This window comes from Gilliamella sp. Pra-s52, assembly GCF_009795805.1.
Taxonomy (GTDB): Bacteria; Pseudomonadota; Gammaproteobacteria; order Enterobacterales; family Orbaceae; genus Gilliamella.
This window is the reverse complement of record NZ_WTEY01000007.1, coordinates 1-57,671: the sequence shown is the minus strand read 5'-3', so window position 1 is coordinate 57,671 and position 57,671 is coordinate 1. Positions and strand designations below refer to the sequence as shown.

The window sequence follows — 57,671 nt, the reverse complement described above, 5'->3', positions numbered from 1 at the left end:
CAACGTTAGAAACAATTGATGCGATTGAAATCAATAAAGGCTATTTGGATATTATCAAGCAATACCCTGTTGTTTCACCTATATTGAATGATCCTCGAATCAATATTCATATTGATGATGGTCGACGTTGGCTTAAACGAAATAGTGACAAAAAATATGATTTAATTATCATGAACACGACTTACCATTGGCGTTCTGGTATAACTAATTTACTCTCACAAGAGATGATGGGAATATTGCATCATTCATTAAATCCTAATGGTATTTTGGCATTTAATAGTACTCGTTCACTCGATACCTTGAAAACAGCACAATCGGTATTTAAATATGCTTATTGGGGTACATTGGGCTTTATTTATGCCTCGGATTCAGAAATTAAAATTGATGAAAATATTGTTAAAAATCGTCTTAATAAGTTGAGTTTAGATGGCGTACCTCTGTTTAATGAAGAAGCGAAACAACTTGAAAAGGGCGCTTATCAAAAAACACTAGCAACAAAATTATTAAGCCTAGAAGAGGTTGAGAAGCTTTCTCATTTAGGTCGAGAGACAGAAATAATTACTGATAATAATATGATAACAGAATATAAATATGGTCTTTTTACACAGATAGGAAATAAATAAGGGGTCTTTTATGTTAAACAAAAAACAGTTACTGCTATTAAGTACTCTATTTTTTATTTCGGGAATGAGTGGATTAACTTATCAAGTAGCTTGGCAGAGGGTACTTTATGCGGCGTTTGGTTCTGATGTTGACTCTGTTGCAATTATTGTATCAGCATTTATGTTAGGATTAGGCTTGGGTGCCCTTGGTGGTGGAAAAATTGTCGATAAATATCCAAATAAAGCACTGCAACTTTTTTGTTTTAGTGAATTTGGAATAGGTTTATTTGGACTAATTAGTTATCAATTGATTCTATTTGTTGGCGATATTTTTATTGTTTACAATTTAATTGTTGTTGCAATTATTAATTTTTTATTAGTACTTATTCCTGCGCTTTTAATGGGGGCCACACTTCCTATATTAATTACCTATATTGCACAGTTTTGGAAGAATATAGGGCAAACAACAGGGCATCTTTATGCTATTAATACTTTAGGTGCAACTCTCGGTGCAGGCTTAACAGGGTTTATTTTATTTAATCATTTTGGGCTGCACGGTGTAACGATACTTGCTGCATTGGGAAACTTTATTGTTGCTACTTTTGCTTTTCTATTTTTTAATAAAACAAAAGTAAAAAATGGTATTGAGGAAGCTGAATAAAGAAGTGATAAAAGCACTAAAAATGATAAATCAGTAACAAAGGTTGCTGATTTATCAATAAATTAATTCAATTTATTAACCGACATAGTGTTCATACTCAATTTACAAATACACTATCTTCACTTTTAAAATATAGATTATGCTATCTAAAATCACAATTATAGGCGCTGGCGCCGCTGGGCTTTTTTGTGCTGGTTTACTGGGGCAAAAGGGGTATGATGTTACCGTGATTGATAATGGTAAAAAGTTAGGCCGTAAAATTTTAATGTCTGGCGGGGGAAAATGTAATTTTACTAATTTGAATGTTGAGCCTAAGCATTATTTGTCACAAAATCCGCATTTTTGTAAATCGGCATTAAAGCGTTATACACAGTGGGATTTTATTCATTTGGTGAATCAATATCATATTGCTTATCATGAAAAAGAACACGGGCAGCTTTTTTGTGATGATTCAGCCCAGCAGATTGTCGATATGTTAGTTAATGAGTGTCAAAAAGGGAGCGTCAATTTTATAATGCAAACGCAACTTAATGACATGGAATGGGATGCAGGAAAATTTAAATTACACACTTCAAAAGGTGTGATTGAGTGCGATAAAGTGATTATTGCAACCGGTGGGCAATCTATGCCTGCGTTGGGGATGACGTCAGTGGGGTATAAAATTGCCGAGAAATTTAATTTGCCCGTTGTTCCTGTAAAAGCAGGGTTAGTGCCATTCACTCTGCATAAACCTTTGTTAGATGTGCTTTCAACATTGTCTGGTATTGCTGTGCGAGTTGAGGTATCAATACCTAAAATCAGTTTTAAAGATAATCTGTTATTTACTCATCGGGGATTATCTGGTCCTGCTATTTTACAAATTTCAAGCTATTGGCAAGCGGGGGATATAATTAAGGTTAATTTGTTGCCGAATATGCATTTTGAAACAGAATTTAAACCATTATTAGAGCAAAATCGTAATCAAAATATAAAAAATTGTTTAGCTCAGGTTTTACCTAAAAGGCTTGTTGAAGCATTAATGCAATTAAATTTAGTGGCCGATTTGACAGTGAAGCAACTTAATCCTAAGCAGCAACAAAATCTTTATGATTCTTTAACCCAATGGGCGATTATTCCCAATGGTACTGAAGGATACCGTACCGCCGAGGTGACATTAGGCGGTGTGAGTACCGATGGGTTATCATCAAAAACCATGGAGGCGAAAACCCAGCCCAATCTCTATTTTATTGGTGAAGTTGTTGATGTGTCAGGCTGGTTAGGGGGGTATAACTTTCAATGGGCTTGGAGTAGTGCATTCGCTTGTGCGCAAGCATTTGGTTGATCGTTTTTGGGTGATTAAATTAATCATCAATCACTCCCATTTGGATGTGGTATTTTTTGACTTTATATTGTAGCGTTGTGCGTGAAATGTTTAATATTTTTGCCGCTGCAATAATTTTGCCATTAGCTTGATTTAAGGCATCAATAATAAGCTGTCGTTCGTAGTTTTCTACTTGTTCGGTTAAATTTTTCCCGTTTGGTGATGTGATTTGTGTTGTTTTGTTTGGCTTACTGCTTTCATCGCCTTGATAAAATGAACTATTGAGATCAAATAGTTCTTCATCAAGTGTGATATGTTGTAATTCACCGGGAGTGCTTTGTAATACCATACTTCTGACTATGGCATTTTCAAGCATTCGTACATTGCCAGGCCAAGGGGCTGATATTAATTGTTGTAGTGCATGTTCACTAATACCGCTGATGACGATATTTATATCGTGTTTATGTTTATCAATAAAATAGCGGGCTAAAACGGGAATGTCTTCTGTTCTGTCGCGTAATGCTGGGAGTTTTATTAAACCTACGTTTAATCGATAAAACAGGTCGCTTCTCATTTTACCTGTTTTTAGTAATTCTGCTGGTGATTCGTTCATCGCTGCAACAATACGAACATCAGAATACATTTCTTTATTACCACCCAGTGGCCAGTAGGTTTTTTCTTGTAGGAATCGTAATAATTTGCTTTGCATATCTAAAGGCATGGCATTTAATTCATCAAGAAACAATGTGCCACCATTTGCAAGCTCTAAATAACCTTGTCGAGTTTCTGCGCCCGTAAATGCGCCTTTTACTGTGCCAAATAATGTGCTTTCAATTAGTGTTGTTGGTAACGCACTACAATTTAGGGATATGAAAGGTTTGTGTCGGCGTTGGCTTGTTTGGTGTATTAAGCGGGCAAATAGCTCTTTACCTGTGCCTGTTTCGCCAACAATTAATACAGGAACATCATTTGCTCCTAACATATTGGTTTGATCAATAACTTGTTGCATTTTTTGGGAAACAAAAACGATTTCAGGTAATGGCTGTTCTTTGTTTTGGTATAACTTGCTATTTAGGGTAAATACTTGATCTTGTAGTTGTCTAACAGTTGATAAATTTCGCCCTATTTCTATTGCGCCGATAATTTCTTTATTATTGTTATAAAGTGGTACTGTTGTGTGCATGTAATCAACAAGTTTACCAACATGATTGTAATAGCTTTGGTAATTATCTTGATATTCTTTACCCTGTTGTAGTGCTTGCAGCATGGTGCTGTCTTCTTTTCTCATCTTTGGATAAACCTTAAGTATGGGTTCACCAATAGCTTGCTCCATAGGGTAACCATCTAGTTCTGCACTTTCTTGATTGTAATAAATATATTTGCCTTCTTTATTGATAATAGCTATTGGCTGATGGATTAGATCAAAAAAATGTTTAAATATATCTAGCGATTGTAATAATTCAGGATCGATTGTCATGATATGAGTGCCTTTTAATTTTGAATTATTTTTAAGTTTTGCTTAGGTTAATTTAAATCCTTTTCAACTCTTTCTAAAATGACGAATTTTTGTCATAAAGATATATTTTACACTATATGACTAATTTTATTTTGTGATAATTATTATTAATGGTTTGATTATTATTGTTTTTTAAGTTGGCATACTGATTGCATTACAGGTGAGAAGCCATTTTTCTTATTCATTATGTACTTTTTTATGTACTAATTAACTGGAGGTCATATGTCTGACACAATTATGTCAAATTATAACAAAATACGCACAGATCTTGTAACTAAAGATCGTCGTTTTAGTGCTGAAAGTGGCAAACTATGTTTTGATGGTATTAATTTAGAAAAGTTAGCCAAAAAATATCCAACACCTTTTTATGTGTTTTCTGAAAAGGAAATTGATCGTAATGTGCAAGAAATCAAAGATGCATTTAAAGCGCATCCAAACACAAAAATTTTCTATGCATCAAAAACCTGTTCTGTAATGGGTGTGCTTAAAGCAATTAAAGATGCGGGTATTTACGCAGAAGCCAACTCAATGTTTGAAGTGCGTAAATGTTTAGATATTGGTTTTCCTGGTAGCCAAATTGTTTTCAATGGTGTGGTTAAAAAACCTGTGGATTTAGAGTTTGCTATTCAAAATGATCTTTATATTATCAATGTGGATAGTTTGTATGAACTTGATATTATTGATGAAATTTCAAGACGTTTGAAAAAAGTAGCGAATGTTTGTGTTCGTGTTGAGCCAAATGTTCCATCAGCAACTCACGCGGAATTAGTCACTGCTTATCATGCTAAATCAGGTATTGATTTAGAACAAGCAGAAGAAACCTGTCGTCGTATTTTAGAAATGCCATATGTCCATTTACGTGGTTTACATATGCATGTTGGTGATCAGGTACCTGAAGCAGAGCCTTTTGCTAAAGCAACAAAAGTTTTAGTTGATGAATCACGTCGCTTAGAAGAAGTGCTTGGTATTAAATTTGATTTAATCAACGTTGGTGGGGGGATTCCTGTTCCATATAAATATGATGAAGAAAATGGTAATCCATTAGAAGACAATATGTATGCTGGTATTACTGCACAAGATTTTGCTGATGCGGTTATTAGTGAAGTCCACAAATGGCGTACTGATGTTGAAATCTGTATTGAGCCAGGTCGTAAAGTAACAGGCTCAGCAGGCGTGCTTGTAACTGAAGTTGCCTGTGAAAAACGTAAAACCAATTATGATTTAGACGGTAACATTGAAGAACACGTTGAGTGGAAATTTGTTGATGCGGGTTATAGTGTGTTATCTGATAGTCAACATTTTGATTGGTTTTTCTATGTTTATAATGCTTCAAAAATCAATGAAACACATGATGAATACATCAAATTAGCAGGTCCTTTATGTGATGGTGGTGATTATTTCCATGTCGGTGTTAAAGGTGAAGAATTCTTGATGCCAAAGGACACTCAAATCGGTGATATTGTGGCTTTCCTTGATGCTGGTGCTTATACCATCGAAAGCCAAACTGTTTATAACAATCGTCCTCGTACTTCTGTTGTTATGATAGATAAAGAAGGTAAAGATCGATTGATTCGCCGTGAGGATACTTACGAAGATATGGTTGGGTACGACATATATTAATCATTAATATCTGGGGCATTTTATGCTCCAGATATTATAAAGTGAGGTTATTATGAGTGATTCTAAAGATTCAAGCCTACTTGGTATTAAAGACATTGTGTTTATGAATGTCATTGCAATACTCAGTTTGCGTCAAATTCCGAATGTTGCTCCTTATGGGGCGTCAGCAATGGTACTTTGGTTACTTGCTGCATTTTGTCTTTTCTTTCCGTTAGCAATGGTTTGCGGTGAGCTTTCAACCGGTTGGCCAAAAGATGGCGGTATTTTTGTATGGGTAAAAGAAGCGTTTGGTAAACGTATTGGTTGGATTGTTGTTGTTTGCTTTTTGTTTTCTTGTGTTCTTTTCTTTCCGTTAATGTTGCAATTTGGTTTTACTGCAATTGGGTATATGTTTAGTGCTGAGTTAGCTCAAAATCAAGTTTTTATTGGCGTTGGTTCCATGGTTGTGTTTTGGATTTTAACGTTGATGAATATTCGAGGCATGCAATGGACTAAAATTATCAATAGTGTAAGTGCGTGGCTTGGTGTATTTATTCCTGCTGCCATTATTATTGTTTTAGCCGTGGTATGGTTGTTTACTGGACACCCAATGGCAACGAGTTATAGTCATGTTAGTGATTGGATCCCTGATTTAAGTAGCTGGGATACTATCGTATTTTTGTCTAGTATGATGTTTGCATTTGCTGGCCTTGAGGTTGCACCAATGATTGCAGGACGTACGCGCGATCCTCAACGTGATTTTCCAAAAGCAATGTTAGTTTCAGCAATTGTAATTGTTGGTATTTATATGGTGGGTTCATGGGCAATTAATACATTGTTACCTGCTGCAGATACCGATATTGTTGCTGGTGTTATGCAAGCGATGGAAGCTGCGGCCAATGAATTACATATGCCTTGGTTATTACCTGTTATGGCAATTTGTTTATTCTTTGGTGCATTAGGACAAATTAACTCATGGTTAGTAGGCCCTATTTATATGTTACAAGAAGCATCAAAAGAAGATAATTTGCTTGGTGAACGTATTGGTCGTTTACACCCTGTGTATAAAACACCTGCTTTTGCTTTAATTATTCAAGCAATTATTGTCACTGTACTTTGTTTTTCAACATTTGTGTCTCCAAGTATTGCGGCGGCATATTGGATGTTAACAGCACTTACAACAATTTGTTATTTTATTCCGTATTTAGTGATGTTTATTGCGTATTATCGTTTACGCTTTACTCAACCTGATGTACCGCGTAGCTTTAAGATTCCAGGTAAGATTATGCCGATTGTTTTACCTGCATTAGGATTTTTATCAACGCTATTTGCTGTAATTTTGGTTTTTATTCCACCGGCTCAAATTGATATGGGGGGATATGTTGAGTATATCGCAAAAATAGTAGGGGGTGCTGTGCTTGCTATTGGTTTAGCTGAATGGATCTACTATCGAGCACAAAAGCGTAACCGTTTGCAATAGTAATAATATATAGAGGAGTAATTGTATGTACAAACCTATATTAGAAGTTGATTTGCGCAAATTAAGAAATAATGCTCGTGTTGAAAAAGAGTTGTTAGCTAAGCACGGCATTGAAGTAATGGCTGTCAATAAAGTTTTTGATGGCTGCGTAGAAACCGCCAAAGCTGTGCTTGACGGCGGTATCGATGTGATTGCTGAGTCAAGAACCTACAATTTAAAAAAATTGAAAGAAGCTTTAAATTGTAAAACATGTTTATTACGTAGCCCTTGTTTAAGTGAAATTAGTGATGTGGTTAAATACGCTGATATTAGCCTAAATAGCGAGAAGCAAGTTATTCAAGCTCTTTCTGATGAAGCAGTTAAGCAACAAAAAGTTCATCAAGTTTTGTTGATGGTAGATATGGGTGATTTACGAGAAGGTATTTGGTTTGAACATATTGATGAAATTATTGATACGGTTAAATTAATTCTTTCTTTACCATGTGTTGAGCTATATGGGCTTGGTACCAATTTTAACTGTTATGGTACTGTTTTACCAACAGTAAAAAATGGAGTGGACTTTTTACATATTGCGCGTAAAGTAGAAGAGTCTTGTAATATTAAAATTAAATATTTATCGGCTGGTAATTGTACAAGCTATCATCTATTAGATAAAGGTATTTGGCCGGAAGGGTTGAATCACTTAAGAATAGGAGGATTGCATGAATTTGGTATTGAGTATGTGGATATGAAATACCTGGATGAGTTTCATCATTCAAGCAAACCTGTTGATAAAGCGTGTAGTAATTTGTATAAATTATATGCACAAGTTATTGAGCTCAATAGCAAGCCAACGGTTCCTGTTGGTGAGTTAGGTGTGGATGCTTTTTTAAACAGTAAGACGTTTGTTGATAACGGTACACGCAAACGAGCACTTCTTGCCTTTGGAAGACAAGATGTACCCGCAGAAAGCTGTGTGCCTGTCAATGATAAAATTACTGTTTTAGGGCAAACAAGTGATCATACTATTGTTGATATTGAAGATGTTTCTGAAACATTACATGTCGGTGATATGATCGGTTTTGAACTTGATTACACTGCCTTACTGATGGCTTGCCAAACAAATGGTGTAGAAAAACGGTTTATTTATTAATTGTGTTAGCTGCTGGGAAACCAGCAGTTTTTATTGATTATTAGGCGGTTTACATGACAACATCAGAATCACAAGAAAGTCCTTATCCCAGTAGTTTGAAGAAAAATCTAAAAAATCGTCATCTTTTGATGATTTCTTTAGGTGGTTCTATTGGCACTGGGTTATTTATCGGTATCGCATCTCCACTTAGTACGGTTGGTCCATTAGGAACCATTATTGCCTATTTAATGGCAGGAAGCATTATGCTTTCAACTATGTTATGTTTAGGTGAGCTTTCTTGTGCATTCCCTCATGCTGGCTCTTTTCAACATTATGCATTAATGTTTATACCTAACCCAATTTGGAGTTATACCATAGGTTGGTTATATTGGTTAAGTTGGGTGCTATCTATGGCGGCCGATTTAACTGCCGCATCAATGATTGCTCACCAAACTTTCCCGTCGATTCCTATTTATCTTTTTAGTTTGTTAATTTTAATTGTTCTTACTTCAGTGCATTTAACTTCTGTTCGTGCATTTGGAGAAAGTGAGTATTGGTTTTCAACGATTAAAGTTCTTGCGATTATTGCATTTATTGGTGTGGGGATTTATTTACTTAATCACCAATATGCTGAAACGCATATTTTACCAACATTTAAAACCGAAAAAGGCTGGTTTCCTAATGGCTTTTTAGCAATATTTGTTTGTATGACTATTGTTACTTATTCATTTCAAGGTGTCGAATTAATTGGAAATGCAGCAGGTGAAGCTGAGTCTCCTCAATCTGTTTTACCTAAAATTATTACTGGTGTTGCTTTTCGTATTATTTTATTTTATGTTTTGGCCATTGCTGTTTTGGCGCTTGTGTATCCATATGGAACAGAACATACTGAAATCAGTCCATTTGTGTGGGTATTTAATCAAGCTGGAATTACATTTGCTTCGTATATAATGCTTTTTGTGATTTTTTGTGCGGCTATATCTGCTGCTAATTCAGCTATTTATGCAAGCTCAAGAATGTTATGGTCTATGGCTCAAGATAACTTGGCTCCAAAATATTTTTCAAAAGTGAATCGACGAGGTGTTCCAACAAAGGGCATATTATTTATAGCCATTATTGCATTAGTTTCTTTGTTTTCTAAATATATTGCGGCTGAAAAGCTTTATATTTATTTAGTAGCAGGTACAGGGCAAGTAGGGTGCTTTGCGTGGATTATTATTGCTTGGTGTCAATATCGTTTTCGTAAAGGTGTAAATAGCGGTAAATACTCTAAAGAGATGATAAAGTTTAAATCACCACTTTTCCCTTGGCTTGCTGTTATTTCCATTATTATAAATAGTGTTATTATTGTTGGTGTTTGGTTTGGTGATTCTGGGCAATTTATTTTATTGTCGGAAGTTATATTAATTATTGTTATTCTTATTTCTTATTTGTTTTATAAAAAACATAATATAATCAAAAATGATTAATGTAATTTGTATGTGTATGTAATCATCTAATAATATTATTTTAGTATGATTACATACAATCGCTTTTTATTTTGGTGTCTTATTTTAAAAAAGCTGATATACCTGTAAATACAACCTGTGCAGCAATTGCTGATATCAATAGCCCCGTTAACTTTGATAAAATTGCAATTCCTGTGTTTTTTAATACTTTAGCAATTCTTTTTGCGCATAAAAGCATTGCATAAATTCCAGATGAAGCAATAAATAAAGAGATAGCACCAGTCATATTGGCAGCAAATCCTAGTGAGCTTGTTCCCATCACAATAATAGTACCAATGGATGCAGGCCCCATACATAGTGGGATTGCAAGGGGAACTACACTGATATCTTCATCGCTATTAATTTTGTTTTTTTCAGGCGAGTCGTTCATGAGTGAAACTGCAGTAATAAATAGTAATACCCCTGAACCAATTCGGAATGCGTCAAGCGTAAAGCCAAAAACACTAAACATAGTATTGCCAAAAAAGAAGAGTACGATACCAATGATGAAAACAGCGCAAGATGTTTTGAGTGCAGTTTTACGTTTAAGCTCTTCATTATATTGTTTTGTGCCACTTAAAAATGCGCTTAAGACAGCAGGTGGTGTCATTAATGCAAATAATTTTACCGTTGTTGATAAAATTGCAAAAATATAGTCAATCATAGTCCACCTTTTATATTAATTCTTTTAAAAACTACGTTAATTTACCAACAATAATTGTTGGGTTGAATTTTTTTTATTATATATAAAAACGGTCACCACGAAGGTGACCATCTTAATCTGATATTTTTATTGATAAACAATAAAAAATTAGTTAAGGCGCTCTTTAATACGAGCAGCTTTACCACGAAGTTCGCGTAAGTAGTATAGTTTAGCTTGACGTACTTGACCACGACGTTTCACAGTAATTGAATCAACAATTGGTGAGTGAGTTTGGAATACTCGTTCAACACCTTCGCCATTCGAGATTTTACGTACTGTAAATGCTGAATGTAAACCACGATTACGAATCGCAATGACGACACCTTCATAAGCTTGAAGACGTTTTTTGTTACCTTCAACAACCCATACTTTTACTTCAACCGTGTCACCAGGGCGAAAAGACGGGATGTCTTTTTTCATTTGTTCTTGTTCTAATTGCTGAATAATTGCATTTTTCATAATGTTATCTCTTATGCTAGTTTCACTGAAATATTAATTGCTTTGTTTATTGCTGTATTCATGTTTAAATTCAGCAAGTAAACATTGCTCTTCATCAGTCAGAGCTAGATTTGCAAGAAGATCTTCTCTTCTTAACCAAGTTCGTCCTAGTGATTGCTTTAATCGCCAACGACGAATCGCTTCATGGTGACCAGACATTAACACATCAGGCACCGCCATTCCATCTAACACCTCAGGCCGAGTATAGTGTGGACAATCAAGTAAACCGTTAGCAAAAGAGTCTTCTTCTGCTGATGATTGGTGATTTAATACGCCAGGAATAAATCTTGCTAGTGCATCAATCATTGTCATCGCCGGTATCTCTCCGCCACTTAACACGTAATCCCCAATTGACCATTCTTCATCAATTTCGGTTTGGATAACGCGTTCATCTATGCCTTCGTATCGTCCACAAATCAAAATTAATTTTTGATTTTTTGACAATTCGCAAACACCTTGTTGGTCTAATTTGCGCCCTTGCGGGGAAAGATAGATTACTTTTGTATTGTCACCTGCAACTGCTTTTGCCGCATGAATCGCATCCCTAAGTGGTTGTACCATCATTAACATGCCTGGACCACCACCATAAGGTCTGTCATCGACAGTCTTATGCTTATCATGCGCAAAATTGCGCGGATTCCAATAATCTACTGTTAACAGACCATTTTTTACTGCTCGACCAGTTACGCCATAACAGGTAATAGCTTGAAACATTTCGGGAAAAAGGCTAATTACGCCAATCCACATATTGTTACCTTACCAATTAAAAAGCGGGATCCCAATCGACCAAAACCGTTTTTGTTGTTAAATCAACTTGTTTAATGAATTGATCTTCAACAAAAGGAATCAAACGTTCTGTTGTTCCAAATGCATCTTTTAGATTTGCTTTTACCACCAATACATCATTAGATCCGGTTTCCATTAAATCAGTCACCAGCCCTAAATCATAACCATTAACTGTTTTTACTCGGCAACCAATGAGATCTTTCCAATAAAAATCACCATTGCTAAGTGCGGGTAATTTTTCTGCATCAACAAATACTTCAGCATTAGTTAGTGCATTAGCTTGATCTCGATCATCAATGCCTTTGAGTTTCACAATCATGTCTTGATTATGCGGTTTAAAGCTTTCTACGATTATTTCTTGCCATTGTCCAGCACGCTGGATATACCAAGGAGTATAATCAAAAATACTATCTGGAATTTCTGTAAACGAAAAAATTCTGATCCACCCACGAATTCCGTAGCTTGAACCAAGCTTGCCAACAACAATGAGGTTCTCAGTATTCATCATTACAGTGACTCTTAATAACTTTATTAAGCAGCTTTTTGTGCTTGTTTGATTAGTGCGTTAACACGATCAGAAACAGTTGCACCTAAACCAACCCAGTGATTTACGCGATCAAGATCTAAACGTAATTCTTCTGCTTTACCTTGTGCAATTGGATTAAAAAAGCCAACGCGCTCAATAAAACGACCATCACGTGGGTTACGGCTATCAGTGACAACTACTTGATAAAAAGGGCGCTTTTTAGAGCCGCCACGAGCTAAACGAATAGTTACCATAACATCCTCTTAAGTTAAAAAATAATCTTTTTTTTGCCCAACATGGACAAAATCAAAGCCCCAGAATTATACTCTTTCTAGTAAAAAGTGCAATGGCTGATTGTTGTTGATGTGATTCTATGTTGTTTGTTTAAGCTAACTTACAAAAAAGAATAGAAAAAATAGTATAATTATGATTTATTTAATTTTAGTGCCACAAAGAGCACTAAAAATAGTCCGTTTTATTTTATTTATCGAGAGTTATCGCAATGATGGTGCTATTTCTTTTTATTTTTTCGAAAAAAAGCCCGTTTTAAAACATCAAAAAAGCCCAGTGAGCGAACCATTTTTTGTCCGTCAACGTAAACTCGAATGGCTTTTAATACTTTTTTGGGGTCTTTAGATGCAAAGGTGAAAGTTCCATTTTTTTTGGTTTGAATTGAATAGCGGGGAATCCATCTACCGCCCAATAGCACAGATGCGACAACGTAGTCTACTTCGTCCCAAGGTATTTGTATATATTTACGAGGGTCATTTTTGTGGTAGAACTCAAAGGCTTTGTCGCCAATCATAATATTGCCATATTCTGTAAAACCAACGAAAGCTGTTGCTTGTGTGGTTAAGTCTAATTTAGTGTTTAATGATTGAACCATTATTATCCATAAATAAATTGGTAGTTTTATAAATTAACCTATTATTTTTAAATGTTAAATGAGTTAAAAATAATGGTTTTATCGAAAGATATAATAAAATGGTGATATATAAAAAGTACTATATATTAAAATATAGTACTTTTTTAGAAAATGTTATAAAACATTATATTTTATAACAGGCCGATTACATGCCCAACTATACCAACAATAAATAATCCAAGGATAATTAAAATTGGTGATACTTTTTTACGAAGTAACCACATGCAGAAGAAGGTCAATAGTAAAGGAACGAGTCCAGGTATTAATTGATCTAAGTTATTTTGTAAGGTGGTCACTTTTTCTTGAGTAAGTGATAATCCATTTTGGATTTGCATCAATGCTTTTTGAATGCCTTCTGCTCCAGCAGGTAATGAGTTCCAGTCAATGAATGCACCGTTATCTAATTTTACTTTTGAAACAACAGGCTGGAATTTTATTGACACCCATCTTTGCACTAAGGCTGCTAGGATGAACATCCCTAGAATAGAGGCACCTTTAGTAATTTTTTGTAGTAAACCGCCAGATAAATTATCAGTAATTTTTGAACCTGTACGATAACCAAATTCTTGGGTATACCACATAAAAGACCATCGAATAATATTCCATAAGAAAAAGAATAAAATTGGTCCCATAATATTGCCACTAAGCGCTAGCGAAGCACCAAGTGCACCAAGCATAGGGCGGACAGTAAACCAGAATACTGGATCACCAACACCAGCTAATGGTCCCATCATCCCGACTTTTACCCCTTGAATAGCTACATCGTCAACAGCTGCTCCATTAGCTCGTTCTTCTTCAAGTGCAAGCGTTACGCCAAGGACAGGCGAAGCTAAATAAGGGTGAGTATTAAAAAATTCTAAGTGGCGTTTAAGGGCTGCTGAACGATCTTCTTTGTTAGTATATAATTTTTTGATAGCCGGAATCATTGAATAAACCCAACCACCATTTTGCATACGTTCATAGTTCCAAGAACCTTGAAGGAAAGTTGAGCGCCAAGCAACAGCTAAACGATCTTTTTTACTTAATTGAATTCTATCAGTCATTTTTTTCTCCAAGTTCCTAGTAATCATTTAAAATATCATCAAGTGGATCACCTTTACTGCCACCATTTGATGAATTGCCACGTTCAGAAAGATTGAGATAAATCAGTGCTAATGCAATACCTAATGCACCAAGTGCAATTAGTGTAAGCTGTGATATAGCTGCGACTACAAAACCAATAATGAAAAATGGCCATACTTCACGGTTTGCCATCATATTGATTACCATTGCATAACCAACAGCAACCACCATTCCTCCACCAATAGCCATACCTGTTGTTAGCCATTTTGGCATTGCGTCTAGTGCGCTTTTAACTGCTTCGGCAGGAATAAAGAGTAATGCTGCTGCTGGAATTGCGATTCTTAAACCTTGTAAGCAAATACCTGAAATTTGTAATAATTCAATTTTTCGGAAATTGCCTTCTTCTGCTGCCGCATCCATCATATGTACTAACGGGACGGCAATGGTTCGAACTACCATAGTTAAAAATAGCCCTGCAACAGCCAAAGGAATAGCGATAGCAATGGCAGTAGATACACCAGCAACACCTTGTCCACCTAGCACTAAAATAATTGATGAAGCAATAGATGCTAGTGCTGCATCGGGTGCTACGGCTGCACCAATGTTAGCCCAACCAAGTGCAATCATTTGCAATGAACCACCTAGTACAACACCTGCTTCTAAATTACCTGTCACTAATCCAATTAATGAACAAGCAACTAAAGGTTGATGGAATTGGAATTGATCTAAAATACCTTCCATCCCTGCTAAAAAGGCGATAAATATCACCAAAATGATAGCAATAATTGATAATGTCATAATATAACCCCTTAAATAAACTAATTCTTTTGTTGCGCTAATTCTTCTTTCGCTTTTTTTAGTAATTCGTCCATATTGCTATTAGAATCGTTAGGAACTTTGCGAACATCAAATTTTATATTTTTTGTTTTTAATTTTTCAAATGTTTCGACATCTTCAGCATTCATTGATAGTACTTTGTTTACCATAACTTTGCCTACAGAGTGAGCCATCGATCCCACATTAATCTCATTGATGTCAACACCACCTTCTATTGTTCGTAATACATCTTGCGGTGTTTCAAATAAAAGTAAAGCTTTTGTATTTCCAAAACGTGGATCGCGAGATACCTCAATAATTTTTTTGATAGGAACAACATTGGCTTTTACACCAGGAGGTGCTGCTTCTTCAATGAGTTTTTTTCTTAACTTATCTTTGGATACTGAGTCAGAAACGACAATAATACGATTAGGGGTTGTTGATTTAGTCCAAGCAGTAGCAACTTGACCATGCAATAAGCGGGAATCAATACGAGCTAATACAATTTTCATTTTGCCATCCCCAAGTACTGTACCTTCTGGAATAGTCGATGATTGTTTGCTTGATTGAGTATTATTTGTTGGAGTCTCGACCGTTGTACGAACGCCTTCTTTACTTGGTTCAATAATTGCAGCGGCAATTTCTTTAGCACTTTCCATTGAAAAGCGAGAGGAATAGGCTTCAATTAACATAGGTAGATTTAAACCGGCTACAATAGCCCAGTTGTTATGCTCTCCACATAAATTATTGGCCTGATTAAATGGTGTTCCTCCCCATAAATCAACTAAAAAAAGTATTTCGTCTTGATTATCAAATGTAGCTATTGCTTCAAGCATTCGCTCTTTTAAACTTTCCGGACTATCACTTGGATGCAAGGTAACAGCTTTAACATTTTCTTGCTCTCCAAATATCATCGTTCCTGATTGTAGAATACCTTCAGCAAACTCCCCATGAGTTGCTAGGATAATTCCAACCATAATAACTACCTCCTAATTTTTATATTAATTACATAATATAAAGTCTATAAAATAAAAATACTCAGTTATTTTACACTACAAAATAAGCTAAAAAATATTTACTCATCACATTATAGTAAAAAATACTTTTGTTTTTATCAAAATACGATTGGTGAGCGCTATAATGCTCGACGAATAAAGCCATTATTCTTATTAAGGACTTGTTTAGCTTGTGCTGCATTTAGACCAGAAAGAATCATTAAAATGGCAGTTTTGCAATGCTTTTGGCATTGATTTAATGCTTGAATAGCCATTTCTCGACTACAATCGGTGGATTGCATGACGATTGATATTTGTCGCTCAATGAGTTTTGCGTTGGTCGCCTCGACATCAACCATGAGATTGCCGTACACTTTACCTATTTTAATCATGCTGGCTGTAGTTAGCATATTTAGTACCAGTTTTTGTGCTGTACCGGCTTTCATTCTTGACGAGCCAGTAATTACCTCAGCACCAACAATAGGCGTGATTGCTATATCTGCTATGTTAATCATTGGGGCTTTAGGGTTGCAGCATAAACTGACGACAGTTGCTCCGATTGATTTGGCATATTGCATACCGCCTATTACATAAGGTGTGCGCCCACTAGCTGCAATGCCAACTAAAATATCATTTGGGTTAAAATTGACTTTTTTTAGGTCATTAATCGCCAACTCAGAATTGTCTTCGGCGTTCTCAACTGCTTTAAAAATAGCAGAGTTTCCTCCTGCAATTAGGCCAATAACTTGTTCGGGCGGTGTGCCATAAGTAGGTGGGCATTCACTTGCGTCTAAAATACCTAGCCGGCCAGAAGTACCTGCACCAATATAGATTAATCGTCCTTGATTTAAAAAGCTCTGGCTAATTGCATCGACAGCTTTTGCTATGTTTATTAGCTCTTTTTCAACAGCAAGTGCAACTTGTTTATCTTCATTGTTGATTATTTGTAGTATTTCCAGCGTGGAACAGTTATCTATTGTTTCACTATTTGGGTTACGACTTTCGGTTAACATACCCGATAGGTTAATTTTTTGCATTCTTTTTTAGTCCTAACCATAACAAAAATATCACTATAGCAAATAAACTACCAAAGCCAACGCCTATAGTAATTACTGATAATTTTAACGCAACTGCTAACGTATAAATCCCTAACATTACCATCATTGCAGTATATTCACTCAAATTTTGCACGGAAATAACACTGCCGGCACCAACCAATTCTTTGCCTATTTTTTGAATAAATGCATTTAATGGCACTAAAAAGAAACCGCCTAATGCACCAATAACAATAAGTAATATATAAGATGAAATGATATGGCCTTGTAATGTAAAGGCGATTACAGCTATTCCCATCATTATTCCTGCCGGAATACAACGTAATGTGTTGTTAATTGAAATAAATGTACTTGCTAGCCCTGCACCAATTACAATTCCGATAGCAACTATCGCGTTAAGGTTTGTTGGTGTAGCGTTGTCATGAATATCTAAAATAGCAGGAACCCAACTAATTAATAGAAAACGTAAAGTAATACCTGCTCCCCAAAACAAACTGGTACCTAATAGTGTAAATAAAACACGTTTATTGTTGCATATGATTTCTACTGTATTAGTAAAATCGTTTACCATATCGATAAATTGCCATGAAATATTTTGCCGTGCAGCAGGTAACTTAGGAATGAAAAAATTAGCAATAACCGCTAGTCCATACATTAATATACAAGTAAGTAAGGATGCATTTATATTAAAGTCAGCTATATGACCACCAGCTAGCGAACCAAGCAAAATTGCCGCAATGGTAGATGCTTCAATTAATCCATTTGCTTTAACTAAATTATTGCCTGTAGTGAGTTCACCTAAAATTCCGTATTTAGCAGGAGAATAAGCAGCAGCTCCTATGCCAACTAAAAAGTAACTAACAAAAGGACTTATATTTAAACAAATACAACCTGCACCTAATAATTTGATACTATTTGAAATCATCATTGCTTTGCCTTTTGACATGCTGTCAGCAAATTGACCCACAAAAGGTGAAAGTATGATAAACGGTACGACAAAACTAATCTGTAATACCGATTGGCTCCAGGTTGGATAATGCAAATTTTTAATGAAAGCTAAGATGGCAAAAAAAATTGCGTTATCGGCAAATGCTGAAAAAAACTGCGCTAGCATGGTCGCGACCATGCCTTTGCTTAATAGTGAATGCTGTTTCATATGACATCTCTTTGTTTATTCATCAGCCATTTTTCGTAGGGTAATAAAGTCGATTTTACCTGTACCTAGTAATGGTAATGCTTTGACCACACGAATATCACGAGGAACAGCTAATGCAGGGATACCTAATTCTTGAGCGGCTAGGTTAAGTTGTTCTCGATTTAATTTTTCAGAAGTCGTAAATAAGACAATCGCTTCACCTTTAGCCACATCAGCTTTAACTGTTGCTCCATGCATTGCATCTGAGTCGATTTTTTTTGCTAAGGTTTCAACACTTTCTAATGAAACCATTTCGCCTGCAATTTTGGCAAATCGTTTTAGGCGTCCTTTGATCGTTACAAATCCTTCTCTATCGATAGCAACGATATCACCAGTATCATACCAACCTTTTTCGGACTTCCCATGTTCATCGATAGCGACTGGTTCTTCAAGTTTGCCTGGGTTTTCAACACGCAAATAACCTTTCATAACATTAGGTCCTTTGACTTGTAATTCACCGCCATCACTAATACCTGGAACGTGAATTAATCTTGATGTCATGCCCGGCAATAATCGCCCTACAGTACCCGCTTTAAATGCCATGGGAACATTAAGTGCTACAACTGGTGCACATTCGGTAACACCATAACCTTCCAAAATACGAATACCATATTTATCTTTCCATTGTTCTCGTACTGCGTCTGATAGCTTTTCAGCACCTGCAACAACATAGCGTAAACGCATAAAATCATATGGATGTGCATAACGGGCATAGTTTGCCAAGAAAGTTGGGGTACCAAATAAGACCGTACAGTTTTGGTCATAAATAATTTCAGGGACCATACGGTAATGTAATGGATTTGGATATAAAAATGTACGGCTACCTGAAAATAGTGGTAAAAATAACCCTGCGGTAATACCAAAGGCATGGAATAGCGGTAAAGCCGACATGAAGCGATCTGCGGGGGTTGGATCTATAACAGTCCGAATTTGTTCAACATTAGCAAGTAGGCTTCCATGGCTATGGACAACACCTTTGGGATTTCCCTCTGAACCAGAGGTGAATAGTATTAGTGCTTCATCATCACTTGACTGAGAGCATTTAACTAATCGAGGAATATACTGATGAATTGCGATATAAAGTTTATCTGTAACGGTTAAATTATGGCGTAGATCTTCAAGAAAACACCACTTAACATCTTTGATTTCTTCAAGTAGATAATCAAGTTTACCTTTTCTAATAAATTTGCGTGAAGTAATAATCGTTTTAATTTCGGCAGCCGTAATAGCACAGTTCAAACCTTTTGTTCCAGCGGTATAGTTAAGCATTGCTGGAATTCGATTTTTTACTGATAAACCAAAAATAGTTGCAACAGTAATGGTTGCATTTGGTAACAAAACACCCACTCGCTCTTTGTCTTTGGTAATTTTGGCAATAATGCAACTAACGCCAATAATTTGTTTGAGTAGATTACGATAAGAAGCTTCATGTGTTGTTGGATCTTGCACCATTCTTGATTTAACGCCATAGCGAACTTGTGCTTCTAATAATGCTTCAAAAAGTGTTAACTTGGGACGACTTGCCATACGAGCATTCATCATAATTTGATGAAGTTTTTCACCTGCAATATAACGTCGTTCACTAGCCTTAGGTGCATCAGGCATTGCAATTGATTTCGGTTCAAGTACATGAATGGCTACTTTGGGAAATAAGCGACGTTTAAATAATCCTTTTAAACGGCTGGTCAGAGTAAATTCTGCTCCTTCTATCCAAACTGGTACGATGGTTGCTTGAGAACGTGCTGCAACAAAAGCTGCGCCATCATAAATTTTCATTAAAGAACCTGTTATAGTAATTCTTCCTTCAGGAAATATCACTATAGGGCGACCTTTTTCAATTTCTCTAACTAATCGCTTAATTGCCATTGGACTGAGAGGATCCATTGGCACAAAATCAACATAACGCTTTGCTAAGCGGACTAACCAGTGATTAATATAACCCGAATAAATAGCAAAAACGGGTCTTACAGGTAAAAATACACCGATTAGAATACCATCAAGGAAAGATACATGATTAGGAGTAATAAGAAGTCTATCTTGTTTTAAGTTTTCAAAATTACCATGAATTTTTACATGGAATAAGATCTTTAAGAAAAATTTTAATATTTTAAATAACATCTGATTTCTCAAGTATCGTGCAAAATTACACTCTGTAATAATAGTGAAAATATAGAAAATATACAAGAAATGTGATTTTTGTTATATAAAACAAGTTGTTAAAATTTTATTCACAATGATTATTGATTTAAAAAATGGATATTAAATATAAAAAACTAAAAAAATTGGTATTGAAAAGTAGTTTTTATTAAAAAAGTTTTAGGTAGATAGATAGTTGAGTATAAAAACTAGCTTTTTAGCTCTTCTTTTTGCGACCGTCCAAGTAATGCCATTGCAGCTTGTTTGGGTTCTTTGTTTTCATAAAGAACTTGATAAATTTGTTCGGTTATTGGCATATCAACATGGTATTTTTGGGCTAGTAACCAGACTTCTTTGGTATTATTACGCCCCTCAACAACTTGTGCAATGGCATCTTGGGCTTCTTGAATTGATTTATTTTGACCAAGTAAAATTCCAAAACGACGATTACGGGATTGATTATCTGTGCAAGTTAAAACAAGATCACCAAGTCCTGCCATTCCCATAAAGGTTGCAGGATCTGCGCCCAATACTTCACCTAATCGCATCATTTCGGCAAGTCCACGGGTAATTAACGCTGTTCTAGCATTGGCTCCAAAACCAAGACCATCAGATAATCCTGCGCCAATAGCGATAACATTTTTAATTGCACCACCAAGTTGCACACCAATAAAATCTTTGCTGCTATAAACACGAAAGCTTTTACTACAATGAAATAAATGTTGTAGTTGAGTTAAAAACTGCTCATCAGTCGATGCGACAGTTACTGCTGTAGGTAGGCCGGATGCTACTTCTTTGGCAAATGTTGGACCTGAAATAACTGCTAATGAAATTTGATTACCTAAAATCTCTCTTGCGACATCTTGTAATAATCGACCTGTATCAACTTCTAGTCCTTTTGTTGCCCAAACTATTTTAGTCTCTTTGCGCAAAAAAGGTTTGATTTGCGTTAGTGTGCTTGCAAAAGCGTGGCTTGGTACCACTATGAGTAAAATAGGTGCAGCTGAAACTGCTGTTTTTAAATCACTTTCAATTTGTAATAAATCTGGAAAAGGAATATCGGGTAAAAATTGTTTATTTTGCCTATCATGCTGCAAAATGGTCATTTTATTTGGGTTATGTCCCCATAATAGAGTGGAATGACCATTTCGTGCTAGTAAAATAGCTAAAGAAGTCCCGTAGGAGCCTGCGCCAATTACTGTAACTGCAGCATTTTTTTTCATAATATTCCAATAAACTTATCGTTAATTAACTAAAACATTATTATTGTAATGTTTCGGTCGATTCCGCTTGTTGTTGCTGTTGTTGAAGATAATTAATGAATAAAGCTTCAAAATTTACTGGTTCTAAATTTACTTGAGGGAATGTTCCTTTGTTAACTAAACTGGAAATAACTTCACGCGCGTAAGGGAACAAAATATTTGGGCAGTAAGCGCCAACACAATGTTGAATTTGGCCGTCGTCAAATCCGATAAGTGAAAAAATACCTGCTTGAGTTACTTCACAAATATATACTACCTCATCTTGTTGTTTTGCCGTTAAAGTGACACGTAGCGCAACTTCGTACACATTTTCACTTAATGTTTGTGAAGATGAGTTTAACTCAATATTTAATTCCGGTTGCCATTGCTTGGTAAAAATTTCAGGAACATTGTTAGTTTCAAATGAAACATCTTTAGTATAAATGCGTTGAATAGCAAATTGTGTTTCGGGTTGTTGTGTATTGTTTTGTTCTGTCATAATAAAACCTTATTTTTATAAAATTATTTTCTAACTAATGGTAAATTTTCGCCGTTCCATCCTGCAATGCCATCTTTTAAGGCATGAACATATAAAAAACCTTGTTTAACAAGTATTTCACCTATACCTGCTGATGATAACCCATTCTCATCGATCAAAATAACAATTTTATCTTTAAATTTTTCAATTGTTTTTGCACTCGCATTTTTAATGTCGATAGGTAAAACATTGTGAGAATCTGTGATATGTCCTTTTTTAAAACTATCCGCAGAACGAATATCAATAATAACGGCATCTTGCTTATTAATCATCTGGATAGCTTGTGCATTATTAATAATTTTAACTTTAGATAGTTTTCCTTTAATGGTTAATACAATGATTGCAATAAATAAAACTATCCAACCTAATGAAAGTAAAAGATGGTTTTTTACAAAAGGTATAATTTCGAGTGTAATAAATTCCATACTTGTATGATTACCTAATTTTTTAAATATAAGTATTGATTATAACTATATTATGTACTGAAATACAGTACCAAAAGAGAAATCTTATTCTATAAAAATAGGGATTATTAAATTTTAAGGAAAAAATAAATGCATATTCGAAAGTTTATTTTCATGTTTTGTTTATTTTGTTGTTCAATTTTCCCTGTTTGGTCTGATGACAATTCTGATTATATCAATCAGCAAATTGATATAGATAATTCTTATCCTTATATAGAGCAGAACTTAAGTGATTTACATCGTTATATAGAAAATGGTGATTATCATAAGGTTTATAGTGATTATGTGAAATTGATGAAGAAAACTGAACTTTATTTTCCCAAGAAATTTTATGTTCAGCGTTCCCTTGCTTGGTTAATTTTAAATGGATATGGTACCGAGCAAGATCTACATAAAGCGGCTGATCTTTATTATGATGTTTATCGAGATTTCAATCAATTTAATCATGATTTGATGATGAGTGAGGTGAATGCTGCACATTATATTAGTCAACAAGAAAAATTGTGGAATTTAATGTTTGTTGATATTGTTTCAAATAGCCATTATGTTTCTGCAAAACAAAAGTCAGACTTATTTGCAACTTTATTTCCTAATAATCCAAATGTATTAATCCAATTTAATGAACAAATTTCTGAGTTAAAGAAAACAAAACTTCGTAACGTAAAAATCAAACATCCTGAATATTTTCCTCACTATTACTATGATCCTGATTTAACTTGTCGTGATTTTTTGCGTGAGTTTGATGCAGATGCACCCGATTTCTTTAAATATAATGATTGTATAAAAAATGACAAAGGACAAGGAAAACCGCTTGAAGTCATTTATAAAATTGAAGGTAAATATGCTAAACAAGCACATCAGTATTTAGCTAACACCATGGGAATAAGTGAACTGAAATTAATTTGCTGTTATTGGGGTACGGATGGTTATCCCTCTACATCATTCGTAAATCCTAAAGATCATATGCTGTATAGTGTGGTATTTAGTTCAGAAGAAACGATCGAGTATGACTGGAATAAAATAACTTTTTATTTGAGCATTAAAGCACTACGAGAAGATATATAGGACATAAAAATTGGTTTTAATTTTTATGTGACTATTTTGGTGCATTATTTCGGTGCTTGTTGCTTTATTTTAGTGCAATTGTAATATTTATGTTACTATAGCTGCTTATAAAGCTACTAAAAAATAGAGTTAAAAAATTGGCATCATATTTGCATATAATCTAATAACTCGGCAAGAACGCCTTTTAAACTGAACAATTATTATTTGTCCTTAATGGAGAAGCTACATGTCTACACAAAAAGTTTTAAAATTGATTAAAGAAAATGATGTAAAATTTGTTGATTTACGTTTTACTGATACTAAAGGTAAAGAACAACACGTAACTATCCCTGTTAATCAAATTGATGATGATTTTTTTGAAGAAGGCAAAATGTTTGATGGTTCATCAATTGCTGGTTGGAAAGGAATTAATGAATCAGATATGGTATTAATGCCTGATGCCTCAACGGCGGTAATTGATCCATTTTTTGAAGATGCAACATTAAATCTACGTTGTGATGTATTAGAACCAGCAACGTTGCAAGGGTATGATCGTGACCCTCGTTCAATTGCTAAACGAGCTGAAGAGTTTTTAAAATCATCAGGTATTGCTGATACCGTTATTTTTGGGCCTGAACCAGAATTCTTTTTATTTGATGATATTCGTTTTGGTTCGCCAATGTCAGGTAGCTTTGTGCATATTGATGATATCGAAGCTGCTTGGAATTCTGGTACTAAATATGAAGAAGGCAATAAAGGTCATCGCCCTGGTGTGAAAGGTGGTTATTTTCCACTTCCTCCGGTTGATTCATCACAAGATATTCGTTCTGAAATGTGTTTAATTATGGAACAACTTGGTCTAGTGGTTGAAGCTCATCATCATGAAGTGGCAACCGCGGGTCAAAACGAAATTGCATGTCGTTTTAATACGTTAACCAAAAAAGCTGATGAAGTACAAATCTATAAATATGTAGTACAAAATGTTGCACACGCTTATGGTAAAACAGCAACATTTATGCCAAAACCAATGTTTGGTGACAATGGTTCAGGTATGCACTGTCACCAATCATTAGCGAAAGATGGTGTAAATTTATTTGCTGGCGATAAATATGCAGGTCTTTCTGAAATGGCATTATTCTATATTGGCGGTATTATTAAACACGCTAAAGCAATTAATGCATTTACTAACCCTGCGACTAACTCTTATAAACGTTTAGTACCAGGCTATGAAGCACCAGTTATGCTTGCTTACTCTGCGCGTAACCGTTCTGCATCAATTCGTATTCCTGTTGTAACTAGCCCTAAAGCTCGTCGTATTGAAGTTCGTTTCCCAGATCCAGCTGGTAATCCATATTTATCTTTTGCTGCGCAGTTAATGGCTGGTTTAGATGGTATCATCAATAAAATTCATCCTGGCGATGCTATGGATAAAAACTTATATGACTTACCACCAGAAGAATCTAAATTAATCCCACAAGTTGCAGGTTCACTAGAGGAAGCTCTCAGCGCACTAGATGCGGATCGCGAATTCTTAACTCGTGGTAACGTATTTACTAACGACACTATTGATGCTTATATCGATTTAAAACGTCAAGATGTTGATCGTGTACGTATGACTCCACACCCAGTTGAGTTTGAAATGTACTATAGCTTATAAGTTATTTTTGAAATAATTTAAATCACTAAACCACCGCTAGCATGCGGTGGTTCCTAAATCAGGACGGAAAACCGACGATGACATTTGCTAATGAATCTGATGCTAATCTTGTTCTCGATTCAATGATTACAAGTATTTTACTACTTGATAAAAAACTCAATATTCTTTACGTCAATACTGCAGCACAACAGTTATTAGCACAAAGTAACAAAAAAATACTAGAAAGTTATTTTCCAGATTTATTAAGTTATTTTTCATTAGATATTAATTTAATGCTTGGTGCATTAGAACAAAATCAAGGTTTTACCGATAATGAAGTTAATTTAGTTATTAATAATGAACTACATATTTTATCGTTGACCGCTCAGCTATTGGGTAATGGTCGTATTTTAATTGAGATGGTTCCATTAAATAATCATAAACGCCTTAGTCAAGAACAACTGCAACAAGCTCAGCAAAATGCCGCTCGTGAATTAGTTAGAGGACTTGCTCATGAAATTAAAAATCCATTAGGAGGATTAAGAGGCGCCGCTCAGTTATTATCACGTGAATTACCTAAAAATGAATTACAAGATTATACAAAAATCATTATTGAACAGGCAGACAGGTTACGAAATCTTGTAGATAGATTATTAGGACCACAACAACGATTACAACAAAAAGAGCAAAGTATCCATCAAGCAATAGAGCGCATCTATGCTTTACTGTGTTTAGAAAAGCCAATCAATATTGGGATTTTTCGTGATTATGACCCAAGCTTACCGGATTTTATTCATGACTCTGAACAAATAGAGCAAGTGATTCTAAATATTGTTCGTAATGCTTTACAGGCTATTGGTTCTAATTCTGGCACAATTACTATTAGGACAAGAACGGCTTTTCAGGTTACTTTACACGGACAACGTTACCGCTTATGTGCTCGTATCGATATTGAAGATACGGGTCCAGGTGTGCCTGTTCATATTCAAGATACCTTATTTTATCCTATGGTGAGTGGTTATGAAGGTGGTACAGGTATTGGGCTTTCTATTGCACATAATATTGTTGATCAACATCGTGGTAAAATTGAATTTAATAGTTGGCCAGGGCATACAATGTTTTCTGTCTATTTGCCAATTAAGCAGTGAGGTAAATTAAAATGAATGTTTGGATTGTTGATGATGATAGCTCCATTCGCTGGGTATTAGAAAAAGCACTAACACATGCCAATTTTAATTGTGTCTGTTTTTCGACAGGGCAAGAGGTTATGGAGGCTTTGGACACTTATGTTGAAAAACCAGTGGTGTTAATTTCGGATATTAAAATGCCGGGGCTTGATGGTTTAACATTACTTCATTATGTTAAAGAAAAATTGCCTCATTTACCTGTTATTATTATGACTGCGCATTCGGATCTTGATGCAGCAGTGAATGCTTATCAAAAAGGTGCTTATGATTATATTCCAAAACCTTTTGATGTGGATGAAGTTATACAACTGGTTGAAAGGGCGATTTCTCAAACTCAAACTAATAAAACTAACAATAATACAAGTACAAAAGCATCAACAGGAATCATTGGCGAAGCCCCTTCAATGCAAGAGGTATTTCGTATTATTGGGCGATTATCTAAATCATCAATTAGTGTACTGATCAATGGCGAATCAGGCACAGGTAAAGAGTTAGTTGCTAAAGCTCTACATACCCACAGTCCACGTTCACAATCCCCTTTTATTGCGTTAAATATGGCCGCAATTCCTAAAGACCTAATTGAATCTGAACTGTTTGGGCATGAAAAAGGCGCTTTTACTGGTGCAGCTCAAATTAGGCATGGACGGTTTGAACAAGCTAATGGTGGCACTTTGTTTTTGGACGAAATTGGTGATATGCCACTTGATGTTCAAACTCGATTACTCAGAGTTTTAGCTGATGGGCAATTTTATCGTATTGGGGGGTATTCACCCATTAAAGTTGACGTGCGAATTATTGCTGCTACACATCAAGATTTAGAAGCAAGAGTCAGAGAAGGTAAATTTAGAGAAGACTTATTTCACCGTTTGAATGTTATTCGTATATTACTTCCACCTTTACGGGATAGGTCGCAAGATATTCCAAAACTTGCCGAGCACTTTTTGTATACTACAGCAAAAGAACTTGGTGTAGAAAGTAAAATATTAAGACCCGAAGCATTAGATGTTTTATGTCGATTTAACTGGCCAGGTAATGTTCGCCAACTTGAAAACACCTGTCGATGGATCACTGTAATGTCTTCCAGTAAAGAGGTTCTTGTTCAAGATTTACCACCAGAATTGTTGCTGTCATCAACAACTAAAACGGTTGCGACAAATGATGAATATTCAGCATTGTCTACTACCCTATTGCCACAACAACAAGCCGATTGGAAACTATTATTTGAACAATGGGCAAAACAAGCCCTTATGAGTGGGAAAACAGGCATTTTGACTGAAGCGATACATGATGTTGAATGTATCTTATTAAAAAGTGCCCTCAATTTTACTAGAGGTCATAAACAGGATGCCGCTCATCTATTAGGGTGGGGACGCAATACGTTAACTCGAAAACTTAAAGATTTATCTGTTGATTCAAATCAAAATTTTTAAATATCAATATTTTTTATGCTACCGAATAAATCGGTAGCTTTTCAGTCCTGTGATTATTGTTTACTTCTATTTATCTTGTCTTTTGTTACATATTGTGTTTTTTAATCTTTAAAGTTCATTGAACCTTATGCCTTTTTTCGTTACAATCGGAATGTAAATGATAATTATTATAATTATCTTTTCATAGATTTTTAATCAGGCCGATAATTAGGAGTTATAATGTATTCATATATTAAAACGAAGTCCATCATACTACTTACTGTATTATTTGTTTTAGTGGGATGTGATAATAAAGAAGAACAGCAATCGCCGGTAAAAACGGTGACCATTGAACATTCTCAAGGTAAAACAGAAGTTCCAGACAACCCTAAAAAAGTTGTTGTTTTTAACACTGCAACGCTTGATATTATGGACGCATTGAATATTCCTGTGACGGCAGTACCTCAATCAGATGTACATTATCCCACTTTCTTATCTAAATACGGCAGTAAAGATTACACCAATGTAGGGACTTTATTTGAACCAAATTACGAGGTATTAAGTTCTATTCAGCCTGATATCATTATTGCTGGTGGTCGTGCTAATGATGCTTATAAAAAATTAAATGATATTGCGCCAACGATTTCATTAGATATTGATTACAATGACTTTTTAGGAAGCATAACGCAAAGAACACAACAATTGGGCGAGATTTTTCATAAACAAAATGAAGCAAATAAATTATTAGCTGATTTTAATCAAAGAATAGAACAGCTAAAACCTAAAACAAGTACAGCAGGAACAGCATTAGTTATTATGGTTAATGGTGGCAAAATGTCTGCTTATAGTGCGAAATCTCGTTTTGGTTTTGTATTTGATGTGTTAGGATTCAAACCCGCTACAACTTTCCAAGAAGCTGGGCGCCATGGTAATGCTGTTACTTCGGAATTTATCTTAAGTGTTAACCCTGAGTGGTTATTTGTTTTAGATAGAGATAATGCAATTGGTAACAAAGAAGCACAATCAGCACAGCAAGTATTGAATAACGAATTAATTCAAAAAACCTCAGCATGGCAACATAACCATATTGTTTACTTAGATTCAACGTCGATCTATATTTCTGGCGGTATTCAAACTTATAGCAATTTGATGGAACAAATTAGCGTAGCTTTGCAAGCTGAGCCTGCACATTAATGTAAAGCATGATTAAATCATTTTATTTTATTGCAGGCATTTTCATTTTATTGATCATGACTGCAATAAGTTTATTTATTGGTGCCGGAAACGTGACGCTATTAGAACTATGGTCTGATAGCAACATGCGTGAGATTTTCTTTGTTAGTCGAGTGCCAAGAACGGTTGCTTTATTGTTAGCTGGTAGCGCAATGAGTGTTGCTGGCTTAATTATGCAACTGTTGACTCAAAATCGATTTGTTGAACCCTCGTTAGTTGGCACAACGCAATCGGCCAGTCTTGGTTTATTAATCATGATGGTGTTAGCTCCTGGTGCAAGTGTTATGACTAAAATGACTGTTGCAAGCTTATTTGCAATGGTTGGCACGATGGTCTTTATGGCAATTTCTCGTAAAATCATTTTTAAATCGGCACTGATGGTACCTCTTATTGGCGTTATGTTGGGCGCGATTATTAGTGCAGCGACTACATTTTTTGCCATGTATTTTGATTTGTTACAATCACTAGCAGGTTGGGAGTCTGGTGATTTTTCTGCTATTTTGCAAGGCCGTTACGAATTATTATGGTTAGTTGGCGGATTAACATTACTTGCTTGTTGGAGTGCAGATCAATTCACTGTTGTTGGGTTAGGTCGTGATTTTTCGATCAATGTTGGACTTAATTATCGTCGTGTTATGTTGACTGGACTTATTGTCATTGCATTGATTGGTGGTATTGTTGTTGTGGTTGTTGGCGTTTTACCCTTTCTTGGATTAATTGTCCCCAATATTGTCAGCTTATTATTTGGTGATAATGTTCGTAAAATCATTCCATGGGTTTGTTTATTTGGCAGCGGGTTGGTTTTGATTTGCGATATTATTGGGCGGATAATTCGCTATCCTTTTGAAATCCCAGTGAGTGTTATTCTTGGTGTAATTGGCGCTATTATTTTTTTAATATTGTTGAGTCGAAAACGCTATGTTAATTAATCAAAACCGTCATATTTCAAGTCATAAAAGGGTCTTTTTATTGTTTGTTATTGCATCAATTTGTGTCGTTTGTTTTATGACAATTGGTCTTAAAGGAAATATTAACTACATTTTGAAGCATCGAACTTGGATTATACTAACAATGATTTTAGTTGCCTTTTCGGCAGCAACATCAACATTACTTTTCCAAACCGTTACTAACAATCGGATATTAACACCTTCTATCATGGGATTTGAATCACTGTTTGTACTTATTCAAACTGTTGTGATCTTCTGTCTTGATGCACAAGGTATTCCCTATATTGGTGTTATTGGTCGATTTATATTTGAATCACTTTTATTAATTTTATTTTCACTATTTTTATATCGGGGTTTGTTTACTAAGCTCAAGCAAAATTTACATTTAGTATTATTAATCGGTATTATTTTGGGTACATTATTCCGTAGCTTTTCTAACCTATTACAGCGTCTAATGACGCCTTCCGAGTTTGCAATATTACAAAGCCGAATTTTTGCTACCTTTACCCGTGCCGAACCGATGTTGATTATCTTTTCATTAATTATTGCCTGTATCATTGGTTTGTTTTTATGGCGAATGCGATATCAATTTGATGTTCTGGCATTAGGACGTGATAATGCTATAAATCTAGGCATTGATTACCAAAAAAGTATCACCGTTATTTTATTGCTTGTGTCTGTTTTGGTTTCCATATCAACAGCATTAGTCGGACCATTTACTTTCTTAGGGCTTTTAATTGCTAATTTAGCTTATAGTGTTAGTGGATCAAGCCAGCATCGTTTTTTACTTCCCACTGCTTTTTTATTGGGGGTGATATTTCTTGTTGGCGGGCAAATGTTCTTAGAGCGGGTGCTAAATATGATTGGTGCATTATCGATTGTGATTGAATTTATAGGTGGTTCATTGTTTATCTTCTTATTATTGAAAAAGGTTCCGATGTGATAGAAATTGATAATATTAGTAAAAACTATCAAACAATACCGGTATTAAAAAACGTCAATGCGACAATTTCAAAAGGTGGTATTACTGCTATTATTGGTCCAAATGGGGCTGGTAAATCGACATTATTATCGATTATAAGTCGACTATTATTTGCTGATGAAGGGCGAGTAAAAATTCAAAACATGGATGTTGTAAGCACACCAAGCGATAAGCTAGCAACCTATTTATCTGTATTAAGACAAGAAAATCGTTTTACTAGCCGATTAACTGTTTTTGAATTAGTCGGATTTGGGCGTTATCCTTATAGCAAAGGGCGCTTAACGGCTGACGATTACGAGCATATCCACCGAGCTCTTGAGTTTTTAGATCTTACGCAATATAAAGATCGTTTTTTAGATGAGCTTTCTGGTGGACAAAGGCAACGTGCTTATGTTGCTATGGTGTTATGTCAAGATACGGAATATGTATTACTTGACGAACCGCTCAATAATCTCGATATGAAGCATGCTGTCGCCATGATGAAACAATTACGCCGAGCTGCCGATGAGCTAAATAAAACAATTATGATTGTTATTCATGACATCAACTTTGCATCTGTATATTCAGACTATATTTTAGCCATGAAAAATGGTGAACTGGTATATCAAGGTACTCCACAACAGATCATGAATGAGGCTATTTTGGAAGATATCTTTGATACAGCTGTCAAGATTGAAAATATTAGTGGTCAAAATATTGCTATCTATTACTAATGATTAATGCATTTATTATTATTGATAGTATTTAGATTTTGGCTAAGTACTATTTTTTTAGAGTAGCCATCTTAAATTTTTTATAATATGAAAATATAGCTAACTTATTGACTAGACATTAGAATCAGATTTACAAATGGTTTTGATTCAGGTTAAATAACAGTATTTTAGTTGAGATTGTGTTATGAAATTAGAACAAATCGCACTTTTGGCTGGTGTATCAAGAACCACGGCGAGCTATGTGATTAATGGAAAAGCCAAAAAATACCGCGTTAGTGATAAAACAATCGAAAAAGTCATGTCGGTGGTAAAAGAGTACAATTACCAACCTAACGCAGTTGCAGCTGGACTTAGAGCAGGTAAAACCCGCACTATTGGTATTATTATTCCTGATTTAGAAAATAACAGTTATACCCGTATTGCTAATTATTTAGAACAATTGGTAAGAAAAGAAGGGTATCAATTATTACTTGCATGTTCAGAAGATAATCCACAAATCGAAAAAGAGTGCGTTAAACATCTACAACAACGTCGCGTCGATGCATTATTGATTTCATCGTCATTTGTTTCTGCCCAAGACTATCTTTTTTATGATGATTGGCGAAACGAAAAAATCCCACTATTTGCACTTGATAGAACATTATCTACAACAAAATTTAGAAACATCGTTGGTGCAGATAAACAAGACTCAACATTATTGGCTCAAGCATTCAATAATTTTGTAGAAGGCTCTGTTGTTTATATTGGGGCTTTACCTAGCTTATCGGTTAGCCAACTCCGTCTTGATGGTTTTAACGATACCAAACTTAATCGTTGCAATAAAGTTGATTTTTTATATGCAAATAATTATAGTCGTCACGATGCCGATTTAGCTTTTAGTCAATGGTTAGAACACAATGAAATGCCTAATGGTATTTTCACCACTTCCTTTTCGTTATTACAAGGAACGATCGATGCAATTTTAAGAAAATTTGGTCATTTACCTGAAAGCTTAACCATTGCGACTTTTGGTGATAACGAGTTGTTAGACTTTTTACCATGTAAAGTCATATCACTTTCACAAGATCATAAAGAAGTTGCTAACGTCACAATAAAACTTTTTTTAGACTATATGGATAATCAGAATTATCAATCTGGCACAACAATTATCCCAAGACGATTGATCTATCGCGGTAGCTTAGGACGATAATAAATTGATAAGCAAAATTTTTATTATCATTTTGACGGTTTAAATAAAAACAAGATCTAGATCACAAATAGGTTATTGATAGCCATAATTTATTGGATTATTCATGTTAATCTATTCATTATTGCTGAAACGATTCAATAGAGGTTGATTAAAAGATTTACTTTTGTGTGAATTTTTTAATCGACATACATTCAACCCTGAGGTATTTATTATATGTTTCATTTAGTTACAGAAAACATTCATTTAAATGAACAAGCCGCTAATAAAACTGAAGCGATAAAAAAAATTGCTGCAGCCTTAACTAGTGCGGGATTTGTTGAACAAGGTTATGTTGACGGAATGCTTGAACGAGAATCACAAGCGGCAACCTATCTGGGTATAGGTCTTGCCATTCCTCATGGTACAACCAAAACTCGACATCTAGTCAAAAAAACTGGGGTGCAAGTATTTTGTTTTCCGAATGGTGTTGAGTGGGGGGATGATGGTGAAAAGGCTTATCTTGCTATTGGTATTGCAGCAAGTTCTGACGAACATTTAGAATTGCTTCGACAATTAACTCATGTACTTGGTGCCGATGGAGTAGAGGAACGAATTAAAAAAATTCAAACCGCCGACGAAGCCATTGCCATTTTAACGGGTAAAACAAGTACTGAAGATAACCAAATTGTTGTTGATTCATCATCATTGCTACTTGATATTCCAGCCGACAGTTTAGCTATGCTACAAGCTTTAAATGCCTCACGTTTAAAGCAGCAAAACGCGGTAAATACAACTTTTATTACTGATGTACTAGACAACAAACCTAATTACCTTGGTCAAGGTGTTTGGTTAAATGATAGTAAAACAGGTAACGTAAAAAATGCCATTGCCATTAGCCGTACAACGAATAATTTGAATGAAAATGGTAACCCTGTTAAATTACTTATTACCATATCTGCTGTTGATGATTCTATTTCTGGTGTTGTTAACAATATTGCCTCTTTAGCTTTCAATCAAAATTTAGACCAACTAGTCTCAGCCAATGCTGATAAACTTATTAATCTACTTGTTGCTGAACAACAAACTGCTACAGAAAATTCTGTATCAGAAGTTAGCTCCAATAATGGTGTACTTACTTGTGAGTTTATTGTTCCTAACGAAAACGGCTTACATACACGCCCATCATCTGTTTTAGTTAAACTCGTTAAAGAATTTAACAGCAAAGTGACAGTTGCTAATTTAGATGGTAAAGCGGAACCAGTAAGTGCAACTAGCTTAATGAAAATTGTTGCATTAGGTGCTAAAAAAGGTAGTCGATTACAATTTACTGCTGTTGGTGATGATGCGCAGCAAGCGCTTGATGCTATAGGTAAAGCGATTGAAAGTGGTTTAGGTGAGGGTGCTTAAATGACTTATCGTATTGCAACAATTACCTTAAATCCAGCTTATGACCTTTTGGGGTTTTGTCCTAAAGTTGAACTTGGTGATGTTAATTTAGTCCAAACCAATGCTTTACTTGCAGCTGGTAAAGGTATTAACGTTGCTAAAGTTTTATCAGATTTAGACGTTCAATTAACCGTTGGTGGATTCTTAGGTAAAGAAAACCGTGATGGTTTTAATTTATTATTTAAATCACTAAATGTGGTTGATAAGTTTCAAACTGTCGAAGGTCGTACACGCATTAATGTCAAATTGACCGAAGAAAATAGCGAAGTTACCGATCTTAACTTTTCAGGCTTCACAATTAGTGAACAAGACTGGCAAAATTTTGTTACCAGCTCACTAGAATGGCTAAAAAATATAGATATGGTTGCCATTAGTGGTAGTCTACCAGCCGGTGTTTCACTTGAAAAATTCACTCATTGGATGGAACAAGTCAAAGCCATTTGTCCAAAAGTTATTTTTGATAGTAGCCGTGATGCACTCGTTGCTGGTTTAAAAGCTAAGCCATGGTTAATTAAACCAAACGATAAAGAACTCGAAATGTGGATAGGGCATGAGCTACCTACATTAAACGATGTAAAAAAAGCTGCTATGGATCTAGTTAATGGTGGTGTTGATAATGTCATCATATCACTAGGTAGTAAAGGCGCTTTATGGGTAACTAAACATGAAGCGTGGTTGGCAAAACCGCCAAAATGTCGGGTCGTTAGTACTGTTGGTGCTGGTGATTCAATGGTTGCAGGTTTAATGTATGGTTTAATGACTGAACAATCAATAAAAGACACTTTAGTTTTTGCATCAAGCGTTGCTGCATTATCGGTTGAGCAGGCTGGTGTGGGGATTTCTGATCGTCAAGCTGTAAATAATATGTTAGAAAAAATCGAAATAATTGCTGGATAAGGAGTATTCATGAATATCTATATTACTGAAGGTAGTTATGCAGGTCCAGTTAATGGACGTTTAGCTAAAGCTGAATTAACTTTAGCTGCAAATGCATTAAATTTAAATGTAGTTGAAAATGCCGCATCAGCAGATGTTATTATTGCTGTTGGCTCGGGTGTCATTAGCGATAAAGCTGTGACAGGTAAAAAAGTTTATGTGGTTGAGGATTTAAACCCGCTTTTTGCTAATCCAAGACAAGTTTTAACTGATGCACAAAGTAAAGCTGTAGTTTATCAAGCAAGCAATAATATTGCGCCAACATCAAGTAATGATACAGGGGTAAAACGCATTGTTGCTGTTACCGCTTGCCCAACAGGTATTGCTCACACCTTTATGGCGGCTGAAGCAATTGAAGAAGAAGCTAAAAAACGTGGTTGGTGGTGTAAAGTTGAAACTCGTGGCTCGGTTGGTGTGGGTAATGAGCTTACGCCAGAAGAAGTTGCTTCGGCCGATGTAGTTATCGCTGCTTGTGATATTGACGTTGATTTAAGCAAATTTGCAGGTAAAAAACTTTATCGCACTAAAACAGGTCCAGCTCTGAAAAAAACAGCGCAAGAATTTGATAAAGCATTTGAAGAAGCAACCGTGTATCAACCAAGCGCTAATGCTTCAACAACTAAATCAAACAATGAGAAAAAAGGTGTTTATCAACATCTTTTAACTGGTGTATCTTATATGTTACCAATGGTTGTTGCAGGTGGTTTGATTATTGCACTTTCATTTGCTTTTGGTTCCTTTAAAATGGTTGATGGCGTGCAAAAATTAATTGGCGAATCACATTTAGCTCAAATTGGAGAACTAGCTTTCTCACTTATGGTACCACTGCTTTCAGGTTATATTGCTTATTCTATTGCCGATAGACCAGGTCTTGCTCCGGGTCTTGTTGGTGGTTTACTGGCAGTATCGACTGGCGCCGGCTTTTTAGGTGGGATTATTATTGGTTATTTTGCGGGTTATTTGGCGCTACTAATAACAAAATATTTACCATTACCAAAAACGTTAGAAGCTTTAAAACCAATCTTAATCGTACCGTTATTTGCAACGTTAATTACAGGTCTTGTAATGCAATTTATTGTTGGTACCCCTATTGCATGGTTAATGGATTTTGTAAAGGGATGGTTGAATTCAATGGGTACTGCTAATGCTGTTATATTGGGTGCTATTTTAGGTGGTATGATGTGTACCGATATGGGTGGGCCAATTAATAAAGTTGCATACGCATTTGGTACAGGTTTAATTTCAGCACAAGTTTATGCCCCAATGGCAGCCGTTATGGCTGGCGGAATGGTTCCTCCTTTAGCAATGGGGATTGCAACACTTATTGCACACAAAAAATTTGCTAAAGCTGAGCAAGAAAGTGGTAAAGCTTCACTAGTATTAGGATTATGCTTTATATCGGAAGGAGCTATTCCATTTGCCGCGCGTGACCCATTACGTGTTATTCCATGTTGTATTATTGGTGGTGCTATTACTGGTGGTATGGCGTTAGCCTTTGGTTCTCAATTAATGACGCCACATGGTGGGTTATTTGCTTTAGCAATTCCGGGCGTTGTTAAACCAGTAGGAGGCTACTTATTATCTATTGTTGTTGGTTCTGTTCTTGCTGGTGTAGCTTATGCATTTATTAAACAACCAGAATCAGAAGCTGGAACTGTTGCTTAATGTTAATAATATAAAAAAACGCCATCAAATGATGGCGTTTTTTTATTCTTCAAACTACTTTTTAACCCAACGTTGCAAATTTTTAGGAATAAAGTTATCCATTTTTTGAAGCATACTTTCAGGGTCATTATCAACAATTAATGTTTTATAAAAACTATCTCGAACAAACCCTTCATTCACCGCATGTTGTAAAAAATTGAGCATAGGTTGCCAAAATTCAGCAGCATCAAATAAAGCGACAGGTTTTTCATGATAACCGATTTGCATTCCCGTCCAAACTTCAAAAACTTCTTCCAGCGTACCTGTTCCACCTGGCATTGCAACAAAACCATCAGCAAGTTCGGACAGTCTTGCCTTACGTTGGTGCATATTATCTACCACCTCTAAACGAGTAATACCGTGGTGTGCAGTTTCGGCTTTGACTAAGCGTTCAGGAATAATACCAATCACCTCGCCACCATGCGCTAGTGTCGCATTAGCAATAATGCCCATTAATCCCTTATTACCACCGCCATAAATCAAACGCCTATTTTGCTGAGCTAAGATTTTACCCAATTGTTCGGCTTGCTCGCGATATTTTGGACGACTGCCCTCACTTGCACCACAAAAAACACAAATATTTTTTTTCATCAATTGATTTTACCTGTTATGTTAGTTAATCGCTATTTTAGCATAGTTACTTTAAATTTGTTTACAAGGTGAGCAATTGATTGCATTTAATGTTTTACTAATTGACTTTGTGATAATAGATCGTTAATATTTCGCTTGTTAAGTGTTCCTCCATAGTTCAGTCGGTAGAACGGCGGACTGTTAATCCGTATGTCACAGGTTCAAGTCCTGTTGGAGGAGCCAACTACCGAATTGTTAAAACCTGCTTATGGCAGGGTTTTTTATGCCCTAAAAACACTTTTTGATCACCTATTAGCACAATAATGAAAGCATCTATAAAACAGGGAATGATGTAACCCTTGATTATTTCGAAATAAATTAATAAGTAAAAAACGATTATGCTAAATTTTTTATTGCTATAAAAAGCTAGATTTTTTTTACTAAAAATAATCTAATTAGCACTCAAAAATCGGTCAGGAAAGGCGTTGATTTTATTGAAGTTTTTGCTCTAATAATAAGAAAATGCTACTGGCTTTATGCATTGCCTTAGACAGAGTAAAATCAACAGCAAATAAAGCAGGTTATTTTTTAGCTTATTTTTTTTGTTTAAATGTCAAACAATTTTTTTATAAAAATATCAAAAAGTGATGATGTGCGATTCTAGTAAGGTGCTTTTTTGAGGCGTATAATTTGGTTCCCACTAATCAACTTTCTAGCATAAAAACAAAATGAAATTTAATGCAATAATTACGGCTTTAATGGTTACCAGCCTATCTTGTGCTGCAACAGAATCGGCGCCTCATTGGGGTTATGACGGCGAAAATAATCCAGAAAATTGGGGACACCTTTCGCCAGAGTTTTCAACCTGCGAAACAGGAAAAAATCAATCGCCAATCAATATTGAACATGTTTTTAAAACGCACCACGATAAACTTAAACTAGCATTTAAACAAAGTAAGCAAGAAATCATCAATAACGGTCATACAATTCAAGTTAATGTTAATGATGGTAATACGCTTGAAATTGACAACGAACTGTTTACCTTACAACAGTTCCATTTTCATTCGCCAAGCGAAAATAAAATTAAAGGTAAACATTTTCCGATGGAAGCTCATTTTGTTTATAAAAACAAAAATGGTGACTTAGCGGTTGTTGCCTTGATGTTTAATAAAGGAAAATCTAACCCTGAATTAGCGAAAGCTTGGCAACAAATGCCAGAAGAAGAAGGAAGTACCGCCACATTATCTCAATCAGTCGATATTAAGGCTTTACTGCCAAATAGATTGGATTTTTATCGCTTTAGCGGTTCACTAACAACACCACCTTGTACTGAAGGTGTTCGATGGATTGTGTTAGAACAAGAAAGTAGTGCATCAGCCGAACAAATCGAAAAATTCCACTCAATCATGCATCACGACAACAATCGTCCAGTTCAACCTTTGAATGGTCGTATTATTGTTGATTAGTTTTTCTTGGCTCTATAGGTTAGTATAAATAGAGCCAAGAATCTGCGCATTTATCATCTATATGATAGAGGTGGGTGCTGTCTAATATTTTGGTGAAGATTCAATTTTATCCCTATGTGTATAGGGAATACAAGTACCTAGGGATTTAGTAGCAGGTTGATCATGTATTCCCTGTATGCACAGGGATAATGAACCACCACCAAAAAAGTAGATTTTAAACAATCCAGCTTTTATGGGGGAGTTCACTCTTTTATCTTATCGAATTATTTAATTAAGTAAGTTGAAAGGTAATAGATTTACCTTATTTCGTTTCTGTCGTTATGAATAAGAGATAGTTTAATTGCGTTATGATTAGATTATTGTCTTTGATGGAGTTTTATGGGGAGTAGGTGGTGGAGCTGGCGGGAGTTGAACCCGCGTCCGAAATCTCTACATCCTTGGTACTACATGCGTAGTTTGTTTTTAAGTTTCATCTACCCGCTGCGAACAAACACGCCACTGATAAACTAGCTTGATTAAATTTAATGCTTCCGCCCCAAGCAAGGCTTCCACACGATCTCGTTTGGGTTTGACTCCTCTTGATCCCCGTCCTACGAGCGGAGGCTAGGGAGAGAAGGCTCTATACAGGTTATTAAGCTGCTAGTGCGTAGTTTTCGTCGTTTGCGACTATTTTTTTGCGGTTTATTTACGAGGCCTACCGCACCTCGGCATGCACCTTGGGTTTCGCAAATCCCGTCGAATCCAGAATCAGCCCCAATTGTGAATTGTAACTAAGTACAATGTTAGGGCATTATAGGTGAATTCAAGGATGAATACAAGTTAGCCGACTTCGGGATTGACCCAGTTTTCGGTTGGTTTTTCGTCTTTTAATGCTGTAATGATATTGTCAACAGCACATTTTGCCATTGCGTAACGCGTTTCTACTGTTGCTGATCCTACATGAGGTGATAATAATACGTTATCAAGCTGTAATAATGGTGAGTTAGTCGGAAGTGGTTCTATTTCAAATACGTCTAAGCCTGCTGCTTTGATAGTTTTATTTTTTAGTGCTTCAAATAGCGCTTGCTGATCAATAATTTTACCGCGTGCGCCGTTAATGAGTATTGAAGATGGTTTCATTAAGGCAAGTTTTTCTTTTGTGATTAGTTTTGTTGTTTCTTCAGTTAAAGGTAGGATGATAACAACAAAATCAGCTTGTTTTAATACGTTGTCAAGTGCAAGACGTTTAGCATTATAGGCTTGTTCTATTTCGGTATGGGCGGAACGGTTATAATAGACAATATTCATATCAAAACCACGATAAGCCCGTTTGGCAATGGCTTGACCGATTCGTCCCATTCCTAAAATACCTATGGTTTTACCATAAATATCAGTTCCATAATATTCAGGAGTGATCCCTTTTTCCCATTTGCCATTATGAATTAGATTAGATAATTCAACGGTTCGGCGAGCTGTTGCCATAAGTAGTGTAAATATCAGATCAGCAGTGCTTTCAGTTAACACTTTTGGTGTATTCATTAATCGGATGCCACGTTTTTTTAAGGCATGAAGGTCGTAGTTATCAAAACCAACAGAAATAGTGGCAGCTGCTTTTAGATTTGGAGTTTTTGCTAAAAAGTTATCATCAACACGAGTAGGAAGGTTGCCAATTATACCGTCAGCTTTAGCTAATGCATTAGTATAAGTTGTTGAATTAAAGTCTGTGTCGTTGTTCAATACGGTTAAATTGAAAGCTTGTTCCAATCTTGCTTGTTGGTCAGCAGGAATATTACTGAATAAAATGACGTTCTTTTTCATATACTCTCCTACACAATTTTAATTACATCATTTTATGACAGTATATCTCTATTATTTTTAGAATTGCAATTCAATCAAAATTAGTAAACGTTATGTTTGCTAATAAGTTTTAAGAAAGTATGTTTATAAGACAAAAATAAAGTTTGTAATAATTTGATTAGTGGTATCGATTGGGTAATGGTATTTAGTATTTTGATTAAAATTAATAGATAAAATTTATTATATTGATAATTTTTTTAAATTTGAAAAAAATGAAAAAAATTATTTGTTAAAAATTATGATGTTAATTTAATTTTTGTTAAAAATTAAAAAATAAGTGAAATTAAATTGAACTTTTTGTCGTTTAGCTTGTCTATATTAACAGATTATGTTTTTCATTTTTTGCCCTCCACTCGAATATTCGAGTGGATTTTTTTTGCCTTGTGTTTAGTTAAAATAATTTGCACTTAGTTAAACAGGAATATAATATCTATTTTAATTATTAGCGTTATTTTTTGTTATCAATTCCTTCCATAATATTTTCTTTTTATGTTGAGTGGCTAATTCTAAAAATAAATACCAAGCAACACTGTGTGTTTTGGTGATGATTTTATTTATGTGAGCTTAGGGAGCTTTCATGTTATTTTCAAAAAGAACACAAGGGCATCTTATTGCACTGATGACAGTGTTTATTTGGGGCACAACCTTTATTGCGACTAAAATTTTATTAATTGATTTTAAGCCAATTGAAATTTTATTTTTTCGATTTAGTTTGGGTTATGTTGTTCTTTGGGTTTTATCACCACGGTTTTTTGCTTGGCAGGGTGTTAAGCAAGAGTTTATGTTTTTGTGCGCAGGGTTTTGTGGTGTCACTTGTTACTTTTTGTGTGAGAATATTGCATTAACCTATACAACGGCATCTAATGCTGGAATCATTACCACTTTAGCGCCAATATTTACTGCAATATTATCGATATTTTTTTTAAAGGTCGAAACACCGCCTAAGCGTTTTTATATTGGTTGTTTATTTGCCGTTGTTGGTGTTGGCTTAATTAGTTTTAATGGGCAGTTTGTACTTTCGCTCAATCCGCTTGGCGATTTGCTCACTATGTTAGCTTGTCTATTTTGGGCGTGCTATTCGATTTTAACAAAAAAAAGTAGTAATTATGGTTACAATACGATTTTGTTAACAAGACGATTCTTTTTTTATGGTTTGATGTTGATGTTTCCCGTGTTGTCTTTTCTGGATTTTGAATGGAATTTATCTCGTTTTACTTCTCCTGTTAACTTGCTCAATATATTATTTTTGGGTATTGGCGCTTCGGCAATTTGTTTTGCTTCTTGGAATTATGCTGTTAAATTAGTAGGTGCAGTTAAAATTAGTATTTATTTATATTTAGTGCCTATTCTTACCATTATTGCAGCTGTAGTTATTTTGAATGAACCTTTTACTTGGATTGCTGCTATGGGCACATTATTTACGCTTTGTGGTGTATTATTGTCAGAAGGTAAAATTCGCATAAAAAGACATTAATTTTAATACTTATAAAAATCCCCAAGGCACATGAGTGCCTTGGGATTGAAAACAGTTTTTATATTTAAGATGGTTAATTAAGTTATTGCGTCCTTTTGTCGATTGCATCCATAATAATTTGCCCAAGGTGTTGGTAATTTTCATCAAAATGGTGTCCACCAGGTAATTTGAATGCTTCACCTTTCATTTCAGGCTGTAAACATCCTGTTTCGTCTTTTTCTTCTTCACCATAAATGCAAAATAGTTTACCTGCTGGGATTTTGCTGATTTCTGGACCTGTTTTCATTTCATTACCTGATTGACCAAGCCAACCACTGATTTCGATTTCAAAATTAGCATCTTTTGAAAAGGCGATCATAACAATGGCTTGGATGCTATTTTGATCTGCCATTGGTAAACGGTTATAAAGTGACGGTAAAATGTCACCTCCAAATGAATATCCTGTAAGTACAAAATGGGTTGTTCCCCATTTTTCACGATATTGTTGCATTAAGTAAGCCAGATCTTTGGCACTACGCTCAACCGAACGGTGTTGCCAAAATAATTTTAATGCATCAACACCCACAACAGAATAACCGTGCGAAGCCATGTATTCGGCCGATACTTTATCTAAATCACGCCAACCGCCATCTCCCGAATAATAAAGCGTCACAGTATTTGGATGAACTTCTTTGATGGTTGCTGGTAATTCAATAACAGGCAGCTGCTCATGTTTTCCAAATAGAACTGATGCAAGATGCAGGCTTAATAATTCAACTGGTGATGCTTGATATTCGCCAATTGATGTAGTGACAGCGATTTTTTTTTGTTCCCGCGGAAAGACTGCCACCTCTTCTTCTGGTGGGTTGTTCCAAATTACTTGCCATGTTCCATGATTTGCTTGGGTTGGTAGTGGATCATTGCAGTCTTTATGGTCTAAAGTAAATTCTATTGATAATGCTTTTGCATCGTCACTTTGTTGTTCGGCCAACCATCGATAAGCAAAAGTAGCACCCTCACGCATTCCAGCAACAGCAAAATCAGACTCGTCTAATATTTTTACCGCTTGGTTAAATCGGTTTTGTTGTTCGGCACAACTTGCTTGTGGTTTTAGTTCAAATTGAACCAGCTTTGCTCCCATTTTTTTAGATAATTCTAACAGTTTTTGTTCTGTAAAATGATTTTCATTGGTCGCAATAATAATCGCTGCGGCTTCGGCTGTTTGTTTAGGCGTTGCTGATATGATCGAAAAATCATTGCTAATTGTTATCGTTTTTACTGATGCACTGCTTTGATTTTTTATCCAATGCCCCCCAAGAAAGGCGAGTAATGTTATGAGTATTAGGATTATTAGCAATAAAATATAGCGTAACAGTTTTTTCATATTATGATTTCTTACTTTTTTTAAGCCCAGTTATTCCACCTGAAATAAGCATGGTTGTGTCAATGATCGCAACTAAAGGATCAAGTCCTGCAGGAACGGCCATATAACGGGGTTCCCAATGTGTTGCAAACTTCTCTTTAAAACGGCGTAATCCTTGGAAATTATAAAAACGCCCACCGCGACGAAACACTAATGCTCCAAGTCTTTGAATCATCGGTGCGCCACGACGACGTTGCATACCTGCAAGTGGTACCATCCCTAAACTAAAGTATTTAAAGCCTTTTTCTTGATAGTGTAAAATCAAACCGACCATTAAAAATTCCATTGTTAATTTGGGGATATCTTGCACAACGCGCATTAAGTCGATACTGGCTGAATAGTTTTGATCTGTTTCTAACAGATTAACAAAAGCAATAATTCGCCCTTCATATTCAATAGCTGCGATTGTAAAATTATCTAAATACTGTTTAGAAAAAGCACCTAACGAAAATCTTTTTTCTTTTGAATTTTTATTTTTAAGCCAAGCATCAGATACCGCTTTTAGCTCATCAAGTGGTGCGGTTCCTGGTGGGTAGAATTTTAAAGAAAGACCATCGCGTTGACCACGATTCCATGTATAGCGAAGATCTTTATAATTTTTTGATGTTAAATCAAATATTTTTAAGTTAACTAATGCCTCTTCGCCAAGTTTAACTGTGCGTAAACCAATATCCATATAGAAAGGCAGATTGGCTGCTTTGACTTGATAAAACACTGGGCGCAGGTGATGTTCGTCACATAAATCACGAAACGACCAAATCAAATCAGCTTTTTCGGCGTTATCCCCTATTGGATCATAAAGGGCGACCATGCTTCGTCCACGTCTTGCGTACATAATAAATGCGGTTTCGTTAGCATTGAAAAGTAATGATTTATCCCCACTCATGGCAAGCCCACCTTCAGGCTGTTTTGAGCCTAAAATAATTTTTCTAGCCTTGCTAAGTTGTTCATTAGTTGGTGTGAGTAAAATGGGCAATGCAGGACGAAAAATCCAAAATAACATTACACAACTTAATAAAATAAAGCTCCCTAACGCTGCTCGTAATGCACGAGGAACTTTGCTATCTAACTCAAATTGCCACCATAATGAGTGGCTATAAGGTACATCTTGATAGATGAATAATATTACCCAAACAAAAAGGGCTATCATGCAAAAACAAATAGCAAAGAAATTAAACGAAAATGGAATGACAATTAAGCGACTTTTTCGATAAAAGGCGTGCTTAAAATGGATTAATAAAATGGCAACAAATAATAGTACACCGGCTTCTATCCAGTGTAATCCTCGTAGTAATGAAAGCATACTGCCAATCAGTAATAATATGACTGATACGCCCCACGCTGAAAATAATCGTCGGCGAAGTCCCATTGCAAGTAATAAAAATAAAATACCAATTAAGCTGGCACTTAGATGTGCAATATTGATTACTTTTTCGGGAATGAGCGAGGCAACTAATTTTCGGTTAAAACCAGGTAAGACACTTGAAAACATCATTACAACACCAGCAAAAAATACTGTCACAGCCATGACACTAGCTGCAATGCCTGTTTCTGTTTGTTTAGCTTGTGGCGCAGATAAAAAGTTTTTTCCCTCGTTTGCAAGCAATAAAATAGTGGCAGGAATGAGGGGGATTAATATATAAATAATACGATAAATAACCAGTGCAACGGTTAATGATGCAGTACCAATTTCTGAAGATAATGCCGCTAGTATAATGGCTTCAAATACCCCCACACCGCCAGGTACATGGCTTAATACGCCCGCAACTAATGCGAGGATATAAATCATAATAAAAGTGAAAAAATTGGGTTGCACTGGCAATAAAAAATAAAGGATAGCACCGGCGAAAATGGCATCAAATAGCGTGATAACAAGCTGACAGCTTGCTAAGCGTATGTTAGGTAAACGGATTGTCCAACGAAATAATTTAAATAATTGGGTGTCTTTATTTGGTTTTTCTGGCAATTGATGACAATATAAAAAAACGAGTAATAAGGCATAGATGCTAAATACAGTGCCGGCTGTTAACCATATGCTATTTTTGGTCATATGGAGAGCTAACATGGTTTGATGAGTGTCAATAAGAGCGGCGATTGCTGCAAATAATGGTAATGAAAATCCTAATGATAATGTCACAAAAAATGACATCCTAGCCACATCAATGGTAGTTAAACCTTGTTTAAAATAAAGCCTGCACCGCACTGCACCGCCAGATAATGCTGATAGTCCGATTGCATTACCAATGGCCGAAGCACAAATTCCACCACTAATAATCGTTGTGGGTTTTAATTTAACACCTGCATAACGAGCTGCAGACCATTCGTAACAGATTAGCATCAGATAGCTACCTATCGCAGATAAACAAGAAAATAAAATTGCGTTAGTCGAAAGATGATGAAACGATTTTTTTAAATCGTTCAAATTAATTGCTTTTAATAAATGCCAACAAATAATTAATGCAATAAAAAAAATAGATAGCCCAAGTAATAAAGCTAAACGTTGGCGGTATCGAGTGAAGAGTTCAATGAACTGCCATGGCAAAACTTTGCGTACTAATGTTTTCACTAAGTAAACTCCAAAATTTGCTTTAATGATGCTTTATTTCTGCGCATTCTACCCCCCCAATGTATTGAAAACAATCCGCAAGAAAATAAAAAATATATAAAAAAGGTATTAATCTTGATTGCTGACGATTAAAACAATATGATTGTTTTGTACACACAAGATCAAGATTAAGCAGTCATAAAATGTGGAATATTCACCTTATAATATTTTGTTATTCATTTAATTATTGGGTAATGGTTGTTATTTATTTTTATTAATAGATTGAATAAAAATTGATCTAACAAGGTTTTTTTATGCTAAAATGGTATAGATATGATTTATTGTAATTGTATTTGATTGCTTTTTATCACGTTAAAATCAAGTAACGCCTCTTTTTTGAAAAGACAAATTGCGTAATGAGAATAGGAAAATGTCGAGTTTGCAATAAAATGAAAATAACGTTAATCAAAAAAAATAAAATCCAGCTAGATAATCCACTAAAAAGTCGTCATATATTTATTAAATCAATGTTACCGTTATGTTGTTTAATGGCATGTAGCTATCCGTTATTTGCAGATTTGTCTGTAGTAATGTCTGCCACAACGACAGAAACAATACAGGGTTCAGCTCCTTATTTGACGTTTGATGGTGGAGTAACTCGATCTAGAAATACAGACAAATTTTTAGATATTGAACTGCCCGATGGTAGTGTGTTTACAAAGGAAAATAACCCGTCATCGCCGTCCAATCCAATACCACTGCCGAGTGATGGGATAAAGCTTGGTGATATTAAAACACTTATTCCGCCAGGGCAACAAGCAATTTCAATGACTGATTTGCTCAATAATAATGGTTTTTGGGCAGATAAAGACGGTGATGGTGATATCACTGCAACGGGCAATTTAACCATTATTGGTCGAGATGCGAATAACAACGAAATGCATCTAAATGATGCTTTTTTGGATTGCAATGCACCGTATCGTATTACTGTGCAGAATGATAACAGCATCTTATCGACCGCTTATGGTATTCCTAATTCAACTTCAATATCGTTTAATAGTGCCACCTATTATCTTAATCCTCCAAAAGGGGCTTGTACTTATTCGGTAAAGCCTAATTTGTATCTAAGTGATAGTCGTCGAAGAAATTGGGGTGGAACAAATTATTCAGGCCCACCGAACGAGTGGGATGATGCCAAAGGCTTTAGACGCCAAGATTTGAATAACCCTGCTTCGAATTTTCCAACGATGGGGGCATATGCGCTATTTTTTACTATGGATATGATAGATACCTTAGGTAGCGAGATGACTTATGATAAGATACCGTCGACATCAGGTATTGATCTCAATATAACGGGTAATGGCAGTATAGCCAAGATTAAATTAGTTGGGCCAAAAGAGGGTGCTAGTGCAGCCGAGGCCGCAACAGCGGTGCCAACCACGTTTATATTATATTCAGATAGAGCGAAAACCAATAAAGTGTATAGTTTTACTATTCAAAAATGGTTTATAGCAATAAAGGCTAATGGGGGAAGTTATGCTGATGCGGAACAATACTGTCATAATTTAGGGTATCAATTACCTACCATTAACCAACTAACGAATGCTAATTCACAATATTGGAATCAAGGTTTAGCGGGTCAAGGTAATAATTATCAACGTCGCATTGGTGGCGGATTACTTGCTGAATGGGGCGAAACGATTGATGTGGATGCTCCTCACGGCTATCCTGATAGCAATTTCGAATCCAATCAGGTTTATTGGACGCAAAATACATATCAAGCCGAAAGACTTTATGCTCTTTCGGTATATTCTAATATGGGAGGTGTTGGCATTTGGCAATACGGGAAAACTGTTTGTGTAAATTAAATCAGCAAAATCAGGTTAAGAACGATAATATGAATAATCCACTTACTCAGACACAACAAAATGTGATTCAATCTATACGAGGTTTTGTTAAGCAGAAACTTGCCAATGACTTTACAGGCCATGATATAGCTCATATTGAGCGAGTAGTAAGATTGGCTGAGCAGATTTTACAGCATGAACCTAAAGCTAACCGCTTTATTGTGATTGTGAGTGCTTATTTACACGATGTTATTGACGACAAAGTGGTTGACGATGTTAACCAAGCTATTACAGAACTACGTCAGTATTTAATATCGCTGGCTTTGACTGATAACGAAATTGAGCTAGTTTTTGCTATTATCGAAAACATGTCATATCGAAAAAATCTTTCAAATAAAAAAACGTTATCGCTTGAAGGGCAAATTGTACAGGATGCTGACCGTTTAGACGCCTTAGGGGCAATTGGTATTGGGCGAACTTTCTATTATGGTGGAAATAAACATAATATGATGCACGATCCATCAATTCCACCAAGAACATCAATGAATGAACAGAGCTATAAGCAACCTAATACTGTTATTAATCACTTTTACGAAAAACTTTTTTTGCTTAAAGATATAATGAATACACAAACTGCTAAAAAAATGGCTGAACAGCGACATCACTTTTTAGTTCAATTTGTCGCCCAGTTTGAAAAAGAGTGGGGGGGGTGACAGTTGATTATTAATTTAATTTTTGATACTTATATTAAGTAAGTAGGCATTGACTAACTTAGAAACCAACTTTAATCGGTCTTAAGATAGTTATACCTTTTCACGGTTAAAAAGGTACTGGTGCACCAACAAGCCACAACACAATGGGTAATGTCATTAAGCTTAATAGCGTACTAAAAAAGGTAGCACTTGATACCAGTTCGGGTTTTGTATCAAACTGTACTGACATTAGTGTCGTATTGGCTGCACTTGGCATAGCAGCTAACACAATCAGTACTTGTTTATAAACAGGTTCTATTGGCATAAAATAGACCATACAAAGCGCCACAATAGGTGAAATCGCCATACGATTTATTAAGGCAAACGAAAGTTTAGGATAATCGAGTTGTTTGATCCTTATTTTGGCTAGTTGCATACCTAAAATAATCATGATCACCACAATCGAAGCATCCCCAACCATTCCAATTGAAGTCATAATCGATTTAGATAAAGGAATATGACATAGCTGAAATATTATTCCTAATAAAGCCCCATAAGCAACGGGCATACGTATCACTTTATTGATGACATCTTTTTGACTACTGATATCTTCACGAGCACTTCCTTTTGCTGCGTAGTAAATACCAACAGTGCTCATAACAAACTGCTGCAATACCATCATAATGACACCTAAATCAAACCCGATGGCACCAAAAAAGACTAAAAGTACTGGTGTGCCATAATTTCCATTATTCATAAAACACGAGCTTAAAATCATGGCACATCGCTCTTTATCAGAATATTTCATTATCAGCGACCAAATTGAAACGATCATAACTAATGAAAAGCACAAACCAAAAATATAAGCAATATAAAATAGATAATCGGTGGTTAAGGTGTGGGTATAAAATATTTTAAAAGCCAAAAAAGGTGACAGGACATAAAGTGACATTGTTGATAAGTTAGCAACATCAAGCTTTAAGGCCTTTTGAGCAATAAATCCTACAATAAAAATACAAAAAATTGGAAATAAAATAATAAAAAATTGCATAAGTTATATCTTTTGGTTAATTTTATTAATTCATTGAATCAAGAGCAATAATGATTGATTCACGAAGTTTTTGACAAGTATTATCATCAAGCGCTTGGTTGTGTTTGTTGGTTAAAATAAACAGATCTTCAATATGTTCGCCAATAGTTGCAATTTTTGCACTGCGTAATGATAAGTCTAAGTTAGCGAATATTTCGCCCACACAAGCAAGCAATCCCGGTCTATCAAGTGCAATAAGTTCCATATAAGTTTGGCTGTCATTGAAAGCAGACAGAAAGTTAACTTGAGTTGGTACTAAAAACGATCGCAGCCGTTGTTTAGGTGGTTTAATAGTTACAGCTTTATAAACAGGTTGTTGTAATGCTTTATTAAGTGCACTTATTAGGCCTTGATTTCGATCTTCTTGCAGTGTTTGTCCGTTAGGATCTAATACAATAAAAGTATCAAGCGCAAACCCTTTTTTATTTGTAATGATAAGTGCATCGTGAATCGTTAAATTATGCATACTTAATATATTACAGACAGTTGCAAATAAGTAAGGTCTATCTGGAGAATAAATAAAAATCTCACTACCACCATGATACGGGTTTGGGTTTATCGCAACCTGTGTTTTAGTTAAATCATGTTGTAATAAAAGTTGTGCATGCCATACAATTTGTTCTTTTGTATAACGAAGAAAATAATCAACACGATAGCTTTGCCAAAAAGCTTTAATCGTTTGTTCATCATAATTTTGCTTAACTAAAATTGCTAATGCTTCTTGTTTATTTTGTCGTGCGATGCTTCGCTGTTCAGGAATTTGGCGAATACCTGAATCAAAAGAGTTTTTAGCACTAAAATAGAGTTCGCGCATTAAACTTTGTTTCCAACTATTCCAAAGCGTTTCATTCGTTGCACAGACATCGGCGACGGTTAGACAAAGCAAATACTGCAAACGGCGTTTGCTTTTGACAATTTGAATAAACTCATTGATAACCGCAGGATCTTGTAAATCGCGGCTTTGTGCCGTTACCGACATTAATAGATGATAACGCACTAACCAAATAATTAAGTCGGTATCTTTGGTTTCTAGTTCATGTAATTGACAAAATTCTTCAACTAGATGCGCGCCAATTTCGGAATGATCACCATGCCTACCTTTACCAATATCATGAAATAACCCAGTAATGACTAATAATTCAGGTTTAGACAATTTAGCAAAGACATTTGCGCTATTGGGGTGTTTTTGTTTGCCGTTTTCGGTTTTTAAACTATCGAGTTCAAGTAGTAAACGGATGGTATGTTCATCAACAGTATATGCATGAAATAGGTCAAATTGCATCATACCAGATATCTGTTTCCAACCCGGAATATAAACCGAAAGTATGCCATATTTATGCATTGGTAAAATGGCTTTTTCAATTGCATCAGGGTGTTTGATGATCAACATAAACAGCGATCTTGCTTTGGCATTTTCACAAAGTAAATTAGTGAGTAAACGTCTTGCTGAACGCAATTGCCTAATGGTATTTGAATAAAGACCGATAACTTGAGGATTAAGCAACATTGTATAAAAAAGATGCATAATCATAACAGGATCTTTTTTAAAGATCTCATCATCTTTTACATCAATGAGCTTGTCGCGAATTTGAAAATGCTCATCAATATCATAAGGTTTATTTTTCGAATTATGCTCAAGAATAGATTCATAAAACAGCTGTAATAGCATTTGATTTAGTTCGGTAATATTGTGTGCAACGCGATAATAATCGTGCATCATCTTTTCAACAGGCGCATTCCCTTCGCCTTTATAGCCTAACATTTTGGCAATGCTTAACTGACGATCAAATAGTAGACGATTATCATAACGTGTTATCACACAATGAAGCGCAAAACGTATGCGCCATAAAAATTTACGACACGTTTTAAAGTCCTCAATATCTTCAGGCGTTAAATAGTTGAAGTCTGCTATTTTTTGCAAAAACTCACCGCCAAAATGGCGGATCGCTATCCACTGAATGATTTGCATATCTCGCAAACCACCAGGGCTATTTTTCAAATCGGGTTCTAAATTATAAGAGGTGCTATGATATTGTTTGTGACGATCTTGTTGTTCTTGTACTTTGGCTTTATAAAATTCTCGAGATGGCCAGATTTTATCGCTAAAAATCTGTTTATGTAATTCATCTAATAGTAATTGATTGCCAGAAATAAGCCTTGACTCAATCAAATTGGTCATAATTGATATATCGTTTTTTGCTTCTTGTAGGCAGATCCTTAATGTTCTAACACTATGCCCTATATCTAAATGTAGGTCCCATAATAAACGGACTAAATCACCAATCTGTTTTTCAATTTCCTTGGTTAAAGGGTAATCGCTGAGAATCAAAATATCAATATCTGATAATGGATGCAATTCAGCCCGACCATAACCGCCAACCGCTACCAACGCAATACGATTACGTTTAAAAAAAGAGGAAACATGTTTAGGAATTTGGTAAAAGCCCCATAAACGTTCAAGCAAATGATCAATAAATTCACTACGTAAATGCACGAGTGTATCAATATCAACCTGTTGCTCAAATTGCACCATAGACCATTGTTGGAATGCTTCAAGCTGCTGTTTTAGATAAGGAATATTTATTTGTTCATCACTAAAATGAAGCGGTGATACAGGGTAACATAAATGCGTTCTTGTCATGGACATATTATCAAATTAAGACAATTCAATAGCCATATCGTTACCCGATTTTCAATGAGTGTCAAGTTAGCGTTAGAATAAGATGATGATTTGTTACTGAACATTAACATAAAAAAGGAACAGTTGATCTGTTCCTTAGGTAAATAGGTTTAAGGTAATGATTAGGCTTTAGTATAAATCTATAAGGTAAAATCGCTTAAATCATCCTCATTCATTTCAGCATCAATTTGCCCAACTAAGTAAGAGCTCATTTCGGCTTCTTGTGGCGCAACTTGTACGTTGTCAGATACCAGCCAATTGTTGATCCATGGAATTGGATTAGATTTTGCTTCAAATGGTAATTTTAGCCCAACTGCTTGCATGCGGATATTGGTAATGTATTCGACATATTGGCATAAAATATCTTTATTTAAACCAATCATTGAACCACCTTCAAACAGGTATTCTGCCCACTCTTTTTCTTGATTTGCTGCTTGCAAAAAGAGGTCATAACACTCTTGTTCACACTCTTTGGCAATTTCAGCCATTTCGGGATCGTCTTCACCACTGCGTAGTGTGTTAATCATAAATTGTGTGCCAGTTAAATGTAGGGCTTCGTCGCGGGCAATAAGCTTGATAATTTTTGCGTTACCTTCCATGAGTTCACGTTCGGCAAATGCAAATGAGCAAGCAAAACTGACATAAAAACGAATCGCTTCAAGCGCATTAACACTCATTAAGCAAAGGTAAAGTTTCTTTTTAAGTTCACGTAAATTAATCGAAACAGTGCGATTATTAATGTTATGTTTGCCCTCGCCAAATAAATTATAATAGCTTGCGTAGCTAATTAAATCATCATAATAACCTGCAATATCACCAGCTCTTTTTTGGATCTCTTTATTGGTGACGATATCATCGAAAACCACAGAAGGATCGTTAACAATATTACGAATAATATGTGTATAAGAGCGGGAATGAATCGTTTCTGAAAATGACCACGTTTCTACCCATGTTTCAAGTTCAGGAATTGAAATAAGCGGAAGTAGTGCCACATTAGGGCTACGGCCTTGGATTGAATCGAGTAACGTTTGATATTTTAAATTACTGATAAAAATATGTTTTTCATGTTCTGGTAAAGCGGCATAATCGATGCGATCTTGTGAGATATCCACTTCTTCAGGGCGCCAAAAAAAGGACAGTTGTTTTTCAATTAATTTTTCAAACATTTCGTATTTTTGTTGATCATAACGTGCAACATTGACCGATTGACCAAGGAACATCGGTTCTTTTAATTGGTTATTATGGACTTGCGAAAAAGTGCTATAATTCATACTCATAAAAACTCCTAACAGATTTGTTTGCTTTTCGTTACCCTAAAGTAGTAAAAAGAAAGGATCTGAGAGGGAGTCATTCACTCCCTCATTATGTTATTGTAAAATTAGCGTGTTATCTAAAATTGCTATTAGATTTTACACGCTCCTCCTTCACAGCCACCCTCACTATCAGCAAGTGCAATATCACCTTGAAGATCTTCTGCACCATCACGGGTATTATGATAATAGAGTGTTTTTACCCCAAATTTATAAGCTGTTAGTAAATCAGCTAATAGTTGTTTCATTGGCACTTTATCATTCGGAAATTTGGTTGGATCGTAATTGGTATTGGCCGAAATAGATTGGTCAATAAACTTTTGCATAATGCCAACTAAGTGTAAATAACCTGTGTTATTTGGAATTTGCCAAAGCAATTCATAAAAGTTTTTAAGATGATTATAATCAGGAACGACTTGTCTTAAAATGCCGTCTTTAGATGCCTTGACACTCACAAAACCTCGTGGTGGTTCAATGCCATTGGTTGCATTTGAAATTTGTGATGATGTTTCTGATGGCATTAAAGCTGATAGTGTTGAATTGCGTAAACCATGAGTTTTAATGGATTCACGGAGTGACTCCCAGTCATAATGCAATGGCTCTTTAGTAATGGTATCTAAATCTTTTTTATATGTATCAATTGGTAAAATGCCTTGCGAATACGTTGTCTCATTAAATAATGGACAAGCGCCTTTTTCTTTGGCTAAGTTATTTGATGCTTTTAGTAAATAATATTGCATTGCTTCAAAGGTGCGGTGTGTTAGATTATTGGCACTACCGTCGGAATATTTCACACCATGTTTAGCTAAATAATAGGCATAATTGATAACACCAACCCCCAAAGTACGACGATTAATTGATGAATTTTTAGCTGCAGGTACAGGGTAGTCTTGATAATCAAGTAAGGAATCAAGGGCGCGAACCGTTAAGTCAGCCAATTCCTCAAAATCGTCTAGTGATTCAATTTCACCTAAATTAAAGGCTGATAATGTACATAGCGCAATTTCACCATTTTCATCATTAATATTATAAAGTGGCTTAGTAGGCAATGCGATTTCCATGCATAAATTAGATTGGTGCACTGGCGCAAGTTCAGCATTGAATGGGCTATGTGTATTACAGTGATCAACATTCTGGATATAAATACGTCCTGTTGAAGCACGCTCTTGCATTAATAAGGCAAATAATTCAATCGCTTTAACTTCACGTTTACGAATATTGGCATCTTGCTCATATTGACGATAAAGCGCTTCAAATTTATCTTGATCGGCAAAAAACGCATCATAAAGCCCAGGTACATCAGACGGACTAAATAGAGTAATATTTTCGTTTTTGATTAAACGTTGATACATCAGCTTATTGATTTGTACGCCGTAGTCTAAATGACGAACTCGGTTTTCTTCTACACCGCGGTTATTGCGTAATACGAGCAGGCTTTCCACTTCTAAATGCCAAAGTGGATAAAATACCGTAGCAGCACCACCCCGAACTCCGCCTTGTGAACAAGATTTTACAGCAGTTTGGAAATATTTATAAAATGGAATACAGCCAGTATGGAATGCTTCGCCACCACGAATTGAACTTCCTAACGCTCGTATGCGCCCAGCATTGATCCCAATTCCTGCACGCTGTGATACGTATTTAACAATGGCACTTGCCGTTGCATTAATTGAATCTAAGCTATCATCACACTCAATTAACACGCAAGAACTAAATTGACGGGTAGGGGTACGAACTCCTGCCATAATGGGTGTCGGCAGCGAAATTTTGAAGGTAGAAACCGCATCATAAAAACGTTTGATATAGCTCAATCGAGTCTCTTTCGGGTAATTGGCAAAAAGACAAGCGGCAACTAAAATATATAAAAACTGTGCGCTTTCGTATATCTCACCTGTAACACGATTTTGTACTAAATATTTACCTTCAAGCTGTTTAACAGCAGCGTACGAAAAAGACATATCTCGCCAATGATCAATAATCTTATCCATTTGTTCAAAATCTTCTTGAGTATAATCTTCAAGCAGATGTTTATCGTATCGTTTGCTTGCTACTAATTTCTTAACATGTTCATAAAGTGGCGGTGGTGTAAACTGGTTATAGGCTTTTTTGCGCAAATGGAAAATAGCTAAACGTGCGGCTAAATATTGGTAATCGGGTGTTTCTTGCGAAATAAGATCTGCGGCTGCACGAATAATCGTTTCATGAATATCGGAAGTACGAATACCATCATAAAATTGAATATGAGAACGTAATTCAACTTGTGACACCGAGACATTGTCTAGTCCTTCAGCCGCCCAAGTAATAACTTTGTGGATTTTATCAAGATTGATGGGTTCCTTTTTGCCATCTCGTTTGGTTACTAGTATTGATTTATTCATTCTTTCTATCCAATTGTTTAAATACGTTGGGGAGTATGATAATTGATATTTATCAAAATATACAATATGTAGTACCTATCAATCAAATACGTCACTATATATGGTGTTTTTATTAATCAATAATTGAAATTTATTAATTAAAATCAAGCATTATTGGTTTTAATCACTAACGATATTCTTGCGCAAAAGGGAGGTTGTCTTTGTTGTAAGGGATTTGATAATAATTTAGCAGTTAAGTTTGTTGATAAATAACGTGTTGATTAAAAACTAGATTCCACCATGAAGTGCAATTCGTCTTAGCTCCTTAGAATAAAAGGAGACGGGGCTTTTAAACTTATGCCGTTTTCTTGGGCGTTGTTTAATTGGCCGTTTATATCGGCGGTCTCCTTCTTTAATGTTCGGCGCCTTGCAATGCCGATAAGCTTTGCCTTTTCGCCTTTTCCTAGCGAGTGTTACCGCCTCATGTGCTTGATAGGTTTGATTAGGTTTTGAGTTTCTTTTTATCTCTCGACTTATTGTCGAAGGATGTCTATTGAGTAGCTGGGCTATCTCTTTTTTATTCTTTCCGGCTTGTAATAATACGAAAATCTGGTATCTTTCCTTCCTAGAAAGGTGATTATAATACATAGCAATCTCCAAACTGTGGTGGTGCGAAGGGGCTAGTATAAATCACCTTTCTACTTTCTTCACTCCACCGTGTTTAAAATTGCACTTCATGTTTGAATCCAGGTTTAATCAATATAAATTAGTTATATTAATCAAAGGTATTTTAAAAGTAAGGGTTAAAATTAATGCCAAAATCGCTTATAATTTGTTTTTTTATGTTGTTGCGTGTAAAACCACAGTAGTAGTGTAAGTGGCTAATAAATAATAATATTAAACTGAAAAAGGAAAGGAAAACATGGCAAACAAGTTTGACCGTTTGGTTGACAAGTTAGGTGGGGGACTGGTTAATGGGTTAATTGATGGGTTGAAAAGTGTGAGCCATAATCGGTATACGCTAACAGTGGAGGGGCTGGGTTCACCGGTGTCGGTGTTGCAGGTCAAAGGCGATGAGCCACTCAATCGACCCTGGCATTATACGATAACCTTCACCAGTCCTGATAAAGCCCTGTCCCTTGATTCCCTCCTTAACCAACATGCCACTTTCTCATTTAATCCAGTTATCAATAAGCCCTTAACCACCGCCATACGTTCATTAAGTGATTTACCCACGGTCAGTGATGCTCGCAGACTTCATGGGGTGATTACGGCCTTTAGTCAGCTATCGGTCAGTAAAG

The 57,671-nt window shown here is 35.5% G+C and carries 47 protein-coding genes, 1 tRNA gene, 1 other RNA gene and 3 pseudogenes (1 of these 52 running past the window's edge); 25 read left to right on the top strand and 27 right to left on the bottom strand.

Going from position 1 to position 57,671, the window contains the following annotated elements:
* The 3 genes from GQ594_RS06840 to GQ594_RS06830 all read left to right on the top strand — a co-directional run.
* Positions 1-623, top strand: partial view of a hypothetical protein gene (locus GQ594_RS06840; protein ID WP_160411905.1) — the 3' end only. Its footprint begins 913 nt before the window's first position; 623 of the gene's 1,536 nt are visible here — the last part of the coding sequence; the start codon falls outside the window, past its left edge; the stop codon is at positions 621-623.
* 10 nt (positions 624-633) lie between these two features.
* A complete protein-coding gene (locus tag GQ594_RS06835; protein ID WP_160411906.1) occupies positions 634-1,263 on the top strand; it encodes an MFS transporter in 630 nt (209 codons plus the stop codon).
* 139 nt (positions 1,264-1,402) lie between these two features.
* Positions 1,403-2,584 carry an NAD(P)/FAD-dependent oxidoreductase gene (locus tag GQ594_RS06830; protein ID WP_160411907.1) on the top strand — a complete coding sequence of 394 codons (1,182 nt, stop codon included), beginning with the start codon at positions 1,403-1,405 and terminating at the stop codon, positions 2,582-2,584.
* 19 nt (positions 2,585-2,603) lie between these two features.
* Here the strand turns inward: GQ594_RS06830 and GQ594_RS06825 are convergent, their stop codons facing one another.
* A complete protein-coding gene (locus tag GQ594_RS06825) occupies positions 2,604-4,043 on the bottom strand; it encodes a sigma-54 interaction domain-containing protein (protein ID WP_160400459.1) in 1,440 nt (479 codons plus the stop codon).
* Positions 4,044-4,301: 258 nt separating this feature from the next.
* Between GQ594_RS06825 and lysA the strand changes: the two genes are divergently transcribed.
* The 4 genes from lysA to GQ594_RS06805 are packed head-to-tail and all read left to right on the top strand — an operon-like array spanning position 4,302 to position 9,738.
* Positions 4,302-5,699 carry a diaminopimelate decarboxylase gene (gene lysA, locus GQ594_RS06820; protein ID WP_160407447.1) on the top strand — a complete coding sequence of 466 codons (1,398 nt, stop codon included), beginning with the start codon at positions 4,302-4,304 and terminating at the stop codon, positions 5,697-5,699.
* A gap of 52 nt (positions 5,700-5,751) precedes the next feature.
* Positions 5,752-7,158, top strand: coding sequence for an APC family permease (locus tag GQ594_RS06815; RefSeq protein WP_160400234.1), 1,407 nt, complete (start codon positions 5,752-5,754; stop codon positions 7,156-7,158).
* Between the two features lie 25 nt (positions 7,159-7,183).
* Positions 7,184-8,290, top strand: a complete 1,107-nt coding sequence (locus GQ594_RS06810) for an alanine/ornithine racemase family PLP-dependent enzyme (RefSeq protein ID WP_160411908.1) — start codon at positions 7,184-7,186, stop codon at positions 8,288-8,290.
* Positions 8,291-8,343: 53 nt separating this feature from the next.
* Entirely contained in the window at positions 8,344-9,738 is a 1,395-nt protein-coding gene (locus GQ594_RS06805; protein ID WP_202112508.1) for an amino acid permease, read from the top strand.
* Positions 9,739-9,817: 79 nt separating this feature from the next.
* Here the strand turns inward: GQ594_RS06805 and GQ594_RS06800 are convergent, their stop codons facing one another.
* From GQ594_RS06800 to GQ594_RS06730, 16 genes and pseudogenes are all read right to left on the bottom strand, one after another.
* Positions 9,818-10,420 carry a MarC family protein gene (locus GQ594_RS06800; RefSeq protein ID WP_160400236.1) on the bottom strand — a complete coding sequence of 201 codons (603 nt, stop codon included), beginning with the start codon at positions 10,418-10,420 and terminating at the stop codon, positions 9,818-9,820.
* Positions 10,421-10,567: 147 nt separating this feature from the next.
* Positions 10,568-10,918 carry a 50S ribosomal protein L19 gene (gene rplS / locus GQ594_RS06795; protein WP_034900792.1) on the bottom strand — a complete coding sequence of 117 codons (351 nt, stop codon included), beginning with the start codon at positions 10,916-10,918 and terminating at the stop codon, positions 10,568-10,570.
* Between the two features lie 33 nt (positions 10,919-10,951).
* The gene (gene trmD / locus GQ594_RS06790) at positions 10,952-11,704 is read right to left on the bottom strand and encodes a tRNA (guanosine(37)-N1)-methyltransferase TrmD (RefSeq protein WP_160400237.1); all 753 of its coding nucleotides are present in this window, start codon (positions 11,702-11,704) and stop codon (positions 10,952-10,954) included.
* A 16-nt stretch (positions 11,705-11,720) separates the two neighbouring features.
* Entirely contained in the window at positions 11,721-12,251 is a 531-nt protein-coding gene (gene rimM, locus GQ594_RS06785) for a ribosome maturation factor RimM (protein ID WP_160400238.1), read from the bottom strand.
* Between the two features lie 23 nt (positions 12,252-12,274).
* The gene (gene rpsP, locus GQ594_RS06780) at positions 12,275-12,523 is read right to left on the bottom strand and encodes a 30S ribosomal protein S16 (RefSeq protein WP_034900786.1); all 249 of its coding nucleotides are present in this window, start codon (positions 12,521-12,523) and stop codon (positions 12,275-12,277) included.
* A 257-nt stretch (positions 12,524-12,780) separates the two neighbouring features.
* Complete coding sequence (locus GQ594_RS06775; RefSeq protein WP_160400239.1) at positions 12,781-13,155, bottom strand: DUF956 family protein; 375 nt, start codon at positions 13,153-13,155, stop codon at positions 12,781-12,783.
* Between the two features lie 170 nt (positions 13,156-13,325).
* On the bottom strand, positions 13,326-14,237 hold the full coding sequence (locus tag GQ594_RS06770) for a PTS system mannose/fructose/sorbose family transporter subunit IID (protein WP_160400240.1): 912 nt from the start codon (positions 14,235-14,237) through the stop codon (positions 13,326-13,328).
* A gap of 16 nt (positions 14,238-14,253) precedes the next feature.
* The gene (locus GQ594_RS06765) at positions 14,254-15,054 is read right to left on the bottom strand and encodes a PTS mannose/fructose/sorbose transporter subunit IIC (RefSeq protein ID WP_160411909.1); all 801 of its coding nucleotides are present in this window, start codon (positions 15,052-15,054) and stop codon (positions 14,254-14,256) included.
* A 20-nt stretch (positions 15,055-15,074) separates the two neighbouring features.
* Positions 15,075-15,617: pseudogene (locus tag GQ594_RS12470) on the bottom strand (PTS system mannose/fructose/N-acetylgalactosamine-transporter subunit IIB); the annotation flags it as partial.
* 56 nt (positions 15,618-15,673) lie between these two features.
* Positions 15,674-16,049 (bottom strand): annotated as a pseudogene (locus GQ594_RS12465) (PTS sugar transporter subunit IIA); the annotation flags it as partial.
* Positions 16,050-16,207: 158 nt separating this feature from the next.
* The gene (gene murQ / locus GQ594_RS06755; protein WP_160411911.1) at positions 16,208-17,104 is read right to left on the bottom strand and encodes an N-acetylmuramic acid 6-phosphate etherase; all 897 of its coding nucleotides are present in this window, start codon (positions 17,102-17,104) and stop codon (positions 16,208-16,210) included.
* The gene (lplT, locus tag GQ594_RS06750; RefSeq protein ID WP_160411912.1) at positions 17,091-18,278 is read right to left on the bottom strand and encodes a lysophospholipid transporter LplT; all 1,188 of its coding nucleotides are present in this window, start codon (positions 18,276-18,278) and stop codon (positions 17,091-17,093) included. Before lplT ends, murQ begins: the two co-directional genes overlap by 14 nt.
* Positions 18,279-18,293: 15 nt before the next feature.
* The gene (gene aas / locus GQ594_RS06745) at positions 18,294-20,435 is read right to left on the bottom strand and encodes a bifunctional acyl-ACP--phospholipid O-acyltransferase/long-chain-fatty-acid--ACP ligase (protein ID WP_160411913.1); all 2,142 of its coding nucleotides are present in this window, start codon (positions 20,433-20,435) and stop codon (positions 18,294-18,296) included.
* Positions 20,436-20,662: 227 nt separating this feature from the next.
* On the bottom strand, positions 20,663-21,676 hold the full coding sequence (gpsA, locus tag GQ594_RS06740) for an NAD(P)H-dependent glycerol-3-phosphate dehydrogenase (protein WP_202112509.1): 1,014 nt from the start codon (positions 21,674-21,676) through the stop codon (positions 20,663-20,665).
* A 40-nt stretch (positions 21,677-21,716) separates the two neighbouring features.
* Positions 21,717-22,193 carry a protein-export chaperone SecB gene (secB, locus tag GQ594_RS06735; protein ID WP_160400246.1) on the bottom strand — a complete coding sequence of 159 codons (477 nt, stop codon included), beginning with the start codon at positions 22,191-22,193 and terminating at the stop codon, positions 21,717-21,719.
* A 23-nt stretch (positions 22,194-22,216) separates the two neighbouring features.
* Entirely contained in the window at positions 22,217-22,657 is a 441-nt protein-coding gene (locus GQ594_RS06730) for a rhodanese-like domain-containing protein (protein WP_160411914.1), read from the bottom strand.
* A gap of 129 nt (positions 22,658-22,786) precedes the next feature.
* On the opposite strand from GQ594_RS06730, the gene GQ594_RS06725 reads away from it, so the two are divergent.
* The 12 genes from GQ594_RS06725 to fruA all read left to right on the top strand — a co-directional run bounded on the left by GQ594_RS06725 (position 22,787) and on the right by fruA (position 37,062).
* On the top strand, positions 22,787-23,761 hold the full coding sequence (locus tag GQ594_RS06725) for a DUF4952 domain-containing protein (RefSeq protein WP_160411915.1): 975 nt from the start codon (positions 22,787-22,789) through the stop codon (positions 23,759-23,761).
* Positions 23,762-23,987: 226 nt separating this feature from the next.
* A complete protein-coding gene (glnA, locus tag GQ594_RS06720) occupies positions 23,988-25,397 on the top strand; it encodes a glutamate--ammonia ligase (protein ID WP_160400249.1) in 1,410 nt (469 codons plus the stop codon).
* A gap of 77 nt (positions 25,398-25,474) precedes the next feature.
* Positions 25,475-26,524: a nitrogen regulation protein NR(II) gene (glnL, locus tag GQ594_RS06715; RefSeq protein ID WP_160411916.1), complete on the top strand. Its 1,050-nt coding sequence runs from the start codon at positions 25,475-25,477 to the stop codon at positions 26,522-26,524.
* A gap of 11 nt (positions 26,525-26,535) precedes the next feature.
* Positions 26,536-27,993, top strand: coding sequence for a nitrogen regulation protein NR(I) (gene glnG, locus GQ594_RS06710; RefSeq protein ID WP_160411917.1), 1,458 nt, complete (start codon positions 26,536-26,538; stop codon positions 27,991-27,993).
* Between the two features lie 219 nt (positions 27,994-28,212).
* Complete coding sequence (locus GQ594_RS06705; RefSeq protein WP_160400252.1) at positions 28,213-29,166, top strand: siderophore ABC transporter substrate-binding protein; 954 nt, start codon at positions 28,213-28,215, stop codon at positions 29,164-29,166.
* 11 nt (positions 29,167-29,177) lie between these two features.
* Positions 29,178-30,134 (top strand): iron chelate uptake ABC transporter family permease subunit, encoded by a 957-nt coding sequence (locus GQ594_RS06700; RefSeq protein ID WP_160411935.1) that lies wholly within the window; start codon positions 29,178-29,180, stop codon positions 30,132-30,134.
* Positions 30,124-31,095: an iron chelate uptake ABC transporter family permease subunit gene (locus tag GQ594_RS06695; RefSeq protein ID WP_160411918.1), complete on the top strand. Its 972-nt coding sequence runs from the start codon at positions 30,124-30,126 to the stop codon at positions 31,093-31,095. Before GQ594_RS06700 ends, GQ594_RS06695 begins: the two co-directional genes overlap by 11 nt.
* Positions 31,092-31,847, top strand: coding sequence for an ATP-binding cassette domain-containing protein (locus tag GQ594_RS06690; protein WP_160400254.1), 756 nt, complete (start codon positions 31,092-31,094; stop codon positions 31,845-31,847). Before GQ594_RS06695 ends, GQ594_RS06690 begins: the two co-directional genes overlap by 4 nt.
* A gap of 184 nt (positions 31,848-32,031) precedes the next feature.
* Entirely contained in the window at positions 32,032-33,036 is a 1,005-nt protein-coding gene (gene cra / locus GQ594_RS06685; RefSeq protein WP_160400255.1) for a catabolite repressor/activator, read from the top strand.
* Positions 33,037-33,249: 213 nt separating this feature from the next.
* Complete coding sequence (gene fruB / locus GQ594_RS06680) at positions 33,250-34,422, top strand: fused PTS fructose transporter subunit IIA/HPr protein (protein ID WP_160411919.1); 1,173 nt, start codon at positions 33,250-33,252, stop codon at positions 34,420-34,422.
* Positions 34,423-35,358, top strand: a complete 936-nt coding sequence (fruK, locus tag GQ594_RS06675; RefSeq protein WP_160411920.1) for a 1-phosphofructokinase — start codon at positions 34,423-34,425, stop codon at positions 35,356-35,358. It begins immediately after the preceding gene.
* Between the two features lie 9 nt (positions 35,359-35,367).
* Positions 35,368-37,062 (top strand): PTS fructose transporter subunit IIBC, encoded by a 1,695-nt coding sequence (fruA, locus tag GQ594_RS06670; RefSeq protein WP_160411921.1) that lies wholly within the window; start codon positions 35,368-35,370, stop codon positions 37,060-37,062.
* A 54-nt stretch (positions 37,063-37,116) separates the two neighbouring features.
* On the opposite strand, the gene GQ594_RS06665 is transcribed toward fruA, so the two are convergent.
* Positions 37,117-37,692 (bottom strand): TIGR00730 family Rossman fold protein, encoded by a 576-nt coding sequence (locus GQ594_RS06665; RefSeq protein ID WP_160411922.1) that lies wholly within the window; start codon positions 37,690-37,692, stop codon positions 37,117-37,119.
* Between the two features lie 146 nt (positions 37,693-37,838).
* On the opposite strand from GQ594_RS06665, the gene GQ594_RS06660 reads away from it, so the two are divergent.
* Positions 37,839-37,914: transfer RNA gene (locus GQ594_RS06660), tRNA-Asn, on the top strand.
* Positions 37,915-38,399: 485 nt separating this feature from the next.
* Positions 38,400-39,137 carry a carbonic anhydrase gene (locus GQ594_RS06655; RefSeq protein ID WP_160411923.1) on the top strand — a complete coding sequence of 246 codons (738 nt, stop codon included), beginning with the start codon at positions 38,400-38,402 and terminating at the stop codon, positions 39,135-39,137.
* A gap of 390 nt (positions 39,138-39,527) precedes the next feature.
* Here GQ594_RS06655 and ssrA read toward each other — a convergent pair.
* Positions 39,528-39,892, bottom strand: a transfer-messenger RNA (tmRNA) gene (gene ssrA / locus GQ594_RS06650).
* 64 nt (positions 39,893-39,956) lie between these two features.
* Positions 39,957-40,934 carry a 2-hydroxyacid dehydrogenase gene (locus tag GQ594_RS06645; protein ID WP_160411924.1) on the bottom strand — a complete coding sequence of 326 codons (978 nt, stop codon included), beginning with the start codon at positions 40,932-40,934 and terminating at the stop codon, positions 39,957-39,959.
* Between the two features lie 616 nt (positions 40,935-41,550).
* Here GQ594_RS06645 and GQ594_RS06640 point away from each other — a divergent pair.
* Positions 41,551-42,447: a DMT family transporter gene (locus GQ594_RS06640; RefSeq protein WP_160400262.1), complete on the top strand. Its 897-nt coding sequence runs from the start codon at positions 41,551-41,553 to the stop codon at positions 42,445-42,447.
* Between the two features lie 82 nt (positions 42,448-42,529).
* On the opposite strand, the gene GQ594_RS06635 is transcribed toward GQ594_RS06640, so the two are convergent.
* Positions 42,530-43,810, bottom strand: coding sequence for a virulence factor family protein (locus GQ594_RS06635; RefSeq protein ID WP_160400263.1), 1,281 nt, complete (start codon positions 43,808-43,810; stop codon positions 42,530-42,532).
* A 1-nt stretch (position 43,811) separates the two neighbouring features.
* Positions 43,812-46,415 (bottom strand): bifunctional lysylphosphatidylglycerol flippase/synthetase MprF, encoded by a 2,604-nt coding sequence (gene mprF, locus GQ594_RS06630; RefSeq protein WP_202112511.1) that lies wholly within the window; start codon positions 46,413-46,415, stop codon positions 43,812-43,814.
* 428 nt (positions 46,416-46,843) lie between these two features.
* On the opposite strand from mprF, the gene GQ594_RS06625 reads away from it, so the two are divergent.
* Entirely contained in the window at positions 46,844-48,262 is a 1,419-nt protein-coding gene (locus GQ594_RS06625) for a hypothetical protein (RefSeq protein ID WP_160411925.1), read from the top strand.
* A 29-nt stretch (positions 48,263-48,291) separates the two neighbouring features.
* On the top strand, positions 48,292-48,954 hold the full coding sequence (locus tag GQ594_RS06620) for an HD domain-containing protein (protein ID WP_160411926.1): 663 nt from the start codon (positions 48,292-48,294) through the stop codon (positions 48,952-48,954).
* Between the two features lie 106 nt (positions 48,955-49,060).
* On the opposite strand, the gene GQ594_RS06615 is transcribed toward GQ594_RS06620, so the two are convergent.
* The 5 genes from GQ594_RS06615 to GQ594_RS12460 form a co-directional block, all read right to left on the bottom strand.
* Entirely contained in the window at positions 49,061-49,984 is a 924-nt protein-coding gene (locus GQ594_RS06615) for an AEC family transporter (protein ID WP_160411927.1), read from the bottom strand.
* A 25-nt stretch (positions 49,985-50,009) separates the two neighbouring features.
* Positions 50,010-52,664 (bottom strand): bifunctional uridylyltransferase/uridylyl-removing protein GlnD, encoded by a 2,655-nt coding sequence (glnD, locus tag GQ594_RS06610; RefSeq protein WP_160411928.1) that lies wholly within the window; start codon positions 52,662-52,664, stop codon positions 50,010-50,012.
* A 179-nt stretch (positions 52,665-52,843) separates the two neighbouring features.
* Positions 52,844-53,974, bottom strand: coding sequence for a class Ia ribonucleoside-diphosphate reductase subunit beta (gene nrdB / locus GQ594_RS06605; RefSeq protein WP_160411937.1), 1,131 nt, complete (start codon positions 53,972-53,974; stop codon positions 52,844-52,846).
* A gap of 131 nt (positions 53,975-54,105) precedes the next feature.
* The gene (nrdA, locus tag GQ594_RS06600) at positions 54,106-56,391 is read right to left on the bottom strand and encodes a class 1a ribonucleoside-diphosphate reductase subunit alpha (RefSeq protein ID WP_160411929.1); all 2,286 of its coding nucleotides are present in this window, start codon (positions 56,389-56,391) and stop codon (positions 54,106-54,108) included.
* 267 nt (positions 56,392-56,658) lie between these two features.
* Complete coding sequence (locus GQ594_RS12460) at positions 56,659-57,018, bottom strand: helix-turn-helix domain-containing protein (RefSeq protein ID WP_160411930.1); 360 nt, start codon at positions 57,016-57,018, stop codon at positions 56,659-56,661.
* A 274-nt stretch (positions 57,019-57,292) separates the two neighbouring features.
* Here GQ594_RS12460 and GQ594_RS06590 point away from each other — a divergent pair.
* A pseudogene (locus GQ594_RS06590) lies at positions 57,293-57,671 on the top strand (hypothetical protein); the annotation flags it as partial.

Coding starts and splice junctions, on each gene's coding strand:
- GQ594_RS06835 (WP_160411906.1), top strand. CDS start 634: ATGTTAAACAAAAAACAGTTACTGCTATTAAGTACTCTATTTTTTATT.
- GQ594_RS06830 (WP_160411907.1), top strand. CDS start 1,403: ATGCTATCTAAAATCACAATTATAGGCGCTGGCGCCGCTGGGCTTTTT.
- lysA (WP_160407447.1), top strand. CDS start 4,302: ATGTCTGACACAATTATGTCAAATTATAACAAAATACGCACAGATCTT.
- GQ594_RS06815 (WP_160400234.1), top strand. CDS start 5,752: ATGAGTGATTCTAAAGATTCAAGCCTACTTGGTATTAAAGACATTGTG.
- GQ594_RS06810 (WP_160411908.1), top strand. CDS start 7,184: ATGTACAAACCTATATTAGAAGTTGATTTGCGCAAATTAAGAAATAAT.
- GQ594_RS06805 (WP_202112508.1), top strand. CDS start 8,344: ATGACAACATCAGAATCACAAGAAAGTCCTTATCCCAGTAGTTTGAAG.
- GQ594_RS06800 (WP_160400236.1), bottom strand. CDS start 10,420: ATGATTGACTATATTTTTGCAATTTTATCAACAACGGTAAAATTATTT.
- rplS (WP_034900792.1), bottom strand. CDS start 10,918: ATGAAAAATGCAATTATTCAGCAATTAGAACAAGAACAAATGAAAAAA.
- trmD (WP_160400237.1), bottom strand. CDS start 11,704: ATGTGGATTGGCGTAATTAGCCTTTTTCCCGAAATGTTTCAAGCTATT.
- rimM (WP_160400238.1), bottom strand. CDS start 12,251: ATGATGAATACTGAGAACCTCATTGTTGTTGGCAAGCTTGGTTCAAGC.
- rpsP (WP_034900786.1), bottom strand. CDS start 12,523: ATGGTAACTATTCGTTTAGCTCGTGGCGGCTCTAAAAAGCGCCCTTTT.
- GQ594_RS06775 (WP_160400239.1), bottom strand. CDS start 13,155: ATGGTTCAATCATTAAACACTAAATTAGACTTAACCACACAAGCAACA.
- GQ594_RS06770 (WP_160400240.1), bottom strand. CDS start 14,237: ATGACTGATAGAATTCAATTAAGTAAAAAAGATCGTTTAGCTGTTGCT.
- GQ594_RS06765 (WP_160411909.1), bottom strand. CDS start 15,054: ATGACATTATCAATTATTGCTATCATTTTGGTGATATTTATCGCCTTT.
- murQ (WP_160411911.1), bottom strand. CDS start 17,104: ATGCAAAAAATTAACCTATCGGGTATGTTAACCGAAAGTCGTAACCCA.
- lplT (WP_160411912.1), bottom strand. CDS start 18,278: ATGAAACAGCATTCACTATTAAGCAAAGGCATGGTCGCGACCATGCTA.
- aas (WP_160411913.1), bottom strand. CDS start 20,435: ATGTTATTTAAAATATTAAAATTTTTCTTAAAGATCTTATTCCATGTA.
- gpsA (WP_202112509.1), bottom strand. CDS start 21,676: ATGAAAAAAAATGCTGCAGTTACAGTAATTGGCGCAGGCTCCTACGGG.
- secB (WP_160400246.1), bottom strand. CDS start 22,193: ATGACAGAACAAAACAATACACAACAACCCGAAACACAATTTGCTATT.
- GQ594_RS06730 (WP_160411914.1), bottom strand. CDS start 22,657: ATGGAATTTATTACACTCGAAATTATACCTTTTGTAAAAAACCATCTT.
- GQ594_RS06725 (WP_160411915.1), top strand. CDS start 22,787: ATGCATATTCGAAAGTTTATTTTCATGTTTTGTTTATTTTGTTGTTCA.
- glnA (WP_160400249.1), top strand. CDS start 23,988: ATGTCTACACAAAAAGTTTTAAAATTGATTAAAGAAAATGATGTAAAA.
- glnL (WP_160411916.1), top strand. CDS start 25,475: ATGACATTTGCTAATGAATCTGATGCTAATCTTGTTCTCGATTCAATG.
- glnG (WP_160411917.1), top strand. CDS start 26,536: ATGAATGTTTGGATTGTTGATGATGATAGCTCCATTCGCTGGGTATTA.
- GQ594_RS06705 (WP_160400252.1), top strand. CDS start 28,213: ATGTATTCATATATTAAAACGAAGTCCATCATACTACTTACTGTATTA.
- GQ594_RS06695 (WP_160411918.1), top strand. CDS start 30,124: ATGTTAATTAATCAAAACCGTCATATTTCAAGTCATAAAAGGGTCTTT.
- cra (WP_160400255.1), top strand. CDS start 32,032: ATGAAATTAGAACAAATCGCACTTTTGGCTGGTGTATCAAGAACCACG.
- fruB (WP_160411919.1), top strand. CDS start 33,250: ATGTTTCATTTAGTTACAGAAAACATTCATTTAAATGAACAAGCCGCT.
- fruK (WP_160411920.1), top strand. CDS start 34,423: ATGACTTATCGTATTGCAACAATTACCTTAAATCCAGCTTATGACCTT.
- fruA (WP_160411921.1), top strand. CDS start 35,368: ATGAATATCTATATTACTGAAGGTAGTTATGCAGGTCCAGTTAATGGA.
- GQ594_RS06665 (WP_160411922.1), bottom strand. CDS start 37,692: ATGAAAAAAAATATTTGTGTTTTTTGTGGTGCAAGTGAGGGCAGTCGT.
- GQ594_RS06655 (WP_160411923.1), top strand. CDS start 38,400: ATGAAATTTAATGCAATAATTACGGCTTTAATGGTTACCAGCCTATCT.
- GQ594_RS06645 (WP_160411924.1), bottom strand. CDS start 40,934: ATGAAAAAGAACGTCATTTTATTCAGTAATATTCCTGCTGACCAACAA.
- GQ594_RS06640 (WP_160400262.1), top strand. CDS start 41,551: ATGTTATTTTCAAAAAGAACACAAGGGCATCTTATTGCACTGATGACA.
- GQ594_RS06635 (WP_160400263.1), bottom strand. CDS start 43,810: ATGAAAAAACTGTTACGCTATATTTTATTGCTAATAATCCTAATACTC.
- GQ594_RS06625 (WP_160411925.1), top strand. CDS start 46,844: ATGAAAATAACGTTAATCAAAAAAAATAAAATCCAGCTAGATAATCCA.
- GQ594_RS06620 (WP_160411926.1), top strand. CDS start 48,292: ATGAATAATCCACTTACTCAGACACAACAAAATGTGATTCAATCTATA.
- GQ594_RS06615 (WP_160411927.1), bottom strand. CDS start 49,984: ATGCAATTTTTTATTATTTTATTTCCAATTTTTTGTATTTTTATTGTA.
- glnD (WP_160411928.1), bottom strand. CDS start 52,664: ATGACAAGAACGCATTTATGTTACCCTGTATCACCGCTTCATTTTAGT.
- nrdB (WP_160411937.1), bottom strand. CDS start 53,974: ATGAATTATAGCACTTTTTCGCAAGTCCATAATAACCAATTAAAAGAA.
- nrdA (WP_160411929.1), bottom strand. CDS start 56,391: ATGAATAAATCAATACTAGTAACCAAACGAGATGGCAAAAAGGAACCC.
- GQ594_RS12460 (WP_160411930.1), bottom strand. CDS start 57,018: ATGTATTATAATCACCTTTCTAGGAAGGAAAGATACCAGATTTTCGTA.